Here is a 57,671-nt window from a genome sequence, read left to right as displayed (position 1 = left end):
AACGCAATATCACTAATCGACATATCCTTTTCCAACATCACAAGTGCCTTTTTTAATCGATATTCATTCAATAGTTCTGTCGCATTTTTTTGCAACAACGTTTTGAGATTCAAGTGCAATGACGTCCGGCTAACGCACATTTCAGCAGCAATATCTTCAATAGATGTCGAAGCCTCCGGATACAACCGTTCAAGCGTAAGATTCAATTTTACCAAAAAATCCTGACTGCGGTTATTAGCCGTTACACTATGTTCCGCCAATGTTCCCAATCCAATAACATGTTCTTTTAGATTCGTACGAGATTTCACCATATTGCTAACTTGACGTTCCAATTCCATCAAGTTAAACGGCTTACCGACATAAGCATCTGCCCCCAAATCTAGACCATTCGTCCGTAATCGATCATCTTGGCTGTCAGATAATAGAATAAAAGGTATATGATAGAACTGTTTATTCTGTTTCAATTTCAAACACAACTCCAGACCATTTATCTTGGGCATTTTAAGGTCACTGACAATCACATCGGGAGGTCTTTTTTGAATCTTCTTCCAGGCACTTTCTCCATCCATAGCAGTTACCACTCGGTAAGTTTCTTTAAAATGTTGCGATAAGAATTCCAATAATTCTTTGTCATCTTCCACCAACAGCAAGGTATGCTGCTCCGAGTCAGATTCCTCCTCAGCCGGAATAACCAATGGTTCTGGCATACGAATATCGTCTTGCCCCTGTACCAAAGTGTCCTCCCATTTTTCTGTCGGAAGATCATAGATTGGTAAACGGACAAAAATCGTCGTCCCCTTCCCCACTGCACTACTCGCGCTGATCTCCCCGTTCAAACTCTTCACAAGACTATGCACAAGGGCCAATCCTAAGCCAGTACCCTCTACTGTTCGCTGTAGCTCCGAACGATAGAAAGGTTCGAAAAGATGCAAGCTATCTTTCTCCGACAAACCCTCCCCGGTGTCCCTTACCGCAATTTCGACATTTTGCTGTCCCGCCAGCAAAGCAATCCTCACCCATACCACAACACGTCCCCGTTGTGTATGTTTTATCGCATTCGACAATATATTCGACACTATTTTATCCAGCTTATCCCCGTCAAAAAACACATCCAAGCTAGCCCTTTCCATATGACAAGACAACCTTAATTTTTTCTCCTGTGCCAGTGCATCAAAAGAGCCGACAACCTGCCGCACAAACAACAGCATATCCGATCGTGTCAGCTGCACCGAAAAATCGCTATCCTCTATTCGTCTAAATTCCGCCAACTGATGAATAAGCTTAAACAACTTCGACGTATTTTTCTTGATATGCGACAATTCTGTATGCTGCCTAAAATCAATACGTTGTTCATGGATAAACTTATCGATCGAGGCCAGAATCAGCGTAAGTGGCGTTTTAAACTCATGGGACATAAATGTAAAAAAGTTCATCCGATGTTCTGTAAGAGCCTCTGTCTTTTCCTTTTCCAAATAAGCCAACTGCACTTCCATTTTCTTTTCGCCAAAGAAACGCAGCACCCGCGTGTAGAGCCAAGCCATACCCATCAAAATCAGCATATACAACAAGTATGCGGCAGAGCTTCGATAAAACGGAGGAGCCACCCGGATATGAATCTGTCTTTCCATTCCCATTTCCTCCTCCGTCTCATTCCAAGACTTCACATGAAACACATAATCTCCCGGCGAGAGATTTGTGTACGTTGCACTCGTCTTATTCCCCACCAGGTTCCATTGATCTTCAAAGCCCTCGAGATAATAAGCATATTTAGCACTCCCCGGTTGGCTATAATCAAGCGCAATATAGCTGATGGTAAATACATTTTGATCGTACGAAAGCCCAATCTCCTTGGCATAACCAATCTGTGTTTTTAAAATAGAACTATTACTATCCGGGTGTACAGTCCTATTAAACAATTGAAAATCGGTAAGCACTAAATCAGAACGCTTATTATCCGATCCCAAGGTCAGCGGGTTAAAAAAACATAAACCATAAATAGTCCCGAAATACAATGTCCCATCCTTTCCTTTCAAGAAGGATTTAAAGTTAAACTGATTCGTGCTTAAGCCATGCTTACTGTTGTAATTGACAATTTTTCCTGTTTGCAGGTTGTATCGTGAGAGACCACGATTGGTACTAAACCAGATCTGGCCATCCCCATCTTGCAAGATTCCATACACATTATTGTTGGCCAACCCGTCCGATACCGTTAGATGTTTAAAAGAATCTAGCTGATGATCATATATACAAACGCCTCCCCCCAATGTCCCAAACCATAACTTATTATTCCTATCCTCGTATACGCTGATAACCTGATTACTCAGTAAAGGAGCCTGTTTTCCTCCATTCGTATAGTGCTTAACCACATCAGTCATCGGATTATACCGATAAATCCCATCATGCCGTGTGCAAAACCATAACTCCCCGTTTTTGTCCTCACATAGGTCGTAAATAAATTTATCAGCAAAAATTTCCGGTTTAAACAGGCTAAACCTCTTCGTCCTATAATCAAAACAATTCAGCCCTTTTTGCGTGCCTACCCAGAGTACCCCACCACGGTCACGATATATAGCATAGATTTGATTATTCGATAAAGCATAAGGATCGCTCGCATCCTGCTGGTATACAGTAGTCGTACGGTCTTTGAGATTAAAACAGTGTAATCCTCCTAAAAAAGTACCAACCCACACATGGCCATAGCCATCATCATGCATACTATGTACATTATTACTCTTCAGGTAAAAAGGTTTCGAATTTTTATCAATCAGTGAAAACAAGCCTGTCGTCGGATTAAAAATAGAAATCCCACCATCCTCCGTTGCAATCCACAGACGTTTTGCACCATCTTCCATCAACTGACTTACAGCCTTTCCCGCCAACCCATGCTCCCCATCACTCGGTAAAATATGCTGAAAACCATTTCTTTCTGCTGGAATATAATTAACACCACCAAAATACGTACCGAGCCACACAGCCCCATCTCTACTTATAAAAGTTGAATAGATCGCTTTATCGTTCAACTTTTTCACATCGTTGCGGAAAGACTGTTGATAATTATGTGTTGTCCCGCTAGCTAGATCATGTACGTATAAACCATCCTCCGTCCCCATAAACAATAAATCCCTATCGTCTACAACGATGCTGCGCACCGTCGTATTTTCGACACTTTCGCTAGGCGAAAAGCGTAGTTTCCTGAATTGTTCCAACCGATCATCATAACCAAACACACCATGCGATGTCGCCAGCCACACCCGTCCTTTGAAATCGCGGATTATTTGATATATCCTGAATTCTACGTCCGCAAGCAGCCCGAACGATTCTCTCCCAAAAGACTTCTCCACCTTTCCCATCCTATCGATGACCACTAGCTGATTATGGAGCGACACAAGAAAACGATTAGCAAGCAACCCAGCCATAGCTCTCGCATTTTCTCGACATAAAAGAGATACCTTCTCCTGCTCAATCCTAAAAAGCCCCTTGCTCGTCCCTACATAAAGCTGTTCACGATCTGCCAGCAGGAAATGAACCATGGGCCTTCCAGCTAACTGTAGCTCCGTCACACGATCCAGCAACTGATTATAGATATACAGTCCCTCATTCGTCCCAATATAGAGCAATTTCCCTTGGAATAGCAGCGCTGTAATCTCACTGGTTTTCCCTTTTTTTTGCAAAGCATCTATCTGTAACGTCTTGATTTGATTCCCATCAAACTGATTCAATCCTTCTCTTGTCCCAAACCACATGAACCCTATAGCGTCCTGCGCAATAGCATATACTGTATGATGCGAAAGACCATCTGCAGATGTTAATTTTCGAAAATTGACATCCTGAGCAGTCAAGCAGTTAAAAAAAACAGCTAAAAAACAGATTACTAATAGCCCTTTATTCATTTAAAATCTCTTATCAAAACGACAAAAAAAAACCATAAACAACTGTAAACAAACAAACTAAACAACAGTCCTAATAAATTAAACATGAATACTAGCAAGCAAGTATGTATTTATCTTAAAATTGTCTACCAAAACTATAGATTTTATATTAAAAAACGAATGAAGATTTTTTACTCTCTGAACCACGCACATCGGTTGCCTTTAAAAAAGCACTCGATTGCCGCCAAGAAACTACGATGGTTTATCTACCTCCTACTTTTCATTGGACCTTTTTCGTTATATGCACAGCAGACAGCAGTTCGCGGAAAAGTATCCGATAAAGAGGGAAAACCTATATCGGGCGTAAGCATTTCCATCAAAGGCACATCTGTAAAAACTTCCACAAATAGCCAAGGAGATTTTCAGCTTTCAGAGGTTCCCACCAATGCTACATTAGCCTTCATTTACGTAGGGTATCAAACACAAGAACAACCCGTGCAAGGCAAAACAGAGTTTGCCATTACTCTTCAACCTACTAACACCACCCTAGACGAAGTCGTAATAATCGGGTATGGAGCCGTTTCTAAAAGTGACCTTACAGGTTCTGTAGCCTCCCTTAAAGCAGAGGATCTCACCAAGGGAACCAACATCAACCTGCAGCAAGCGCTGTTAGGCCGCAGCGCTGGCGTACAGATTTACCAAAAAAGCGGTGAGCCAGGTGCAGCAATGAGCGTACAGATCCGAGGCGTAACATCCATTACGGGAAATAATGCTCCCTTGTACGTCGTTGATGGAATGCCGGTGAACGACGCTGTTGCCGTAAGTGCCGCCAGTGTTTCGGGAGCCACAAGCAACCCTAATAACCGTAGCCCGCTCAATGCGCTCAATCCTGCAGATATCGCTTCCATCGAGATTTTAAAAGATGCCTCGGCTACAGCCATATACGGCTCACGAGGAGCTAATGGAGTCGTACTGATCAGCACAAAAAAAGGAATAGAAGGAAAAACATCCGTTTCCTACGATGCCACATTCGGACAGCAACAGGTTGCAAAAACCCAGCAGTATATGACAGCATCCGAATATACCGCGGCCATCAATGGCATCATTGAAGAAGGAAAATTGAATACCAACACCTATCAACCCGTAGAAACCTCCATTTACGATACCGACTGGCAAAGCCTCTTGTTGCGCGACGCCCCCATCAAAAGTCACGATCTCTCTTTCAGTGGCGGTAATGGTCAAACCCGATACCATATTTCCTTGGGCTATTTCGATCAAGAAGGCATTATGCTCAACTCATCCACCTCCCGTTACAATGGACGCATCAATCTAGAAAATAGCGTAGCATCCAAATATACCATCGGTATTAATCTCGCGACGAGTTATAGCAAAGACCATTTCAATGCAACGGGTACCGGTATCAACGACAACGCCAGTGCCCTTTATATGGCACAGAACTATGATCCTACATCTCCTCCCTATAACGAAGACGGCACCTATTATCGAGCCGCCATCATGTCACCCATGGATAATCCTCTAGCCGTTATCAATGGACAATATGCTGTCAGCGACACCTACCGCACTTTCGGCAATGCCTACGCCGAGTACTTCATCCTACCCTCATTGTCAGCCAAAGGACGTGTCGGGATAGATGTTAACATCGGTCAGCGGAACTATTGGATCGACCCCTCCACCTTAACTGGAGCATCGTACAATGGTTACGCCGATGCCCGTGATGGGAAACGGAGTTACTATTTACTGGAAGGAACATTAAACTATAACAAAACCTTTGCTGCGCATAAGCTATCTGCGGTTCTCGGCTCCACATTCGAACGCTACACCTCCAGCTCTATCGTTGCCAACTCCCGAGATTTTGCTTTGCCAGATCTCACATACTATGGTATCGGTTCGGGCGATGCAACCTTAAATGGGGTAAGCAACGGTGCACAAGAAAACAAATTACTCTCGTATTTTGGTCGCGTAAACTACAGCTTTGCCGACAAATATCTCCTTACAGCCTCCCTTCGCGCCGATGGTTCTGCACGATTTGGTCCTGAGCAACGTTTTGGGTATTTTCCATCCGCAGCAGTTGCATGGAAACTAAAACAAGAAGAATTCTTACAATCTGCATCCTTTTTGAATGACCTTAAATTACGTGCAAGCTACGGTACCACAGGGAACCAACCCAACAGCAACTACCTCTATTTCTCTACATACGCCATAGGTCGTTCGGCAGTATTTGACGATCAAAAAGTAAGCACTATCGCCCCGACAAGAAGTGCGAATCCCTACCTACAGTGGGAATCTGCCAATCAACTGGATCTAGGTCTAGATTTTGCTTTTTTCAACTCCCGACTTTCTGGTAGTCTTGACTATTATAACCGCAAAACAACGAAATTACTTTATGCTGTTCCACAGCCGATCAGTTCTGGCTTTTCCAGCCGAACCGAAAATGTCGGCAGCATGCGCAACTCAGGTCTAGAGTTTACCTTGAATAGCCATATCATCGATCGTCAAGATTTCAAACTCGATGCCAACTTCAATCTTACCACATTAAAAAATAGGGTCTTAAGTCTTGGCACAGTAGATCAATATATAGGATCAGGTCCTGGCAATATCGGAGAATACAACATCCTAAAACCAGGCGAATCCATGGGCACCTTTTACGGCTACGTTGTCGAGGGCATTTGGCAAGAAGACGATGATTTTTCCCTTGCACAAAGTGGAGTCAGACCTGGCGACCTAAAATATCGAGACGTAGACAATAACCAAACGATCAACAGTAACGATCGCGTCGTCCTTGGCAAATCATTACCCGACTTTTACTACGGATTCAACACCAACGTACAGTACAGAAAATGGGCTTTATCCGTTTTTCTTGAAGGCTCCAAAGGAGCGAAAATGCTCAATAGTAGCCTCGTCGACTCTTATTATCCCGTAGATTTTCGACGAAACAAGATCGCCGATCTGTACCTAAACCGGTGGACCGCTGCCAATCCCAGCAATGAATACCCATCCTTCATCCCTGGAGATGTACAAGGATCGCTTTATGTTACCAACAAAACTGTCGAAGATGCATCCTATCTTAGGCTACAGTCGGTGCGCCTGTCTTACCAAATCCCTCTACCCGAAAAGTTTTTCGTCCGCAGTGCCACGCTATACGTCAATGGACAGAACCTACACACATTTACCAAATATTCAGGTGTAGATCCAGCAGCCAATGCAATTGGAGATGACATTCTACGTGTAGATTATAACTCTTATCCGCTTACCCGCACGTATACAGCCGGAATCAATGTACAATTTTAATACAATCCCTTATCTGTCACTTCATACAAAAATGATTAAAATGAAAAGAATAACGCACTATATACATCTACTTATACTAATCGGGTGCCTGAGTGCATGCAGCAGCCTATTGGATGTGACTCCCAATTCCGAATTCGCCCCAGACAATGTTCTTACAACCGAAGAAGGGATAAAATCACTCCTGTTTTCGGCATATGCCCAACAACAGACCCAGCAAAATTCCCGCTTTGTCATAAACGATTCCGAAGTATGTACAGACATGGCCTACAACTCAGCTGGTGCAGAAAACAGCCAATTGATCCACCTCATCAACTTCACATGGACATCCACCTTAGGAACCTTCGAAAGTGACATGTGGGCCCCCAACTACCGTTGTATACGGGATGCAAACGGTGTTATCGAGAATATAGATGCCGTTACTGCCAGCGAAGAAACCAAAAAGCTCTTTCTTGCCGAAGCAAGAATATTACGTGCCCAGGCCTATGTTGCGCTATACAATTTCTTTGGTCCAGTGCCCCTGCGTCTATCCACAGCGCAAGGGAGCGATCTGGCACGCGCCAGCGACGAGGAAATTCGTGATTTTATTGAAACAGAATTCGTCGCCGCCATTCCAGACCTTCCCGATCCGGGACAGGAAGAATCTTTCGGCCGTTTCAACAAAGGCAATGCGACCGGTATCCTAGCCAAATACTACCTCAATACCAAGCAATGGCAAAAAGCCGCCGACGCCGCAAAAACAGTGATAGACTTTAGCTATTACAGCACTACACAATATGCTTTCAAAGACCTATTCCGCGTGGAGAACGAAGGACTCAGCAATAAAGAAATACTATTGGCACTTCCCTGTCGAAATGAGGCCGATTACGGCAACTGGTTTATGGCAGGAGCCTTGCCCAGCGGCTTCAAAAGCACCAACCAGATTCCAAACTACACCTATCAGTCGTCTATGTCAATTTTCGCTACCCAATACCGTTTACGCACAGCCTTTGTCAACAGTCTCGATCCGAACGATCAACGCAGAGCCCTCATTTGCACCAGCTATATCAACAGCAGTGGAGCAACGGTAGACATACTCAATGACGATAATGCCCGCAGCTTTAAATATTGGGACAACAACACTGTAGGCAATAATGGAGGCGCAGACGTACCACTTTTGCGCTATGCCGATATCCTATTAACGCGAGCAGAGGCCTTAAATGAAATTTCAGGTCCCTCCGAAGAGAGCTTTGCCCTAATCAATCAAGTACGCACACGCGCAGGCCTATCCAACCTCAGCAGTGCCAATGCAGGCACACAGCAGCAGTTTAGAGATGCGATATTCCAAGAACGGGGCTGGGAGTTTATTTCCGAAGGTAAACGCCGGGAGGATCTGATCCGGCAGGGAACCTTCCTCACTTCGGCCATCACCCGTGGTATATCTGCCACTGTTGCCACCTCCGATAAGCTGGTATTCCCCATTCCACAGTCGGAGATCGATGCAAACAAACTTTGTGTACAAAACAACGGGTACTAACGAAAGCACGGATGCGAATAAATAAATTCAGTTTACGTCGTGGGTTCCATATATTATTGTTCACCTGCATCAGCTATTGCAGCTGTTGGGGACAACAAATAACAGGCAATTTCAGCGACCCCACCGCTCCTGTCGGCGATGCACAGCTTACCGTTCCACCCAACGTAAAGCCTTTATTTGATGTATGGATGCGAGACACCTACGTGATGCTAGGGCCTGACGGTTATTATTATCTTACCGGCACCACAGCAACACCTGGTCGAGAATTTAGTGGACAACAACATTGCTGGGATCATAACGATGGTGTATACCTGTGGCGTTCTCCCGATTTAAAACGTTGGGAAGCCTTAGGGAGAATCTGGTCTTTTGACACCGATGCTGCCCCTTGGCAAAAGGCTGGCAAGCCCCTAAAAAAAGGAGCCGTATCTGTCAATGGAGACCCCTTAGACTCTCTCTACCGCGCCGTATGGGCTCCAGAAATTCATTACATCAAAAGCAAGAAAAAGTGGTTGCTCATCGCTTGTCTGAATGGCAACAAAGGTTCGTTTGTACTCGAGAGCACATCCGGAAAAGCCGAAGGACCGTATGTCAATATCAAAGCCAACGAGCAACAAGCAATTTTCAACGGCATAGATCTGAGTGCCTTCGAAGACAACGACGGCACAGTTTATCTCATCGGTCACAACCACAATATTGCCCGAATGAAGGACGATTTGAGCGGACTCGCAGAACCATTCCGAAAATTCGAAGAAACTCCTTATGAAAAAGAGCCCTACATCGAAGGAGTATGGCTCACGAAACATGAGGGGAAATACCAACTGCTACAGACTGTTTGGTCAGTACCTCTACCCAATCACCGTTACAGCTATCTCCGAGCGGAAGCGAAAAAAGTGGAGGTACATAGCTACGATGTCGTCATCGCTGAATCGGATCACATTTATGGCCCATATGGAGCACGCTATCCCGCGATACTTGCTGGCGGACACAACAATCTTTTTGAAGACAAAGAAGGTCGTACCTGGTCGACAACATTCTTCAATCCACGTGGAAGCATGGCTAAAGCATTTGATCAAACCTGCCGTCCAGCAATAGTACCCGTAAGATGGGAACAAGGGAAGCTCCGACCAGACGCCAAAGCGGCGGCCGAGTTTTACAGGGTAGATCCAGAAGCTTCTACTAAAAAAACGCCATAGAACTGAAAAAATTAAAAACCATGAACAGATCTACGATTGAAAAAACGCTTTTCTTACTTTGTAGCACGATATTCCTTGGCTTAGGATCACAAGCCCAATATAGTCCAACACCCGTCTTTCAAGGAAAAATAGGAAAGACCACCAACGAAACAAAAGAATGGTATCCCAACGTTCACCCTGCAGCGACAACAGATGCGCCTAATGTCGTTTGGATACTTATTGACGATATTGGCTATGGCGCAACCAGCACATTTGGAGGGCTGATAGAAACCCCCAATCTAGACCGATTAGCGAACGAAGGTCTTCGTTACACCAATTGGCATAGCACCGCATTTTGTGCTCCTTCTCGGGCTGCATTACTAACAGGACGTAATCCACATTCGGTACATTTAGGCTATTTCGCCAGTGAATCCTATGGTACACCAGGCTATGACGGTTATATGCCTTTTGAAAAAGCAACCGTCGCCGAGATCCTGCGGGAGAATGGTTACAGTACATTCGCGGTAGGAAAATATCACGTAACATCCCCATCCGATGCCACCGCTGCAGGCCCATTCAACCGATGGCCAACAGGACGAGGATTCGATCATTACTTTGGCTACAAACCCAGTGTTGGAGGGAGCTCACAGTGGAATCCGCTTCTGTATCGCGATACCCAGCAAGAACCTCGCGATCCACAAGGAAGGCATGCTACAGAGCTGTTTGCCAACGAAGCCATCCGTTATATCGGCGAGCTAAAGGAAGTAGATCCAAAAAAACCTTTCTTTCTTTATTTTGCTCCAGGTGCCACACATACACCACACCAGGTGGGAATCGAATGGGTCGATCAGTATAAAGGAAAATTCGATAAAGGCTGGGATTGGTACCGAGAAGAAGTCTTGGTCCGTCAGAAAAAGCTGGGCGTCATCCCACAAAACGTCGAACTAGGACCTCAAAACCCTGATGTTCGCCCTTGGAACGAACTCACGCGCGACGAGCAAAAAGTAGCCTCCCGCTTAATGGAAAATTATGCAGGTTTTGTCAGTCATACTGATCACGAAATCGGTCGTGTGATCGACTATATCGAACAGATCGGTCAACTCGAAAACACCTTGATCGTGTTGATGATCGGCGACAACGGAACTATGGGTGCATCGCCGAGAGACAAACTTGTCAACACACAACCAACAGACGAAACTGTACTCACCGAGCAGCTAAACAAACTGGAGTTCCTGGGAACGGCCAAAACATCACCCAACTATCCCGGAGGCTGGGCCGCAGCGACGAACACGCCCTTTCGCTATTATAAAGAAAACCCTTGTTGGGAAGGAGGCACGCACAATGGCTTGGTTCTTTTCTTTCCCAAAAGTGTTCAGCATGCAGGCGGCATTCGTACCCAATATACCTACATAAGTGATATCCTACCCACCACCTTAGAACTTACGGGGGCAGAGGTTCCTAAAAAAATCAATGGCTACCAACAGGAGCCCATTGAAGGGATAAGCTTAGCGTATTCCATTGACGATCCACAAGCGAGCGAACGCCATAGGATCCAGTATTACGAGACCAGCGGATCTTATGCCTTATACAAAGACGGATGGAAAGTATCCTTTCCCAACGACCTAAAAAGCCCGAATGGCGCATTCAGAGAACCTGGGCACAATGACGTGTACCTGTTTAACATGCGCGAAGATTTTAACGAAACCAACAATTTAGCGAGTCAATATCCAAAAAAAGTAAAAGAGCTCCAAAAAGCCTTTGAAAAGGAAGCTCGCAAATACAACGTATACCCACTAAAAAACAAGTGGGAAACCACCAATCCCTACATGCTAAAATATTACAAAGGTCGCATGCCGAGATTTTGATGTACCGTCTTCGCCAATTACTTTTCGTAAAAAACGCCTCGAGTTTGTTTTCGAGGCGTTACGATTATTACAAAAAATATGCTACATATTACCAAACACCTTGGCAAGTTCTTCGTGAAGCTTTTCTCCGCGCAGATTAATGGCGATGATGTTCCCGTCAGGATACAATCACATACACCAAGGCTATAAAAAATCTATCAGTTATCTGTTACTTTGCAAATAATCAACTTTTGACGATAACCCTGTTCTATTTTTCGTCGCTTTCCCTTTTGGGCCTTTAGATTTTTTCCATTTCTTGAAGTACCAAATGTAGAAACCCGTGATCGGCAGACTGGCACAAATTAGACTGGCAATAAAATAGAGTATTTTTGTACCTATTCCGCCAATGTACCCTGTATGCAATGCAAAATTAGAGCGAGAAATCCATTGTGCCGTAGTCGTATTGACAATTGGAGGAGGGGAATTAGCTAACAACTCGCCATTATACCGATTGAAGCGCAGATCCCTCCAAGTTCCCTGATACATATCGGTACAGGCATAAATAACATCCTCATCTGGTTCAGGAACATGAACAATGACAGCACTTTTATTCAGAACAGCGATCTCTGTACGTACCTTCACCCAGACTTTATCCGCCATCATTAAGGCATCCTCTAGGTTGTTCTCTGCGGGCTTCTCTGTAATGGGCATCATTTTCTCACGCTTAGGCATGCCTCCTGCCATCCACATAACCGACTGTCTGACGATGGGAAACGACATGATTAGCCCAGTAAAGGCCATCACCAATGCTAAAATAAGCGAATAAAAGCCCAAGACATTATGCAAGTCATAGTTTACGCGTTTAATCTTAGCCTTCCAAGTAATGGTGAAACTTTGCTTTACAGCTCGCTTATTCCATTTTTTTGGCCACCAAAGAATTAAACCACTAATTGTAATGAACAAAAAGATAGCAGTCGCCCATCCAACGATAGGTCGTCCAATTGCCGGAGGCAACCACAGATGGCGATGCCCCTCGTCCATGAAATGAAAAAAATCTTCATGATCTACTTCCGCAAAAATTTCTCCAGTATAGGGATTGATGAACAAAAGAGTCTCTCCATGATCAATACCAACCTTTACTGGTTTTTGATCACCATAATACCACAAACTTCCAATTTCCTTATCCGGATATTGATCTTTTATTTTTTGGTAAAGTATGCTTGGCGGAAGCTGTTCCCCCTGTCTATCAGCCTCCTTGGGTATGCTGTAAAGGAAATCATATTTAATCTCCTCTTGAAAAACAAGTGCACAGCCTGTGATCGAAAGCACCACAACAATGATCCCAGACACAAGTCCTAACCACAAATGGAGCCAGGCATTCAGCTTTTTAAATATTTTTAGCATATCTATATTTTACTTAATCCATTCGCTATTCCATACAGGTTAACGATGCACATTTTTTTCTCTCTTCTCAAAAAAAAGGTCTTCCTGTATACGATTATACAGGAAGACCTCATCGATTTATATAAATTCTTATCTTAATCTATACAACATTGGTGTGTCACCGTCAGCTCCATCTACACGGGCTCCTTTTGTTAACTTATCCGTATTCGAATCGTACTCCCAGATATAAACACCATCTGCATTTGGATCGTTCACCGCAATATAAGCTTTACCATCATGCACTACACCTGATCTTGAGTTACCCACAAGAGGGAAATCCAGTTTCTTAACCACCTTCTGCGTATTAATATCAACAATCAAATACTCCCACATCGAAGCATACCACCAATCATTAAACTCTTTAATATTTGTATCTGTATCATGTGCACTAATCAACATCACTTTACCATTTCCGATATACGTTACCCCAAGTTGGTTATCACCATCCCGCTGCGCACTAATATCAAAGAAGTAGTCCTTATCAAGCGTATATTCACCATCTTTAACGCGGTACATTGCCGTCGGCAAGCCAGCCTTTCCTCCCCCTAATACAGGCATAGGAATCGTTAAAATATACGTATATCCATTATCGTGGAAATTGCTGAAATACGAATTTCTTACGGTACCCAACGGAGCAGATCTACTGTCCTCACCAGTCTCTTCAAAATCATCCAAGCTAGGGTAGCTGATAACACCCGTATACGATTTGTCATAATGCACTTTTGTTTCTTCGTTGTAAAGTCCATAAGCAACAAAGATTTTTGATCCCTGAGGAATTACAGAGAAAACTCTTCTGCTGTGGTTTGCTGGAACGTTAGTCTTTGCAAACTCACCACTTTTTGTCACCTTCATCGTACTCACATCCACAATAGCATAGTAATTACTTGAACGAGGTCCGAACATCAATTCCGTTTCACTTAACCAAGCATGCCATCCCAGATAAAGACTTGGAAAATGTGAGAAAGGAATTTCCTGAATTGTTGTCAATACGCCATTCTCAAAGCGGTATTTTCCAAATTTATTTGCGGTAGGATTAACGTGATAAATATCACGCCCCTTTTGCATTACATTTTCTTCCCAGCTCAAGATATCGGAAATATTGGTCCCTTTACCTTCAGGAGATATAACCCCACTCATCAAGTCCTCAATAGGCAACATATAGCGCCCATTTTCAGTCCCGACGATAATCGCAAATTCAGGGTCAACCACATCTTCAGATGTCGATGCATCATCTTTCTTACAAGAAGTCACAACAGCTCCAGCTAATAATGCCAAGCCCATCGTCCACATTCCCTTTTTCAATTGTTTTAGATAATTCATAGTATATTTAGTATATATTTAAATTGTATCGAAATTTCACAGACAAGAAACGTCCTGGTTTCTGCAGTTTTGAGTTATCATAGGCAATCCTATCGGTCAAATTGCGCCCTTCAACAGTGATGTTATAGCGGCCTTCGCGAATGGAATAGGTTACTCCCGCATTTTGCAGCCATTGTGTTGGAATGTAATAATTGGTTGACCGATCACCTAGTTTAGACCAAGTGGTACTGTACTCATTCACAAACTGCATAAACCAATTAAATTCCAATCTGGTTCCTTTTCCGAGAACATTGTTTTTACCGATGATAAAATCCGTGTTTCCGTACAACCAAGGCTTATCGGGCAATCTGTTATTATAGCTAATTTTTACACGGTTCGTTCCCCTAGAGTATTTCTCACTATCCACTGCACTTTCATAACTAGCATTCAGCGTGAATTTTAAGAGATCGGAATAAGAATAAGTCACTTCAAATTCAGCTCCTTTTACTTTTATTCCGCCATAATTAAAATACTGACTAAAATTTTCCGAGGATCCGCTGACCACACCAGGAGGCGTTTTATGAATATAATTTGTTACATCACGGTAAAATACCGCCGTTGTGGCATAGAGTTTATGCTTAAAATTAAATTCCTTATTATAGAAAAATCCAAGATTATAATTGTCACTTTCTTCAGGTACAAGCTCCGTATTCGCCAATATGGAAGTTCCATCTCCATATAATTCCACCATAGTAGGAAGCCTGTAAGCTTGCTCGTAAGATGCTTTAATCCCCAAGTCTTCAAGGATAAAATAACTACTTGCAATACCGTATCCTATATAGTCTTTTGATTGCTGTGTGGATGTTCCATCCAGATTATCTACCTTTCCGCCAAAATGATAATACCTGGAAAAAATATGATTACGCCATTTTTTATCCAATAAATCATGCATATAGTTAAGACCTAGCACATGCCTATTTACCCGATTATTTTGGGCAAACGAATGATTATACGGATCAATTTCATTATAGCTCTCTCTATAATTACTGGTAAAAGAATGCGTCAAGTTAATCGTTTGCTTATTATTCAGCTGATAGTTTAATGTGGTCTGCAACAACCCATTATAACCACTATAATGTACAATGGATTTTGTCGTACCCAATTCTCCTGCTTCAGCAAAAGAAACATCAGGTCTACCATCCCATCGATACGCACGACTCGAACTCGTATCCGTCACGACAGACTTACCAAAAGCATAATTAGCATAAACTGTAGCAGCCAATCCCGGGATAAACAAATTATCTTTCTTATAACGTAAATTCGGAACTATGCTATTTGTTGTTTCAAAGACATGTCCGTAAATTTTCTCTTGCGTTGCGCCGGTCTGTATCTCTTTATACGTATCCAAATAAGTCAGTCCCATCACAAAGATATCGGCCCATTTTTTACCCGATAAACCCGCTTCAACCTGCGACATGGAAGAACGATAAGCATCATGCCAACGACGAGCAGAACGGATCGTATCGAAGCCCGTACCTTCTTCATTCAATACCTGCAAATATACCCTCGCCTTCGGATTCGTCCGCATCAGATAATCGTTATCCGAGTAATTATGAAAAGCATTCACATTAACATGCAATCCCTTTTTAGGATCGGTATAGCTGCCACTCAATGCTGCACGATGGGTGTTAAATGATCCGAAGCTGTAACTAGCATCGATAGACTTTCGTTGGTCTTTCTTCGTGATAATATTTACCGCACCACCCAACGCATCGGAAGTTAAATGTGCTGGCGTAACTCCCTTATAAACTTCGATACGTTCCACAATATTCACCGGAATATTATTAAAGGACATACCACTGCCATAAGCCTCTATCGGAACTCCATCAATGTAAAATTTGATATGATTTCCAGACATTCCATTGATAGAAAAAGAGAAGTTCGATCCTAGACCACCTTGTTCGCGGATCTTCACCCCAGTGGTACGATTCAAGATTTGGTTAATATCCGTATTACTATTGGCATATTGTTTCGTCTCGATCACATTCACATTAAATCCAGACTCAAGGAGCTTTTTGGTCTGTGATTTTCCTTCGACAAACACTTGATCAATCGCCTTATCATCCAGTTCCAACACAAAATCAACGTCACTCGATGCATTCTGGTCCATATTTATCGTTTTTGACTGCGCTTTATATCCGATTGCATTTACCCGCAATGTATAACTGCCCGGCGTCAACCCTTTTATTACAAACCTACCTTGCACGTCGGTCATCGTATTTTGAGCTTCGTGGCCTACCACCTGAATCGTTGCTCCTTCTACAACCTTGCTATCCTTTACGGATTTTACGATACCCCTAATTCCATTTTCTTGTCCGTGAACATGACTAACTATAAGCATTAAAAGAAGACCTAGTCTCCATTGCAGACCAAACATATTTTACTTAGATTAATTATATATAAGCTAAGTTGCATATACAGGCCTTTACCGAAGGTCCAGTTTAAAAAAAAATTGAAATTAGTTTAATTTATCCACCCGAAGAATATAATCAATTGGTTGATTGGGTGTTAAAATCTTATTGGTATTTTGAGATTTCTTGTTATATTGCCATATCGCATGATTATTCTGTTCATCGTCTATGCCAAAATACAAATATTCTCCATCCTGCACCACGTTCTCTTTGCGTGTTCCCTTATCTAGAGGAAGTGAAAGCTTTGACAATTCACCAGACAAGATATCAATCAAATAATATTCAAACTGGTAAACAAGATAGTGGTCAGAAATATCTTTAAACTTGTCTTTACGTTCCGCACGCACAACAGCTTTCCCATTTCCTATATACCAAAAACCATACGCATGATTTTTGATTGCTTGACTAATATCTATACCGTAATCTGTATCCACTAAATTGTCGGCATTCTTGCGACGATAGATTGCAGTCGGCAAATCTGGAACATTTCCTGCGACTATCCCCGGACCACTCATAAAATAATAATCGCCGTTTTCGACTCGTGCAGCGTACGACTGAATAGTATTAATACCTCCCGGGTAGGTCGATCTCGAATCCTTTTGTTCTGCGATAATCTTCATACTAGAAAAGTCCAACGTCGTAAAGTACATCGTATCCAATGTTGTGTAGCTTCTATTGTTCAGCACTTTACTATAAGCATAGCCAATCCATAATTTGTTATCCCAAAAATCTATTGTACCTACACTCAGAATATCAAAATCTTTTATATGCTGCGGAATCGGAATCAGGCTCTTACGGATCAATGAAAAATCTTTTGTATCGATCTCGTATAAATAGCAAGTATCCCGTTCACTGTGGACGACATTGCACAAGAGTAACGTATCCGAATTATTTTTCCAGTGATATTGCTCAATGTTACTATTAACCAAGGCAATAGAATCTACAGGAAATAGCCCATCCATTGTCAACCGGTATTTTAGCAAATAGTTTGACGTAGGATTTACATGATAAATAAAATTCTTTCGGTAAATAAACTCACGATTAAACAACCGATGGGGCACCGGCACACTCCTTGTCATATTCCAAGTGCTATCAACGAATAAGAAGCTTTCTGCACCTCCTTTTGACACATATAAAGCATAAGACGGATCGAAGGTTCCCTTGTCGCTGCCTTGTTTACAGCCTATCATTACGACCGCACACGATGAAAAGGAAATCAGCAAAAAAAGATAATAGAGCCACTTCATGATCAAGAGAGGTGAAATTGCTTTCGAATATGCTTTTGAAGAATGGCAGGCAAAAACTGTACGTCAGTCTCTTTCCAAACAATCAACTCGCTGGTATTAGGATCAACAGACAGGTAGTAGACTTCTCCTTCTTTGAAAGAGAAGTTTTCCTTATGTTGTTCATCGCGTAGCAACAAATCGCGTTTAGGCATAAAAATTAAATCACCAGAAACTAAAATCTTACCCGCTTCAACATCGATATTTGCAGAGCTATTTTGTGTTAACGTCAGATCAAAAAACTGTTCGGTTAACTGCTGCAATCCGGGGTTTGTATTTTTAACAATAAAAGACTCCGAAGACACCTCCGAGGGAGCGTAAAAATACCATGCGAAGCCAAAACATACAATCAGTACCGACGCCACTGACGTCAATTTACGGATCGAAAAAAACTTTCTCTTCTGAGGCAAAGAAACAGACTCCAAATCGGGACGATCCATATACGAGGCAATTTCGTCCCACAACTCGGCTTTCACTTTAGGGGCATCTATAGTCTCATCCAACGCATATACTTCAACAGAATCCGATTCAAGCCACTCTTGGACAGCAAGCCGTTCGTAATCTGCACACAGACCTTCTTCGTACCTCTCTAGCAGCTCTTTAGTTATCTTCATTATCTATAGTACTACAAACCTAACTAAATTCGCTTTGATATGCAATATCAATTACGGCTCTCCATCCTGTTATTCCATTTACCGTTCTTGTGCCAAAGATAACTTTAAGGTGGATAAAGCTCGGCTGATATGGTATTCGACAGCCCGTTCCGAAATAAGCAACATCTTTGCTATTTCCTTATTTGTTAACCCCTCTTCCCGACTCATCTTAAATACGTTTTTACATTGCCTAGGCAATGAGTCAATAACATGCTTTACCTTTACATGCAATTCGTTAACCTGCACGTGATGATCTTCATATCCAATTTCGGATCGGCTAATAATAAGGTTGTGATGACGCTTTCTGATAGATTTATTCCTTATAAATTCCATCGTCTTCAATTTCACCGATCGGAATATATATCTTTCTGGGTCCTCTAAGGACAATTGATTACGTCTTTCCCAGAGGGATTTGAACATATCTTGCACAATTTCCTTAGCATCATCTTCATCCTGAGTCACCTTCATTGCAAACGCAAGCATATCCTTCCAATAGCGGTCGAATAAACGCTCGAAAGAAGCTCTAGTGATTGATACGGACGTGTTATGATGATCTTTTTCCAAAGTACGGCAAAGATAGCACTATTTAGATTTAATCAAAATAAAACAACATTTAACTTTCATTAACTCAAACAAAGCAACATTTTTTTTCCATAAAGTTATCTTTACGAAGCATCACTTATTAAGATAGAAGAAACATCTAAACACGCAAAAAAGCCCCAAACATACATTCGGGGCCTTATTATAAACACTAAACAACCATTACATTTTATCAAACACTTTAGCGAGCTCTTCATGAAGCTTTTCGCCGCGAAGGTTAATCGCAATGATATTCCCAGCAGGATCAACCAAATAATTTTGAGGAACAGCCCTTACCCCATACAAAACCGCAGCTTCGTTGCTCCAACCCTTCAGGTCAGCAACATGTATCCAAGGCAGGCCATCATCTTTAATAGCTTTTAACCAGGCCTCTCTACCTTTTGTATCGTCCAATGAAACCGCCAGAACTTCCAATCCTTTAGGTTTATATTTGCTGTAAGCTTCCAATAAGTTGGGGTTCTCTGCACGGCACGGACCACACCAGCTCGCCCAAAAATCAATCAACACATATTGCCCTTTAAAGTCTGAAACTTTCACCATATTTCCTCCCGTATCAGGTTGCGAAAAATCAGGAGCCTGATTGCCAACTTTAATACTTTTATCTGCCAAAAAACGAGCTTCTAACTGCTTTGCTGCCGTCGTTTGCCTCACGGATTTAGATAAATTCAAAAATACAGGCTCCAACTCCGACAATTTTCGCTTATTTGCCACATCAATCAGCGCATCAATAGAAAAAATCGAATTGGGGTTTTGCTGGGCAAATGCAAGTTCTTTTACACGTCGCGTCTCAAAACGCGCTTCATATTTATTTTTGATCGCCTCATACTGTTGATTCGCGTCCGCAGCATCCTTATTTACCGCTGCAAATTCTTTATTCGCAGCATCGATAATATCCATAAATCCGCCACCGATCTCCCGCAGATAAGCCACATAAGCATCGTGTAATGCAGAACCACTAATCTTTGCTGTGCGAAGCGAATCCTTGATATTTATTTTATACGATTCATTTCCCAAATAAAAATATAAACGATCGCCTATATTTTGAGCAATCAATTTTCCCTTTCCTTCGGCATCAAATACCATACGCGAATATCCCTCTTCATCTACCATACCCTTGAATAAAAAACTTCCTTTATTTATCACGGCCGAATCACTCACTGGAAACCCATCCTTCGTATAATCAATATAGATTTTCTTCCCATCAAATTTTTTTGGCGCTGTTCCCTTGATGACAAACGCTGTTTCCTGTGCGACTAGCATTCCTGTACTTAACAGTAGAACGGCTGCGACTAATTGTAATACCTTCATATTTTTTTTATAATTATCTATTTTTATATTATTTAATTTCTCCAAGTCATATCTACCGGATTCCCTGGAATACCATCGATCTGCCCCGTCAGTACGCCATTTTTACCCACTTGGATATCGAGGTAGTAAATGCGCTGACCAGCGCCTACCACCAGCGTATTTTCGTTATCACTTAACTTCATCATCGTCACGTTTTGCGCAAAGGCCGTCGCCAGTTCTTGCACTTGCTGATTAATAGGCGTATAACGGTACACCTTATTTTGATAAGCTACATAGATATTCCCGTTGCGCGTAGCCAACATCTTTGTTTGCTCGCTCATCCACTCAGGTCGTACAAAAGCACGTTTATGCCCCGCCGTAAACAAAAATGGACCATCAAAATTCACATTGAATTTCAATTCATAAATAGCTCCATTCGCATCGCGCATATAAGCATAAGTATCAGCACTATTAATCTGTACCAACTGCAACAGATCCAACTTAACATCTGTAGGATCAAAGATCTCCGCTCCAACAACAGAATACTGCGTACCGAAATACATGGCACCACCGTAAAGATTAATACGAACAAACTGTTTTTTAATCTTTTCAAAAGCAATAATGCTAAAAGCACCGTTGATATAACTCAGCACAAAATTTGGAGACAGTTCATATTCACCATCCGCATAAGTTCCAAACATCCCATATGTTGTTGATTGATCCCAGGTAGAAGTGGTACCATTATAAAACTTCCCATTGATTACCCCTAAGAGCGTTCCCATCTGGTAACCTTGTAAACTACCAACTTCCATCTGTTCGGGAGCCAGGAAAAAGTTATCCCGCAAAGTAGCAGGGCGAAGCTCGTCTTCTTTCAGGTTATTCACATCAAGCCGCACACCAGCATGTTTACTAATGATCCAATACCCCAGGGGAGTTCCTCCTGTAAATTGATTGCTCAAATAATGAATATGTAAGGGATCAGCAGGTAACTGCTTATTATTAAGCGCCTCGTAAATATTAGGCTGAACCGTGCTATCCGGCTTAATAAACGACAGCTTTGTAATTCCCCCGTCAACACTCAGCACCAAAGAACCGCGTGAAAATTCTGTTCGCCCCTGAATTTTGAAGTTATAGAAATACTTCATACCATTTGCTTTATTTGTCAGCGTCAAGCGTGCCGTATATAACTTTGCCTGTAATCCAAATACAATCCGTAACGCTTTACCTTCGTAGTGATACAAATCAGCAGATACTGCCTCAGGCACGTCAATACGCCACAATCCGTCAACCTCTGAGGTATCCAACCCCGTTATTTTAGGAACGATGACTAGGCTGTCCCCTACCGTTGCTTCGTATAATGTATCCAATTCTGCTACAAGAGGACGATCGGGTATATCGATCTCATAATTTCCTTTGTCCTTGTAGCAATTTGCAAAGAACCACAACGTAACACAGCTAAGCAGAACATGGATAACACCTCTTTTATATTGATTTAAATCGCTCATATTATCTCACCTCCTTTCCTAATTCATCTATAAAGTAATAACGCCCGGCCCCCTCGTTTTTCTTGAGCACCATAGTCCTTGCCGGATTTTCTTTGTGATAAAAAGCATAAGTAGCTCCATTATCATCTGTTGTCAGCACGTAACCTTTTTGAGGATTATTAGCAACCCATTTAAAAGGATCATTTAACATCATCGTCAAAAGGTTAGCGAAATACAGATTTTTAGGTGCTTCAAGTCCGATCATACTCAGGGACGTCTGCTCGGTAACGATCATAAAGAGTTGATGCTTTACACGCGAGTAGTTCGTAAGCCACATATCCCACCAATTCGGTTTTTCCAAACGGGCAGAAAGAACGATCCGGGCGCGAATAAGCCGAGGATTATCAATGCCGAAATCCACACTCTCTTTCAATTTCAGGATAAGCGACACCGACTTTTCCTCCAAATCAGGCACATTATAAATGATCAAAGGCAGACTTCCTCGGCCTTGACTCGCCTCAAGGCTATAAGCACTACTTAATGTTTTATAATGCAAATCAGCCACGGCTGTGGAAGAATCCCGCTCTACATAGGCCTCAAAATCCCGCATTTTAGCAACACGATTCCCCATAATGCGAACAGGAATAAGTAGCGTATCCAACGCTTTCGTCATATCATAAGCAAAAGTGTAAACAATACTGTCGCGATTACTCTGACTGAGATCAAAGTAAATATTAGCATCTTGATCATAAGTCACCAACGATGCTTTTTCGCAGCCACAAAATGACAGTGCACAAAAGCAGGCGATATAGAGATAAATAATTATTTTTTTCATTTGGTCATTTCGATTAACGTTGTCCATAAATAATCTCATCGTCAGGCAAAGGCCAGACAAAAATAACCTGACTCGCAGGAACGGTGGTTCCTTGCAATCCCACAATATTTGCGTTCAGCCTCTTGAATGCATAGAATAATTGTCCTTCTCCATACATCTCCTTCCTGTATTCCTTCAGCAGTTCCGTTCGCAGCTCACTCTCATTCGTCACCTGTATTTTCTGTCCTATTCCACGATGTAAACGAACCTCATCAAGGTAAGCAACCGCCTTCGTGGGATCAGTGGCATATGTACACTCGGCAGCAATGTAATACAGCTCGCTCAAGCGTATTGCCGGTGCAACCAAGTAATGTAGATTCGCTTCAAAATTCTCACTCAACGTACTTCTTCTATATTTTAGCACTTCGGATATGTACGACGATCCCAAACCAACCGTACCAAACCATTGTGCATAACGCATATCCGTTCCTCCTACACCAGAAGCTTCATAAATCGCGCGACCATCATCCTGTTCCAAATACATTCCATTATTACTTGAAGCAAACCAATTACTGTTATAGTCATTTGTTAACCCCGGTATATACCAAGCAAAAAGAAGTTCTTTGTAGAAAATCCTGTCCTTCTTGTTATCATCTACCGCCAAGAAATCGGTCGCGTTAGTCCAAGGAAACTTCTTTGCGTCGATTACTGCTTGCGCATTCAGCAATGCTTTTGTTTTATCCCCTTTGTACAAGTATATACGTGCTAATGCACCACATACTGCAAAATAGTTTAGACGGTGCCGACGATTTTGAAGAAAAAGACTTCGATTGTCCAATTCCGTATTCCGAAGCGTATCGTTTACTGTAGGATACCCTACAACATAGGAAGCCTTTCTTATTGGATCATCCTCCAGTAAAGCCTTCGCCATTTCAAGATCACGCAGTGCAGAATCCAAAACCTCCCGTACTTTATACATTTTAGTAACCTTGTTTGAGTAACTGGTAACATAAGGAATCCCCTCAGAATCGGCTCCAGTTAGAAAAGATGGAGCAAACAACCTTAATGCATCAAAATGTAAGTACGCTCGAAGGGCCAAGGCTTCTCCTTTGATTAACTGGTAATTATTCTCTAGAAACAGCTGTTGCTTTTGATCGATCTGCTCCAAGATTAGATTAGCATTCACAATTCCGTGGTACAACCCCTTCCATATATTGTCCTTGCGACTGATAAAATTGCCATCGTCGTATTTATAATTCTTCGTCTGCAAATACCGGTAATTGTCGAAACTAGCAATGGTATAATTTTGGGCCAAAACCTCCGGGGTACCAATCGTCAATTCCTTACCATACAAATCTGTCTTTGCACAGCGCGTGTAAACCCCTAATAGCGCCTCTTTAAATCCCTCTTCTGTCGTAAACAAAACCGACTGATCAATATCACTCTCCGGTTGTACATCAAGCCATTTCGTACACGACGTCGCAAGAAGAAAAGCTGCTGCAGCTATTCCTAATATTAAATTTTTCATTTTAAATGTAGCTAGTGTGAATACCATAGTTAAAGTGCCGCTTGTAAAGTGAAGCTGATACTGCGGGCAAAAGGATAATTGATTCCGCGTTCTTGCTGAACCGAAGACCAACGAAAAATATCATTTGCTGTAACGCCTAGACGCAGCGTAGATAAAGACAGCTTTTGTGCAAAAGCACGGCTCATATCATAAGACAAAAACAGCGACTGCAGAGCAAAAAGGTTATCGGGCATGATAAAACGAGAAGACACCCTAGTCTGTCCTAAATCACTGATACTTTTATAGAAAGTAACATCCCCGGGATTTTTCCATTTCTCCTCCAATACTCTACGATCCACATTATACCTAGGATCTGCATTTTCCACACGATCTACTAGTGTTTGGTTGTACATCTTACCTCCCATCCTGACCTGAAAGTAAGCTACCGCTGTAATTTGTTTATAACGCACTGTTCCACCCCAAAAGCCCTCTAATTTTGGGGTTGCTACTGCCACAACAGCAATATCTCTAGCATTCCAATCGTAGGTCAACGATCCATCCTTTTTGACGAAGACTTCGCGACCATTTTCCGGATCTATACCCAATGAAGGAACCGCATAGATCGCATCCATAGACTGCCCCTCGTTGTAACGCAATAGAGGTACGCCCATCAACGCAGCGTCTTGTTGCGCCTCATTAACACGGTCATTATAGCTCTTTAACGTATTGGATATCCGCACAATTTTGTTGTTATTTTGCACCACATTAGCCATAAAACTCACTGTCCATTTTTCGTTACGGACAGCGATTAAATTGGCGTTAATCTCGAAACCTCGATTTTCCATATCGCCCAAATTTTCTTTATACGAACCAAATCCTGTAGAAGGTGCCAGAGAAATATCGGCGAGAATATCTTTTGTCAATCTATAATACAATCGGGAGGAAATAAAAATACGATCCGCAAACAATCCCAAATCCAATCCGACATCCGTATTTTGTGTTCTTTGCCAAGTAAGATCCGGATTTCCATAATTGCCCACAACAGCGCCAATACCCGAAGAATACCAGTTGTCTTGATCATAGCTATAAATCGTCTTCGACATAAAAGGCGAAAACTGTACAGAACCTGTAAGTCCAGTTGTCGCACGTAAACGTAACTGACTAACGAAGCTGTTTTGTAGCCAAGATTCCTGATGCATATTCCATCCAATCCCTACCGACCAAAACGGAGCAATTCGTCTGTTCGATCCAAACTTAGAAGAACCGTCCATACGCACCGTTGCATCCATAAGATATTTATTCGCATAAGAATAATTTGTACTGGCAAAAGCACCAAACAAGCGCGACTGGGCTAAACTACTCCAAGGACTCGCGTTATCAGCGTAGCCTTTAGCGAAACCGATGCTTGTAAAGCGATCGTTAGGAAAACCTATTGCAGTAAACGAACGAGCATCGGCCCGCTCCGTTCGGATGTTGGTACCAGCAACTGTATTGACAGCGTGCTTGCCGATCTGTTTCAACCAATTCAAACGGATATTCGCATCCCAATACAATTCATTATTGGTATAACTACTATAACTCCCCTTTTCATCCGTTTGTGATGCCGGATAAAAGTAAAATTCATTAGCCAATGGCGACAAGAAGTTATCCGCTGTATTCATGCGTTTCAGCAAACTCACTTGACCGCGCAGATTTAATCCTTCTGCCAGCGTAAAATCACCGGAAAGATTATCTACAATTTCGGTATAGCCAAGATTGTCAAAACTGTGAAGCGTTGCATTGTAAAGTGGATTAAGCACATACTCCGACTGTCGAGCACCAGAGCTCTGTACCCGCGTCCACATATCCGATTCTTGCACGATATTTCCATTCCCATCAGACATCCGATAATATGGATTCATGCGTACATATGTGGAAAAATCTCCATAAGGTGACTCCTGTCCCTGTACCACCGTAACCGAAAGCTCATTTTGAAATCTCGACCTATTTTTCAAGTTGTAACTAAAATTCAGTCCGCCCGAGTACTGGTTCCTTGCAGAACCTTTCATTACCCCTGGACGAGTCTGATAGCGGAGGTCTATACCATAGCGAAAAGCAGAAGATCCACCTTCCACATACAAACCATGTTTCTGACCAACAGCAGTGCGCACAGGCTGTGATAACCAATACGTATCGACTCCTCCCAGCACATTCGCCAACTTTTGGTAATACATTTCATCCAGATCATCCTGTGATTGATTCTGTATAGTCGCATCATACAAACCCGCCAACCGTTCGTACTCCAACTTTTCCGCAGCATTCAACACATCGTAGCCCGTCAAATCAGGCATATTGACATTACTTTCATGCGTATACGTCAACCGCAACGCTCCATCTTTAGGTGCTTTAGTCGTGATAACCATGACCCCATTCGCTGCTCTAGATCCATACACGGCAGTTGCCGCAGCGTCTTTTAAAATCGTGACACTCTCGATACGAGTCATATCCAGATCCAACACCTTCTGAACACCTACCTCAAAACCATCCAAAATAAAAGCAGGCATATTCACCGTACCTGTTACATTATCCCGTCGAAGAATTTCATTATTGCCCGTAGGTAATGAGGATGACCCACGTACATTAATAGTAGGGATCGCATTCGGGTTCGCGCCCGACAAATTATTATCCAACAATTTAAAAGAAGGATCAAACACCTGCATTGCCTGCAAAACGTTTTGCGGATTGACCTGCCGCAATTCCTCCCCACTTTTCGTGACCGCAGTTCCCGTGTACGAATCTTTTTTTATGACCTGATACCCCGTTATCACCACCTGTTCCACTTCACTAGACTCCTCCTCCATTTGGATGTTATAATCAAACTTATCCTCCTGCAAGGAAATAACAAGGGTCTTATACCCCAACATGGTCAAGGTAATTTTCTTTAACTCTCCTGCGGTCTGTTTCAGCGAAAAATGACCATCATGATCGGCTACAGCCACCGTCAAGCCATTCGCCGTAACCGATACCCCAGCTAATGGCTGTTGATTTTTCCCCACGACCAATCCCCGTATGGCTTGTTGAAAATCAAGTCCGATAGACGTTCCCTGCGTCATTTGTTTCGATTTAACAATAGGCTTCTTTTCCAGTAAAATCGTTTTATCAACAATAGCGTACTGAATATCCTGTGTTTGGAATAGCTTATCCAAGAAATGAGTAAGCGGCATATTTTTCACCGCCACAGATACAGGATGAGCCTTATCCAGTAGGTCTTTTGTTCCCAAAACCTCATAAGAAGTCTGCTGTTTAACAACTTGCAAGACTGTCCGTAGGGGCACATTTCGTCCAGAATAGGTAATGTTTTGGGCATAACTCGCATTGCCGACCTGTAGGAATGCGACAAAAATTAGGAATGCGCTTAGCTTGATCACTCGCAAAAAGTAACTTATATTCATTAATTTTGTTAAGGTTAGTGATGGACTTGGTCCGATACGATTTAATTTTTATGGCCAGCTCTTTGCCAACCATATGTTCGAAGGGGTATTGCAACTACCTCTTCGACTTTTTAACAGCTTTTCCTTTTCTTAAAATCTCCTCCTTTCTATTTAACCTCGTTTGAGGCCGATATTACTAATCGGCGATCCGCCGTCAGCGTATAATTTAAATTGTGATTTTTCAACACCCGCAATATGGTAACAAGTTGAACATCCCGGAAAGTTCCCCCATAAAATTCTACCTGAGGAACAGCCCCCTGGTAGACGACATCTACATCGTACCAGCGGCCAAGCTCTGTCATCACTTGCCGTAGACTTTTACCATCGAAATTAAATTTACCGTGAAACCAAGCCAGTTCTTGCTCCACATCAACTGCTTGCTTATACAATTTTCCGCCCTGCAATAAAGCTTGCTCGCCTGGCGCAAGAAGAAGACCATCTGTATGCGTTCGATTTACCACGACACGACCTTCCACCAATGTTGTTTTAACCTGTTCATCCTCCGCATAAGCCGCCACATTAAAATGCGTACCCAATACCTTCACCTGCTGTCCTCGCGCCTGCACAATAAAAGGTTGATTTTCCTTTTTGGCAACGGCAAAGTAGGCCTCCCCTTCCAAGGATACCACCCTATTTTCTCCCTGAAAAACACTAGGATACGTAAGAGAACTCCCCGCATTCAATTTAACGATACTACCATCAGGAAGTGTCACTTGATACACTCCCCCACGCGGTGTACTAATCTTAGCATGCACCACCGCCGGCGTCTCCACCAGTGATTTGCCGTCGCTATAACGCACACCCCTCTGATCAATCTGTACCCCCTCTCTATGCTCATCCAGCTGAAATGTACGGCCATCAGACAATTGAATGGTAGCTTTATTGCCCGCGGGCGCGTAACTTTCTACATCAGCAACAGTGGATGGCATCGTTTGATTGCTCTTGAACCAATAAAAGCTAAAAGCGAAGACCAACAACACAACTGCTGCCGCTAAATAAGGGATCCATCGCTGTATTTTTTGGACGCGTGTCGCATTCGTCGTTATTCCTGACCGCTTTAAAACGTGGTTATATGCCTTTTTACTATCATATTTTCTGAATTGGGATTCTACAGACTGGAGCTTTCCGCTATCTTTACAAGCTTCAAAAATAACTCTATTGTCTTCCGATTGCTTTACCCAAGATTCTAAAAACAATAATTCTTCGGCAGTAGCAAGCCCTTGCAGCTCCTTTACAATAATTTTAGCAACATAAATCGACTCTTCTTCCTTTTTATACGACATATTTTCCTCTTTCTTTTTATAAATACCACACCGATTTAAAAAAGTACTAAAGAAAAAAATAAAATTTGCTACATTTTTTCAAATAAAAACAAACCAGCCAGCAAAAAATGAAAAGATTCTCGCCCCAATTCTTTCCGCAACAGCGCCAAAGCGCGCAATTTCTGATTTTTAACCGTCTGCAACTGTAAATTCATTTCATCGGCCACTTCTTGATTGCTTTTTCCGTCCAAATAGGTGGCTCGGATAATTTGCTGGGCTTTAGGCGGAAGTTTCGACAGTGCTTGATGCAATTCCGCCATTGCTTCCACATAGACAATTTGCTGCAACTGACTTTCTTCCACTTGTTCCTGCTCGGCTGCATACTTCGCAATTCGTTGGGTACGGCGGAGTCGCGCCGTTTGATAGTTGATACCAAGCCTGCGGGTGGTTTGGTATAAAGCCGCCTTGAGATGGTCGAGCGTTTCAAAATCCCGTTTACCCTGCCAGAGTTTCAGGAAACTCTCTTCTGCTAGATCCTCCGCCTCCTTTGTTTCATCCACAAAACTGGAAGCAAACAAACATATACGATTATAGTAACGATGAAAGATATGAGCAAAAGCTGGTTCCTTCCCTGAGCGGAAGTCATCAAGCAGAAAATTTTCACTTGTATACTTCATAATTGCAATCGCAGCGGTAAGGGTTTAGTTTAATTTTTTGTAAATATATACATTCTCTACTAAAATACTATACTATCAAAAAAAACATGCGAAAGAGTCCTTTCTCTGGCATGCCCGCCCCTTTTTAGGGGTTAAACATCAATGATCTTGTCAAAAGTTCTTTCTTTCCGGTATGATAGCTAGTAGATCGCTATATCACAACATTTTCGCCTTATAGCAATATAATGTACACAAATTAAAATGCATCTATTTTTTCTTCATGGGGCAATTATCCTTATTTAAACTGTATATAAATAAAGAACACGATACTATGCCTTCACACGAAGATTTTGAAATGTTAGATTTTTTAGCCGATAGCGATTTTAAAGAATGGGTTCTTTACCAAACGAATGCCCCATACTGGAACACGTTCATACAGGATAACCCCCATAAAGCAGAATGCATAAAAGAAGCGAAGGAATTCATTTTAACGATGGCGACGCCACTACAACAAAGCCATAACGCTATCAAGAGAGCCAATTGGGACACTATTGAATCTGCCATAAGTTCTCCAGCGGATGACAAAAAAATCATAAAGCGTTTCCCCAACAACAAAATGATACTACGTATAGCTGCCTGTTTGATTCCACTATGCATGCTATTTGCCTACTTACACTATTACGGGCGGACAACCTCCGCAGCAGCCCTTGAATACAAAAATGAATATGGTCGTCGGACAGAAATTACGCTGCCTGACAGCAGCAGCATCGTCTTAGTTGGAAAAGCGACGCTTCGCACCAAAAAATCTTGGCATAAAGAAGAACAACGTGAAGTGTGGTTAGAAGGAAATGCATATTTCAAGGTAAAACATCTGCACCAAAAAGGAACAAAAGTTCATCCATCCGATCAATTTATCGTGCATACCAACCAAAACGGGCATGTAGAAGTCTTGGGAACTACCTTTCATATCAACAGCCAATACCAGCAGGTCAGTATTTATTTAGAAAGCGGCTCCGTTCGCGTCACTAAAGATCATCAAACGGCCCTGCTCAAACCCGGCGAAGAAGTGACCTTATCCGATGCTGGATTTCAACTGAAGGAAAAACCTGCATTCGTTGCCAATTGGCAACAGCAAGAGCTGACACTTCAAAAAACACCCTTATTTGAAGTATTACGTATCAACAGGGAAGTTTTTGGAAATCAAATCATGTTACCTACATCGGTAGATACGACACAGTTATTAGATGGGGTTCTTCCTTTTTCGTCGCAAAATCAGCTGTTAAAAAGTCTATCCACCTTGCTAGACAAAGAAGTACACACACAATCCACAGATCTTAGCACCCCTTAATATGTTCAAGTCTTTCATCTGTCCAAGATACGTACTCCTTACCCTTTATATTTTATTTAGCGTAACAAATTCAAACGCTCAAACACGGTTGCCCTTAACTGATTTCCTTTCCGCTATCGAGAAACAATACCAAGTTCGTTTCGTCTACAAGCACACGGATATACAACACAAAGTCGTGTTTAGTCGTCCTCTAAATAAAAACGTTCCTGTAGAGAAGCTCCTGAAAGAAGTATTAGAACCTATTGGATTATTAGCAAAACATACAGGAAGCAAATACTACAGCATTCTACAAGCTCCGAATTACTGGTCTCAGTCCTTAATGCAAGAGCAAGAAACCTTATTTAGCATTGCAGCGGTCGTCTACGATAGTGTGTCCAAGCTCCCGTTGCCATACACAAACATCACACTCGAAGAGCTTGGTTTAAAAACACAGACCAATACCGAGGGAAAATTTATTTTTTCCAAAATCCCAACAGGCACCTACACCATACAGGTGCAACGCATCGGTTATGAAGCAGGTCGCAGCAGGCTAGAAACCAAGCCAACAAGCTCTCCGACAACAGATAGTATCGTGATGCGTTTAGCAAATTTAAATTTGGAGGAGATAGCTGTCACCGCAAGAGAAAACCAAGAGGGAGGCGAAGCCACACGCTCAACGATCGACCGTATGGCTATCGATCACGTCCAAGCAACAAGCCTTGCAGACGTCATGCAGCTCCTCCCTGGAAAATTAGCCCAGAATCCTGCACTCACCAGTGTCAACAAAGTATCCTTACGCGAGATAAACACCAGCAATAGCGGAAGTTTGGGCACAGCCTTACTCATCAATGGTGTACCGATCAGCAACAATGCAAACATGCAGTTTAGCAACTCCGCGACCGGTGGCGTGAACGCCTCATTTGCCACCACAGCCGGTGCCGGAGTCGATTTTAGGCAGCTATCTGCCGACAACATAGAATCCGTGGAGGTTATACGAGGAATCCCTTCGGTACGCTACGGCGACTTGACTTCAGGCGCAATTATCGTCAAAACACGCGTGGGAGAAATGCCATTGGAAATCAAAACACGCGTCAACCCTACGTTACGTCAGTTTTTCGCAGGAAAAGGATTTGCTCTTCCGCACAACAGCGGCGTCGTTAACATCGATCTAGACTATACGCGCGCAGTCTCCGATCAACGCTATTCCAGCCAAACTTTCAACCGCTATACCAGCAATCTGGTACACGAAAAAATAGTCGGTACCGATGCAACCTTCCGTCTGCAAACCGGATTCTCTTACAGCGCTAACATAGGACAAAAGAAAGTCGACCCAAATGATGTATCTGTCATCAGCAATAAAGCCTCCGATTATAGCTACCGACTGTATCAAAATGGTACCTGGGAAACAAAACGAAAATTTTCCAGACAACTTACCTATACAGTCTCACTGGACTATACCCATCAAAAAGGTTTTCAAGAATCACTCGAGTCGGGAGGCTTTCCCATCGTGTATGCGATGGAGAATGGATTAAATGAAGCCACCTTAGTTAACGGCGTCTATCAGAGTCAACTCTGGATAGATGGTAAACCCCTCAATTTTTTTGCACGTGTAAACAATGAGTTTTTCTTACACATGGGGCCTACACAGCATAGGATATTAATGGGAGCAGAGTGGCGTACAAATGATAACTTCGGAGATGGTAAAATCTATGCAGAAGACACTCCTCCCTCTTTAGCAACCGGCGTAGGCACACGTCCACGATCCTACAAGAGCATCCCGGGCTTACATCAGTTATCGCTTTATGCTGAGGATAAGATCAGTATTCCACTGGCTCAACGCATGTTAGACATCCAACTTGGATTACGGTATGACAACATACAGCCCCGTTATATTTTTGACAGCCGTTTTGCGCAGGTATTATCCCCAAGGATCAATGCCAGTTATGATCTCAGTAAACAGCTTCGCATTCGTGCGGGTTATGGATTAGCGGCGAAGTCCCCAACACTTGCCTACCTCTATCCACAAAACGCCTATTTCGATGCAATAAGTCTCAACCACACGAGCGAAAATGTAGCTGAACGACTTGTATTGGTCAGCACCTATGTTTTCCCAACCGTTAACGAAGACCTCAAGATGGCCGTCAACCATAAAAAAGAACTCGGATTTACTTGGCACAAAAACAAACAACGTATACAAGTAACCGGGTATCATGAACGTACCATAAACGCTTACGATTATCAAGACGATCTCAGCTCCTATCAAATACTGAATGTTCCGCTATACAGTGTCACATCAAGACCCGAGGGCAGCAAGCCCGTCGTTAGTGAATCACCAACAGCTTACAACAATTACTTCGTTAGTTTTCAGAGACCCACCAACGGGCGAGAACTGACGAATAAAGGAATCGAGTTTGATGTTGACTTCGGCCGAATAGATGCCCTAAATACTTCCATTGTTATCAATGGTGCCTGGATGAATAGCAAGTCAACTCAGCAAACATTTTACATGTTAAAAAAATCAGTCATAAGTAGCCAACAACGGCAACGTGTTGGTATTTATCCTGCAGGGCGAGGCAAAGAAGACGAGAGGCTGAACAGTACAATCCGGCTTATCCATCACATTCCAAGCTTTCGCCTCATCGCCACGCTCACGGCACAAACGACCTGGATTGACAAGAACAAATATCTTGGTTACGAAAAGAATGCCATCGGCTACCTTTCGCTGTCCGATGGATCCGTAAACTGGTTGAGCGAGGCCGAGCGCGAAGCACTAGCCCCGGAAACCGACGAAGATATTATCCTAGATATCGCCGATGCATACTATATCACCGAAAGTTGGAAGCCCTTATGGTTATTCAATTTCAGACTAACCAAGGAATTAAGCAGAAACGTTCAGTTTTCCTTCTTCGCCAACAACATATTCAAACACCGCCCAATAGAAAGCAGCAATCGATACACGAATGTCTACTCACAGCGGAATCCAGCACTATTCTTTGGTCTAGAATTACAAATGAAACTATTTTAAAAGGTTAAATACATAATAACATGAAAACAATTTATCAATTCGTAGCACTGATTTTAATAAGCAGCATTTGGAGCTGCAAAAAAGATAACAACACGACAATTACGGTCGATTACACGGTAGAAGTAAGTTATCCAAGCAGCTACAAAACCCAGATCGCAGCAAATACTGTGGTCAAACTCACCAATAGTTTTACAGGAGAGAGCAAATCCGTAACAACAGATGACGAAGGAGTAGCCAACTTTACGGGATTACTCCCTGGCACCTACCAAGTCAGCGCAACAAAAGACCTCGGTACAAGCGAAGCCTTAGAGTTGACCGGACTCGAAGGAGAAGTATATCTTAGTGCCACAGTCAACAACCTGAGCATACAAGAAGCAGGCAGCATACAATTAGCCTTGAAAGGCTCAAGTCCAGGCGGTTGGGTTATCAAACAAGTCTATTACACCGGCGCTTCAGGTAGCCCTACCTATTCCAACGATCAATTTGTAGAGTTGTATAACAATTCAGCCGACACCCTTTATGCCGATGGGCTATGCGTTGGGGACATCGTAGGAAATCCCTATATATCATCATCATCCAAACCAAGTGGTTTTGCCGGTGACACTGATTTTGTCTATTTCCAAAACATCTTTATGGTGCCTGGCGACGGCACCACATATCCTGTTATTCCAGGCGCATCTTTCCTCATCGCACGATCAGCAATCAATCATAAAAGCGACGCAACCTTAGGCAATCCAAACTCACCCGTAGACCTAGGTCAAGGTATTGCAGATATGGAAGTCTATTGGGAAACTGCGGGTCGCGATACCGATAATCCAGATGTACCTAACATGTTGGTGAAACATTTTGGCATTGCCACCGTTATCGATTGGTTTCCAACAGTATTTGGGCCAAGTTACGCTATCTTTCGTCACGCTGGCGTAGATAACCTTCCACTTGTGGCAGAACCAAACAGCACCTCCACCAGAACTTATCCACAAGTGCCTGTCGATTCACTTATAGACGCCTTAGATTGTGTCAGCAATGCTTCCGTATCCAACTTCAAAAGATTACCGTCCAACGTCGATGCTGGATTCCAATTCTGTACAAACAGCTACACGGGAGAGGCAATAATCCGCAAAATAAAAACAACAATCAACGGCAGAAATGTCCTACAGGATAGCAACAACAGCAGCAATGATTTCCAAATGATTAGTACCCCGACACCAAAAGGTTGGTAATGACAAACAAACGAAAGTACCTAACGCTTATATTCTTGACCAAGGGTCTGCTTCTATCGAGCAGGCTCTTTGGGCAAGCGACTGTCATGCCCGACAGCGCCAACAATAATGTCCTAGGAATATGGGAAGCAACAGCATTTTACAGCAGTCTGTTGCAAACAAAAAACGCAACAGGACTTTACGATTTAAGGGCGGGCAATACCGGTCATAGTCAAATCACGGGATCGGCCTTGTGGGGAAACTTCAGACGTCCTCAGCAAGCTAGCTCGTCGGCATCTTTTTCACTACAAACCGAACGCTATCAGCAAACAAAGCACCTCATTTGGTACGGAAAATTCAGCTTCCGACAGCAACAAGACAAAGATCTGCAATGGACATCAGTGCTCGATCCCTATCGAGGTACGCCTTACATCCTTGCCGATTCCATTGGAGGTACTTGGAACAAGCAATTTATAGATCTACAGACGAAAGTCTCCACTCTTCCTATATTGAACGATAAATTGCTGTTGGGTATGGACCTAAAATTCAGGGTAGCTACGGGTGCCAAGCAAATTGATCCTCGTCCATTAAGCAATCAGAATAATCTACAAATCAGTCCGTCCGCACTATGGCAAATAAGCGCTAACCAAAAAATTGGCGCACAGGTTGGCTATGGATTTGACAAAGAAGATATCGCAATCGAAATCCGACAAGCTTCTACGTCACACAACATTTATCGTCTAAAAGGCCTCAGCATCCATGATGGTATTATTCCGGTGTCTTCCACGGCTTCACGTGCCTACAATGGGCAATCCTGGAATGCGGGACTGCAATACCAAAAGAAGTTTAACACGTATTACGAACTGACTGCTGCTGCAGATTACAGAAGATACAACGAATCAACACGAGACGGAAGTACATATCCCATGCCGGCAGGAGACTATGACAGTAGACAAACGAGCGCAAGTATTACCTTATTAAAGAAAAATGCCATCTGGCAACAGCTAAAATTAGCAATTGGACAACAGCAAGATGAGGGCACAGAATACCATACGACATTCGACAATAGCAGTTCCCAATACATCACCACCTTTTCTGGCATTTTATACCAACGCAGCAAAAAAGATATAGACCTGCAATACCAGTGGGCCGTACCATTGCCAACAGGCGATATCGGCATACGATGGGGAGCAGGAGCGCGTTACGAAACCCTACAGGAAGATTACCTTTACACCCAAATCAGTGCACAAAAGATCGATAAGCTCATTCTTACCGGGCATATCGCTTACAACCGTCTGCACAATTGGCGTTTTAATATGCGTCTTTCTTACGATCAAACCTTACAGAAATCATTAAACTACACGCCTAAATCAGGTTTAAACACTACAGCAGAGCAAATACTTTACCCAGATTTTGACTATCTAGTTGCACCAAAAATCCAAGGTTCTTGGGATGTCAAACGCATGGTACGTTTTCAGCAAATGCCAAAAGTGCAGTGGTATATACAAGGAAGTTATGCCCATCTATACCGTTTAGAAAACGCTAATTATAGTAATTATGGACAAAACCGAGGACAAGTCAATTTAAGTATAGGCCTGTATCACTAAGTCCCAACGTAAAACAAAAAACACAGCTTTATGAAAAAAAACATATGTTACCTAGTCAGCCTACTGATCCTTAGCGTAGTGCAAGGTCGGGCGCAGCAACACGCTAAAGCCGTACCCTCCTTACCCCAAGATCTACAAATAAAGATTGCAGAAATGGCCGCTCCAGTCGAGAAAAGAGCAGGAGCGAAAATCTTGGGTTATAATGCAGAGGGCAAATTTGTCACCCTACGCGAGGGCAGCAATGACTTTGTTTGTTTAGCACCTAAGCCCAGCAAAACAATGTTGTATAGCTACGCCTATCCGGCCAGTCTGGATCCCTTCATGGCAAGAGGTCGCGAACTGACAGCCGAAGGCAAGAACAGCAAACAAAAAAATGAGGTTCGTGAGGCAGAGATCAAAGCCGGTAAATTAAGCATGCCACAGGGGCCTAGCACACTATTCTGTTACTGGGGAAAAACGAGCGATCTCAACGAAGACACGGGAGAAATAGATAGTGCATGGAGGAGATACGTTATCTATGTGCCTTATGCTACAGCAGCAAGTACCGGCCTTCCAGATAAGCCTGCACTTCCAGGCATGCCTTGGCTCATGGATGCAGGCAGCTACAAAGCCCATATCATGATCAATCCAGAAGCCCTTTCACAAAGTCACGACCATTAACAAAAAATATGCGCATACCATTCCTCCCTCTACTAATATGTCTTCTATCTTTAGGTGTCAGCCTCAAGGTGGAAGCCCAGACCATCGAGAAGCCCAGCAAAGGAAAATACAAAACCACCTTTGCCATAGTCGTCGATGACAGCACCTATATGCATTGTAAAACCGAACTATTTGCTTACAAAAGAGCCGTGGAGCAAAAAGGACTAGGCGCTTACCTCATTCACCATAATTGGTCTGATCCTGCACAAATACGTGCCCTATTACAGGAACTCTATCGTAACGAAAACCTGGAAGGCAGTGTTTTTGTAGGAAATATTCCTGTGCCCATGATTCGTGATGCACAGCATCTTACATCGACTTTCAAGATGGATCAGCGCATCGCATGGCAGCGTTCATCCGTTCCCTCCGATCGCTACTACGACGATTTTGACTTGACATTCGATTTTATCAAACGAGATAGTGTACAAACAAACTATTTCTATTACAGTCTTGCCCCATCCTCGCCTCAATACATTGAGATGGATATCTATTCAGCACGGATAAAACCCGTTCACGATGCCCATTTTTACGAGCAGATCAGTGCCTATCTAACCAAGGTCAGCCAGCCAAGAAGCTCCGAGCTGCTCGATCAAGCGATGGTGTACGCAGGCCATGGCTACCATTCGGAGTCGCTCAATGCTTGGGCAGGCGAACAAGTTGTTTTACGGGAGCAGCTGCCACGATTATTCGCAAGAGGCGGAAAAGCAAATTTTCTAAATTTTCGCATGGAAAAATCAATGCGGGCAGCTTACCTAAGTGAAATACAACGAAAGGATCTTGATTTAGCCATCTATCATGGTCACGGCAGTCCTGATGCCCAACTGCTAAATGGCTATCCCTATGCTACGGCACCGCAACCCTCTATTGAAAACATTAAACGCTACCTACGAAACAAGATTCAAGGAGTCGCAGAAAAAAAAGGAGATGTGGAAGCTGCAAAAAAAAGGTATCAAGAATGGCTTGACGTTCCGCTCTCCTGGATGAACAATGCCTTAATAGATTCGGTAAAGGAAATAGACTCGCTTGACAATGCGCTAGCCGATTTGTATAGCAGCGACCTGGAAACGATCCGGTCCAGTGCAAAATTTATCATTCTAGATGCCTGCGACAACGGTTCCTTTCATCTCGACGATTACATCGCTGCGCGTTACCCTTTTCAAAATGGCAATACACAAGTAACCATAGCCAGTAGCGTGGGTATTCTACAAGACATTTGGTCAGACAAACTCTTAGGTAGCCTATCCTACGGACTACGGAGCGGAAATTGGCTCAAACAAACAGCCTACTTAGAAACACATTTGTTCGGTGATCCTACCTTTTCTTTTCAAAATGAGGATCCTACGCTCGCACTCTTGAATGAAGCTGTTCAAGATCCAAAAGCCTACCGTTCATTTTGGAAAAAGCAAATGCTACATCCTGCCGCCGATATTCGAAATCTAGCGCTGCAACAGCTTTACATTATTGGCGATCCCGGATTTTCAGCATATGCAAAGAATCTCTTTTTAGCGTCCAACGACCTTACTGTACGCTTGCAGGCACTATTACTGCTTTCGAAAATCGATCAAGACGAATTCGAAGAAGTTCTGCCACTCGCACTCGAAGATCCCTATGAACTAACGAGGCGACTAGCCGCCCAACTCATCGGCGAAAAGGGAAACAAAGCGTTCATTTCTGCACTGGTGCGCAGCGCGATCCTAGACCGACATTCCGAGCGTGTGGCGAGCCGTGTACGAAACGTACTAGCCTTCATGCCTGCTGAAGCAACGCGGGAAGAAGTTATCCGGCAACTAGCAAACGCCGAACAGATTCTCCATCGTTCGGAGATTCAGGAACAGCTGCTACAGGTCGTGAAAAACGGAGAGCAGAAAATTCAAGCCGATTACCAAAATATCGATAGTAAAGACAAAGATACGAAGACACGTGCCTTTAGTATCCGCACCATGCGTGCCTATCGCTACCACGAGGCCGTTCCCCATCTGATCCGTTTGATCTTAGATGAACAAGAAAATCTAACCCTGCGGATACAAGCCATAGAAGCCCTCAGTTGGTTTGATCGTTCGTACCAAAAACCAAGCATTTTAGAAGCTTGCGAACTACTCGTGAAGCATCAAAACAGCAACTTAAAGAAGGAAGCCACACGTACCTTAAGTATCATCAACAGTAAAAAGAAGTTATAACGTTAATATTATTTGGAATTAATCTAAATAGAAGTAAATTTGCAATGGAAACATTCAAGATTGAGTTGGGCATCACAGAAAAATCAGCAGATCATCAATTGTTATGGACGAAGTTCATCCAGTCTGACGCACATGCATTTCGTCAACTGCATACACTATTCCACGACATGCTCTATAACTATGGTTACAGCTTTTTGCCCGATCATACCTTTGTTTCTGATTGCGTTCAGGATCTGTTTGTCAAGCTTTGGCAAAACCGAGCAAATTTAAATTCGCCTCCATCGCCAAAACATTATCTATTGCGCGCGCTACGCAATGTAATTTACAACAAACAACAGCTAAAAAAACGAGAGCTTTATGTTGGCGATTTACAGGATCTCGATCTTTTAAATGGTGCCGCCGAAGTTGAACTTCCCTTTTACCAGCAGATCCCGCTATCTCCGCTCATTGAAAAACATATGCAACAATTGACCGGAAAGCAGCGGGAAGCTATTTACCTCTATTTTGTCGAAGATTATAGTTACGCAGAGTTGGCTACGCATTTTGAAATGCGAACCGAGGGCGCGTATAAACTGATTTATCGGGCTTTAGCTGCACTAAAGACAGCATTAGAAAAATAAAAACTAGCCTTAATTGTATAAACAGGGAGAGGAATAGCATAAATTATGCGGCATATCTCTCCTTGTTTCATGGCAGATCTTCTCATCAGGTAATTAAGCCTAATAATTTGATAGCACAAAGTGGAAAACACAGCATGGAAGATGTACCTTATTACTCCTAAAGAACCTCTTCAATAACATCAACAATAACTGATCCTGGACAATAACCAAACTTATTTTTAAATGCTTTTATAAAATGTTGTGGATGTTGGTATCCAATTCTATATGCGACTTCTTTTACTTGCATGTCGCCACTTTGAAGAAGTCCTAAAGCATACTGCAACCTCTGATCTAGCATATACTGGTACAAGGACTTTCCAAAGCTCTTTTTAAAAACAGTGCGCAAGCGTTCGACATCTACATTAAAAATCAATGCCAGATCCTTTATATATATCAACTTAAATGGAAAGTCGTCAATATATCCTTTCACTTTTGCGGCTAACTTGCTATCAAGGGTGCGATTAGCTCTAGAAGATCCACGCACATGCAAACACTGATCCAATTGCAGACACAACAGTGTTTGTATTTGTGCATCCATAAAAAGAGACTGTAGCTGTCCTTTGTACTTACAGAACAAAATCCGTTGAATAACCGCAAACATATCCGGTGTTATTTCCCGACTTACATCCATCAATTGGCAGGTTTTACCTTGCCGCATAAACCTCTTGAATCTGTTCAACGTTGTAAAGCTTAAATCCAACGTAAGCTTTTCAAAATAGTCCTGATCAAGAAGAATATCCAACGTCTTTCTAGAGCACTCATAAAACAGTGTACCCCCTGGTTCTGCGACAAAAATAATATTATGACATTTATCTCCTATTCTGATTGTTGTATCCGCATCCACCCCTTCAAAGTAAGACCCTCCCTCCAACTCGAATTGCATCTTTAAAAAAGGTTCAACATCTTTTCGTTCTACAGCTACCGGCTCATCCACAAACCACTCTCGATAAACAATATAACGATGTTCCAGTAAAATGGTTGACTCATTTACCAAAAGATGTTTTTGTTCAAAGCTATAATGCTTATCAAAAACATTCGCCGCTAAGCTAGGCGATTTACTTACATTCCGATCCGCCGTTCTTTCTATATCTTTAATCGCTTTTCTAATCGTATCGCTACTTTTCATTTTGCGTCATCATTAATCTATTTTGCGTTATTTCCATGTTTTAAAAAGGCTATAAATTCGCTTATTTAAAAATAGTCTAAACAAATATAACAAAATGAGCAAATTTTACACATTCCTTCTTGTCTGCACATTCTCGTGTACAGCAACAATTTTTACGAGGGCACAAGAACGACAACTTGCTGACATTAGCGGGTCTATTTTAACCTCAGATGGAGCTGCCGCACCTGGAGTTACCATCAGCTTACTCTCGACCAATTTCGCTACAGCCAGCGACTACAAGGGGAACTTCTCTCTTCGAAAAATTCCATTAGGCCAATATACATTAAGTATACGATTATTTGGATTTTCGCCGATTGAGCGACCTATTGAAGTCAAAACCAACAACACACCGCTTACTATAACGCTAGAAGCCAATATACAACAGCTTAATGAAGTGACTATAAACGCGGCAGCCAATAAATTCGCAAAGAAAGAAAGCGAATATGTAGCTAAATTACCCCTGTCAAACCTCGAAAACCCACAGGTTTACACCGTTGTTCCTAAGGAACTCTTTGTCGAGCAACAAGCCGTAGATCTGCAGACAGCATTAATGACCGTACCCGGACTAAGTAACATCTCTTTAGGGGTAGGATCCGGAGGAACCGGATTATCCATGCGTATCAGAGGATTCTCAGGTGCAGATGGAGCTGGATCTATACGAAATGGTATGGCAACAAACTATGTCTCCCTTTCTGACCCGGCCAATCTTGAAAGTATAGAAGTTATTAAAGGTCCTTCAGCAACTCTTTATGGATCAACACTAATTTCCTACGGAGGGCTAGTGAACCGCGTCACAAAAAAACCACTAGACGTACAACAAGGCGAGGTGTCCTTCAATATGGGAAGCTTTGGATTAGGGCGATTCACAGCAGATTACAACACACCGTTAAACGATGAAAAAAACATGTTATTTCGCATCAATACTGCACTTCATCGCGAGCGTAGTTTCCAAGATTTCGGCGTGAACAACACATTATTAATTGCCCCTGCATTTACCTACAAACCAAACGAAAATCTTACCCTAGATTTCGATTTTGAATACTTCAATAGTGAACGTAGCACGAGCTACATTGCCTTAGGTGCAATAGCTGGAAGCATATCCAACATAGATGAACTCAACTGGGACTTTAAGAAATCCTACACGACGGATGAGATCACAAGCAAAGCCAAAATATTTACAGCTCATGGAAAAGCAACCTACCGTATATCCGATCAATGGACATCGCAGACAGCCATTTCTTACGCAAACACCCAAAACAATGCCAATTATGTTTTCTTACTCGTGAATAGCTTCGATAGCCTAGGCCGACGATTGATGAATATTCCCAGTCAATTTCTAACAAACCAAATCCAACAAAACTTTATAGGCGACTTCAACATCGGGCAACTTCGAAATAGGTTGTTGATAGGCCTAGACTATACACAACTTCAAACCAGTGACCGACGTGCGACAATCAATCCATATGACAAAGTAGCCATCAATGGCGACAATGTCGATATCAATCTCGGTGCTTATGAAAATGCATTAGCAAGCGCACGCAGGAGCCAAAACAAACGTAACCAACGCACCTACAGTGCTTATGTGTCCGACGTGCTCAATATTACAGATAGATTTTTAGCAATGGCCAGTTTGCGTATTGATCATTTCAGTAATGTAGATAACTACGAACAGACCTCCTTATCCCCAAAATTAGGACTCGTATATCAAATTGTACCGCAACGAATTTCCTTATTCGCCAATTTCATGGATGGATTCCAAAATGTAGCACCAGCGGTAACTCCGGAAAGCCCAGATGAACCTGTAGCTTTCAAACCAGAACATGCCAATCAATGGGAAGGCGGCTTTAAATTTGAACTCCTAAAAGGAAAGCTAAATGGAACAGTAAGTTACTACGATATCCGTGTTAGAAATCGTGTCAGGTCGACTACTGCAACGGATTCAAACGGCGAAAGTGTTGCTGTTTCCGTGCAAGATGGCACACAAAGAAACAAAGGTTTTGAAGCAGATCTAATTGCTCAACCGATCAATGGCGTGCATATTATTTTTGGTTACGGTTACAACGATGCCAAATACACCGAGGGATCTCCCAGCATCGTCGGCAAAAGACCTTACTCTGCACCTGAACATGTAGGAAACCTTTGGGTAAGTTACAGAGCTATGCAGGGTTATTTAAAAGGCTTGGGCATAGGTTTCGGCGGGAACCTATCTAGCGATGTCTATTGGGACGAAGCTAATACCGTCACGATTCCAGGCTATGTAAAATATGATGCTGCAGTCTTCTACGATAAAACGAAATACCGCGTTGGTTTAAAATTAAACAATCTGACAAATAAAGAATATTGGAGTTCATCCTACTATGCTCTGCCACAAGCAACAAGACAATTTATTTTAAATTTTGCCTACCGATTTTAGAAAATTTTCATGAACAGAAGAAAAAAACAGCAAAAACGATGGACCATCTTAGGATGGTTCATCATTGCTACACTGCATAGTGCCCAAGCATCCGTAGTAAAAGACAGTCTATATTCCAATATCCTTCACGAAAACCGCAGCTTATTACTATCTCTTCCCGCGAGTTACAACGATAGCGATCTACAGGAGACGAACTATCCGGTGATCTATTTGCTGGATGGAGCAGAGAACTTTAAAAGTGTGGAAGCCATGCATCATTATCTCGCGCAGAAACGTTTCCCAATGATGCCCGAGGCAATTATTGTTGGAATACCAAATACGAACCGGACACGCGATCTCACCCCCAGCTTGGTTCCACCTGTAGAAGGCGATAGCAAAGGCTTTAAAGAAGCGGGTGGCTTAACCCTTTTTACAAAATTCATCAAAGAAGAGCTTTTCCCCCACATGAACGCACGATACAGAACAGCTCCTTTCAACATATTGATTGGCCATTCTTTCGGAGGATTAGCTGCGACAGACATTCTTATACAGCAAACAACGATGTTTAATGCCTATATCATTATTGAGCCTAGCCTTTGGTGGAACTCCCATCGAATAGCCAACCAAGCCGAAAAAACACTAGCCACAGAACAATGCTCAGATCGGAATATTTTTGTTGCGCTAGCGAGTAACATCGTCTATAACAATCGGCAGCAAGTACATGACGAGCACCACAATGCCATCAAGAAATTTGGAGAGCAGACATTGCCCAATTCAAGGATCCCATCACATCGATGGCATTTTAAGTATTATCCTGATGATGACCATGGCACAATACCAATTCCTGCTACATACGACGCATTTAAGTTTCTTTTTAAAGAAATTGATCTTCCCGTAAAGTCCATTATCAAAAATCCAGCAATACTGCAACAATCCTACGATCGTCTCGCAGAACAACTGGGGTATACATTCCTACCCAGCCAGCAAGTGTATATTGAACTTATCCGTTTAGCCCGGGATCGAAATCAACCTAAAGAAGCGAGTATTTTATTAGACCAAGCAAAAAAATATTACCCAGAAAGCAAAGCGATTCATAAACTATGATCGATTTTTAATAAATACAGCAAACGCGATATCCATGATCAAGTCGACTGTATGGGCAAAAAAGTCCTTTGCCCATACAGCACTTCCAAATCCCTTCAAGAGTTTTTTTAACATACCTATTAAGCAGCCCTTTACATCCGATATAACTTTATTACAGCTTTACGTTGTAGCTCTCCTATAACTTCATAACTAAAAACCTTCAACGACTTTACGAATTCACGACTTTACATCTTCACAAAAAATGTAACCCTGTAACTCTTCCGTCACTTCGTAACCAATAAGTCATAGCCCCTCAAGCCGGGGCAAGCTTTCTTTTCGTCTTCTGTGGACGGACAGCCCAGTTCTTTTTTGAAAAAAAGAACCAAACCGACCGCAGGAAGCTCATGAATACAAAAAGATAAACACGAATTCATAAAAAGTCAAGGCTAGGTTATTTCTACTATCTTTTATCGTAAATTCTTAAACGAAACAAACTCGCTTCGCTCAGACATTGTTTCGTTCTTAACAGAATTTCCTGATCAAAGATAAACGTAGAAAAAACCAAGGCCGTTACTAAAATACTCGCTTTGCAAAAACTCATCTACTTTATTTACGAATTCACGACTTTACAAAAAATGTTAATAAATGTAAAAAAATATTAAGCGTACTATTGACAGTTATATTTTTTTGTATCATATTTGTGATAAGTTATTATAAACCAAAACAAGCAAGACTAACACAAACATTTAGCACGATTTAAAACGATCAGTTAAAAAAACAAAAGAAAAAGCATTGGGCATTTGCTTTTCAATTTTTTAAATGTACTGTCAACATTTAAACGGCTACTTTTTTGTCTAAAAAAATTAACACACAACGCTAACCATTTAATTTTTAGGCTCTATGAGGTACCTATTTTTTCTAACCTTATGCTTCACGCTATTTCAACCCGTCTTCTCTGTGGCTTATGCACAAGAGCAGATCGAGGTAAAAGGCGTTGTTCGCGACTCCACGGCAGGACTACCGGGAGTATCAGTTAAAGTCACTGGATCCGCAGTGCAAACAGTATCTACAGATGGATTCGGACGCTTTACTTTGCGAACAAATAGAAATGCGGAAATCACCTTTTTTTCCGTGGGATTTAAATCAAAAACCATTAAGCTGGCGCAGGAAACCGGCATAAAAAACAACGTATTGGAACTGGATATCCAACTTATTTCGGACGAATCCACCATCGAAGAAGTCACCGTTACGGGGTTTGGAGGCACGCAAAAGAAGGCTAGTATGGTCAGCTCCATCACCACTGTAAATGTCAAAGACCTGAAAACCGCATCATCCAACCTAACAAATGCTTTGGCCGGACAAGTCGCTGGTATGATTGCCTTTCAAAGCAGCGGTGAACCTGGGTTAGGAACGGATAACTCCACGTTCTACATCCGTGGACTTTCATCCTTTGGAAGCGGGAAGATGGATCCCTTAATCCTTATTGATGGTGTGGAATCATCTGCTACAGACATGGCACGTTTACAGCCCGATGATATCTCCGACTTCTCGGTGTTAAAAGATGCCGCCGCCGCTGCTGTCTATGGCGCTCGTGGAGCAAATGGCGTGGTTTTGATCAACACCAAAATGGGTAAAGACGGAACGCCACAATTCAATTTCAGGGCGGAAGGGAGAATATCCTCTAATACGAAAAACTTCCAATTTGCGGATAATATTGCCTATATGCGGATGGCTAACGAAGCTGTCTTGACTAGAAATCCGTTAGCTGCAGAACCTTATTCCCAAAATAAAATCAATAGCACCATTGCTGGAGGCGATCCTTATCTATTTCCAAACAACAACTGGTTAGATCTTCTTTTAAAGAACTATACCTTCAATCAAGGTTATAACCTGAACGTGACAGGCGGTTCTCCTCGTGCAAGATACTACATTGCAGGGACCTACAACAGGGACAACGGTATCCTAAACGTCGAACCCATCAACGATTTCAACAGCAATATCAAACTAAGCAACTATTCCTTACGGACGAACGTAGATTTCAATGTAACGAATTCTACAACGGTTGTCGTGCGGATGTATGGGCAGTTTGACGACTATACTGGTCCAATTGGTGGTTACGATGAGGATGGGAACCGGATATCGGGTGGTGAGCAGACCTACAGAAATGCATTGCGAGCAAATCCCGTCATGTTTCCAGCAGTATATCCTGCCGATAAACTCCCATTTATCGAACATCCTTTGTTCGGTTCAGCACAAACACGTAACTCCGATCTTAGCTTAAGTTCTACCATGTATATAAACCCTTATGCCGAAATGGTTAAAGGTTACCAACAATACAAAACGTCGAACTTGATGCCGCAGATTGAAATCAAGCAAGACCTCAAATCTATTACGCCAGGACTTTCTGGTCGCGCAATGGGTTATCTAAGACGCATATCCTACTACCGCATCAATCGGAATTATATTCCATTTTATTACGAGGCTATCGTCAACCCGCAAGACCAGTCCTATAGCTTAAAAGCGTTAAACGATGGATCAGTCAATGCTTTGACCCCCACAGGACGCGAGAGCTTAGACTATGTACAGGATGCGAAAGATGTAGACTCTCGCTTATGGGCAGAAGCAGCATTGACTTATAACCGTACCTTTCAAGAAAAACATGCGGTGGGCGGGATGCTGATTTCCTATCTGTCCAATTATGAAACAGCTAATGCATCGAACGTTATACTATCGTTACCAGCGCGTAACCTGGGGTTATCCGGTCGCTTTTCCTACGGTTTCAAAGACCGTTACTTGGCCGAATTCAACTTCGGTTACAATGGATCTGAGCGTTTTGATAAAAGCCACCGTTGGGGATTCTTCCCTTCCTTTGGTTTAGGTTACCGACTATCCGAAGAAGCATTCTTTGAACCATTACGCTCCGTTTTCAATAATTTTAAGATTCGCGCTACTTACGGTATTGTCGGGAATGACGCTATTGGCGATGCAAACGAACGTTTTTTCTACCTCTCCAACGTGAACTTAAATAACGGTTCTTACGGTGCAAGCTTTGGGCGGAACGATGGCAACGGAGTCTATTCCCGCAACGGAGTATCTATTTCCCGCTATGCGAATGCTGCGATTACCTGGGAAGAATCAAGAGTACTTAACGTGGGGTTAGATATCGGTATTGCAAACAGTCTGGATCTAGTCATCGAAGGCTTCAAACAGAAACGCAGCAATATCCTACAACCTATTTCGGTGATTGACCATGCTGCAGGTCTAATGGCTACACCAGTATCAAACTTTGGAAAAGTGAGTTCCAAAGGTATCGATATTTCGATGAACTACCGAAAAACCTTTTCCGACAACTTTCGCATGGATGCACGTGGTACATTTACCTATGCAGCGACAAAAATTGACCGTATAGATGAGCTTCCTTATCCTTCCGAACTCAGCTATCTATCTCGGAAAGGTTACTCCATCAAACAAGAATGGGGCTATATTGCCGAGCGTCTATTTGTTGACGATGAGGAAGTAGCCAATTCACCATTGCAGTTCTCAAATTCAGATCTACGCGCTGGTGACATCAAATACCGCGATATCAATGGTGATGGACAAATCAACTCCGATGACAGAGTGGCACTAGGTTATCCAACAGATCCAGAAATCATTTACGGCTTTGGATCGACTTTCGGATACAAAAATTTTGATTTTGGCTTCTTTTTCCAAGGAGCTGCACGCTATTCTTTCTTTATCGATGCCCAGCAAATCCAACCATTTTACCAAAACAGCGGCTACCAAACCGGATTACTTAATGCGATTGCCAACGACTATTGGTCGGAAGCCAATCCAAACAGCTATGCGATGTGGCCAAGGTTAAGCAACAACCGTATCGGCTCAAATACGGAACAGTCGACTTGGTGGATGCGCAACGGAGGATTTTTACGTCTCAAGAGTATAGATTTAGGTTATAATATCAAAAGTTTGAACAAAATTCACATCAAGAATGCACGTGTCTACCTTTCGGCCACCAATTTATTCGTACTTAGCCAATTCAAACTTTGGGATGTGGAAATGCGTGGTAAAGGGATGAACTACCCTTTGCAATCGGTTTACAACCTTGGTGTTCAAATCAATTTATAACTTCAACGCACACAACGATGAAAACGAATATATTCAGACTCTCTATAAAAAAATGCCTTGGTATCGCTTTAGCCTTAAGCTCCCTAGGTATTTCTTCCTGTGGTAACTACCTTGATATCGTTCCCGATAACATCGCTGTTATCGAGCATGCTTTCAAATTACGTACCGAAGCCGAAAAGTACCTTTTTACCTGTTATTCTTTTTTACCGAAGCACGGCGACGGTTGGTTTAATGCAGGTATGATGGCAGGCGATGAAATCTGGTTACCGCAAGACGATCAAGTACATTGGCATCCGGCATTCCGTATTGCACAAGGGCAGCAGAACGTTGGCGATCCATTATTTAACGAATGGGGTGGAAATCTAAAGGGAGGCGACGGTCGGTTTAACTATCTACGCCTTTTTGAAGCGATCCGTCATTGCAACATCTTCCTTGAAAATGTAAGTGACCTCACTAAAGTACCTGATTTACCACTAGCAGAGCGTGAGCGGTGGTTGGGTGAAGTAGAATTCCTAAAAGCCTATTACCATTTTCATCTACTACGGATGTACGGTCCCGTCCCTATTGTTGATGTAAATGCACCCGAATCCTCAACGCCGGAGGAACTTTATTACAAACGTCAACCGGTAGATGATTGCGTAAATTACATTTCCGACTTGTTGGATAAAGCCGCAGTAAAATTACCGCCACGGATTGTCGATGAAAACACCGAGCTAGGCCGAAGCACTAAGGCAATTGCCTTAGCAGTGAAAGCACGCCTGTGGATGCTTGCCGCATCGCCTCTTTTCAATGGAAATTCAGATTTCGCTAATTTTCGCGATAAAGAAGGCCTTGCACTTTTCAACCCAACATTCGACGGCACAAAATGGGAAAAAGCACGTGATGCTGCGAAAGCCGCCATCGACATGGCCGAAGAGAATGGTGCTGAGCTCTACGACTATACCAACGACCGTTTGAACTTAAGTTCGGAAACCAAAACCCAACTCAGTATCCGCAGTGCAGTAACAGAACGCTGGGGCTCCGAGGTCGTTTGGGGGCTATCCAACAGTTACTTTGTCAATGAAGCATTATGTATGCCTCCTCTCGCTCGGGGAAACAATGTAGACCGTTTTCAGCTGCAAGGCGTTTGGGGAGCACCGATTAAAATCGCAAAACAATATTACAGCAAGAATGGTGTCCCTATCGACGAAGACAAAACACTGGATTTTAGTAATTATCTGACACTTCGTACAGCAGAATCTAGCGAACGCTTTTATATTGAACCTGGCTACCGTACTGCCCGTTTAAATTACGATCGTGAACCGCGTTTCTACGCCAGTTTAGGCTTTGATGGCGGACGTTGGTACATGAAAGACGGAACGACAACAGGGAGTGATGAAAACGGTATGTATGTGCAATCGAAGAATGCTGAGCGAGCGGGTTTTGGCCATTTCACCAACTGGAACGAGACCGGCTACTTCATCAAAAAATTAGTACACTGGGAATCTACAACCAATACAACTAACGCGCCGACCTGGAAGACTTATCCATGGCCTGAAATACGGCTTGCTGAGCTTTATCTGTCCTATGCAGAGGCCCTAAACGAAGTACAAGGTGGATCGACTGAAGCCATTAGCTACCTCGATCAAATCCGGACCCGTGCCGGACTTCAGGGTGTGGTTGCTTCATGGACCAACTTCTCCCGCAATCCATCCAAGTACCAAAACAAAGAGGGATTACGAACCATCATACACCGAGAGCGTCTTATCGAACTCGCCTTTGAAGGGCAACGTTTTTGGGATTTGCGCCGTTGGAAAGAGTCCGCGGAAGAACTCAACAAAGATATAACCGGTTTTACGATGATTGGCAAAACGTTGGAAACCTACAATGTGGAAAAAACCATCTTCAACCAGACATTTATTTCGCCACGCGATTATTTCTGGCCGATCGGTAACTACGAAACGAGAAGAAACCCATTGTTAGTTGAAAACCAAGGGTGGTAATAGATACACTCTTAAACATGATTTATATGAAAAGACATACTATCATACAATATATAGCAGTTATAGCGACGATAGTCTTTGCTCTAAGCTGCAAACAAGACCTCGAGTTCAGATCACCTCATGGTGATAACGGTGAAAAGCCGGATGTGGTAACGGGAGTTTCCGTAACCAACCTCGCAGGGAAAGCAAAAATAACCTATAAGCTTCCGAACAATTCGAATTTACTATACGTAAAAGCGGTCTATCAATATGGAACAGGTGAGCATGCAGAGGTCAAATCATCGATCTTTGTCGACACACTTCTTGTTGAAGGATTTGCCGATACCCAAGAACATGACATTACACTGTATGCGGTAAGTCGCAATGAGGTTCTGTCCGATCCCGTGATTGTGAAAGTGAAACCATTAGAAGCACCTTTTAAAAAGGTTTTTGAGTCCATAGATGTCATCAACGCATTTGGTGGTTACAATCTTTCTGCCTCGAATCCCACAAGGGATAATATTTCCATTATTGTGATGCGGAAAAACAATTTTAACGAATTCGAACGCGACAATTTCAAGTCAGTATACACCAAAACAGACGAAATACTCTCCAAGATCCGCGGACTTGATACGTTGGAACAGGAGTTCGCTATCTATGTCAAAGACCGATGGGGAAACAATTCAGATACATTACTCAAAACGGTGAAGCCAATTTTCGAAGAAAAACTAGATCCAAGTAAGTTTAGAACATTTGTTTTACCTGGCGATGCGCCGCAGGTAACGAATGGAGCAGCTCTCCAATATGCTTGGGACGGGAAATTGGGCTGGCCTTACACCAGTTTTACGCACCAAATCAACGGCGGTAACGATCCACATATAATTACCTTTGACACCGGAACACTTGCAAAGATTAGTCGCGTTTGGATTCGTCCATTCCCCGAAGGCGTCCGGTACTATTATCTGAGCACAATGAAACGCTTCGAGATCTACGGTTCCGCGAGCCCATCCTTAACCGGAGCATTAGATGGCAGCTGGACGCTATTAGGCAGCTATGAAGTCGTAAAACCCTCGGGCTTACCTTATGGAACAGACAATGCCGAAGATCAAGCAACGGCAGCTGCTGGGTTCAATTGGGAAGTCGATCTCAACGCACCTAAAGTGCGCTACATCCGGATCCGCTGCCTAGAGAACTTCGCCGGAGGAACAGCACAAAGCATTAACGAACTAGAGGTATATGGCTCCGCACAGTAATTGTGCGGATACGAAAATCAGCAAACGATACAGATATGAAAACACAATATAGAATGAAGATCGAACGGTTGTTATTAGCAGCCTGCACAATGATCTTCTGTGCATCCTGTTCGAAATGGGACGAATTCAAAGAATATACAGATAAAGGTGGAATTACCTATGTGGGAAAACTGGATTCCGTTAAGATCCTTTCTGGAAATGAACGCATAAAAGTTCGGGGACTAATCAAACCCGATCCAAAAATTAATGAGGTTCGCATTTTTTGGAACGATATGAAAGATTCCCTCTCCGTGCCACTTAGCGAGTCAGTAAAAAGCAGTCGTATTTTCGAACAAGTACTTGAAAAACCAGAAGGCATAGTAAGCCTGACAGTGGTAACTTATGATAACTTAGGCAATAAGTCTATTTTGGTACCAGTTGTTGGTAGATCCTATGGAGACCGTTATCAAAACAGTCTAAATAATAGGCTAATCAGCAGTGCTATTTCAGGTAACAATCAAGCTACGATAGATTGGATGGACATGGATATGTCTACCGGACCAATTGCCACAGAAATAAAATATCTCGCAACGAATAGTCAAGAAAAATTAGTCCGGGTGCCCATTAAGGATGCACAGAATACAATTACGGATATATCTTATTCGGCAAAAACTATAGCTTACCGCACGTTATTTCTTCCACAACCTACAAGCATAGACACTTTTTCTACAGCATTCGTCACTGTTGCTTTAACAAGGGACGTTACCTCAGAATACATCAAGAACAGCAAAAATCCTATAGAAACCATAGCACGGTCTGGACGTTGGGCTATACCTGCCTATTGGCAGATCAATACAGCAGCAAAGAACTATAGAAACGCCGATGGAGTTTTTTTTGGAGGAGTTGACTACGAATTTGGAGGTCCATTCTTGGCCATGGAAGCCGGTTGGTCAGCAGATAATATGGCAACCATTACCAACGGCAAAATCTATCAGACGGTGACATTGCCCATAGGATTGCATTCTTTTGAAATGGATATCCCCGATTGCACATCGGGTGGAGAATTCTACACCGTCGCCATGAAGGGAGATGGGATACCAAACATTGAGAACATAAGCAGTTCAATTGCTTACATAAAAACAAATTCCGCAGGCACACATAAACTGTCGTTTACGCTAACAGAACCGACAACCGTTTCTTTAGGTTTCGTAGGTACTCTACCTAACAAAGGATCAGGTGATGGTACATTTTGGCGCATCAATGCCGTTCGATTAAGACATACTATTCCACTAGACTGATAAGATCGACAGATTTTTTTAATTCGCATAATTGTGTTGTTTTTATGGGTATTGGATCAAACGTGCGCCACAACGAAAGCAGTTGTTGTGCACGATCCGATGCTCCATAAAAAAACCTTTTTTAAACGCATGGATCTCCCAAGGCCATTAAGTAGATAATCGCAGTGCGAAGCCTATCTGCTTTTAGCGACTTCGCGACTTTGCAAAAAATGTAACCTCGTAACTCTTACATCACTTCGTAACCACTACAATATCTCATGAAAAAGATGATTTTTTCACATCCTATTGGTAGAGGTTAGTGTTTTGATACAAAAAAAAGTATTTTTGAGAATAGATTCAATAAACTATGATTCAGATAAATGAATATTTTGAAGGGAACGTAAAGTCTCTTGGATACAACCGCGTAAATGGAAAATCTACTGTGGGTGTTATGGAACCAGGCGAGTACACCTTCAATACAGGAAGCCCAGAAACGATGATCGTAATCGAGGGCCAGATGGAAGTCTTACTCCATGGTGAGGAAATATGGAAAACCTATAACGAAGGAAACAGCTTTGATGTTCCAGGAAACGCCTCATTTCAGGTAAAAGTTGCTTCACAGACTTCTTATCTGTGCCGGTATGAGTAACATTTAGTAGAAGTGTAATAAAACTACAGCACTGTTTCGCTGTGCATAATTTATGCAAACAAAGGTCGAATATTATTTACAGATGTATTCGACCTTTTTTATTACATTTCACCAATAAAAATAAACGACTTTACATCTGTCTCAACCAATGTAAGCTTGTAACTCCTCAACCTTATCACCAATAGCTAACAAAAAAACCTTCCTAGGTTCGGAAGGTTTTTGGTAACGTTCAAACGTCACAAATTATTTCTTACTTGTTCCTAATTCGACTCGGAGGGACTGCACAAATTCCAAAGAGACTTCTGCAAAGTCCGCAATATCTGTATCCGACCAATCCCCTCGGTGGATCAACTTTCTTACAACTTCATGTTTGTTTTGCTCAATTCCTTGTTCTATTCCTTGTTGAAGTCCTTGTTCAAGCCCCTGTTGCAGTCCTTTCTCAAGGCCCTCTTCTAGGCGTTTCTTCTGTTCTTCTTCCTGGTATTGCCGAACAGCTTCCTGATCCCACTTTCGCTTTAAACTTACGTCGTACATCGTGCGTTCCTCCTGGTTTAATTTACAATATTCCGCTATCTCAAACAGCTTCTCAAATATAGATTTACGCAAAAACAAGGGCAACTTTTCTAAGGTCGATAGATTCCGTAAAACGTACAACCAACGATCCAGATCACTCTCCAGCTCCTCCTCTGCTTTTGCAAAGTTACGTAACTGCACGTAAATAAAACCCAGATCTTCGTAAAAAACTTTTCCTGTAACCCTGTTGCACAGACAGATATCATGCAGAACATCGTCGGCTTCCTCGGCATCGGGTAAGACAAAACCGTCCATCAGCACAATGACGTAGACTTCCGTGATTTCGTAATTCCAGGCTTTGCGGTTCCCTTTGGGGGCTTGGTCTGCGATGATCTTACTCCCATAGTACAGCATCCGACGTTTCAGGTTGGCCTGGGCCGTACGCTGTACTTCAATGACAAATTTTGCACCGTCATCTGCTGTACACATCAGGTCGAAGATGACGGTCCCGATCTCCACTCCTTCGCCGACATGTTCGTTTCGCTCATAAACTAAATCAACGATGTTTTTCCGTCCTCGAAAAAGGCCGTTAAGAAGGGATATCAATAAATCTTTGTTAATTTCTGATCCAAAAATACGTTTGAATCCATAATCCGTGATCGGATCGATGTAAATTGGTCTTAGCATGGCTTTATTATAATGGTTAGGGCAAAGGTAATAAATATATTTTTGTCCTCTATGGACGGACAGCCCTTCTCTTCTTTTTAAACGTTTTTTCTTGCCCCTCAAGCCGGGGCGAGGTTTCTTTTTGTCCTTTGCTAGGACAGGGCATTACTTTTTTCTTAATAAAGTTGTGCCCCTCAAGCCGGGGCCGGGCTCATCCTTTTTTTCCCAAAAAAAGGATGCAAACCGACCATAGGGAGCTCATGAATACAAAAAAACAAACACGAATTCATAAAAAATCGTCGCTGGAAACCTTTGCAGGATAAGTCCGTGCGAAGGCAAAATTCTACATATTGCAAAGGTTACCTTCGGTGAGCTCGCAAGCTCGGTTTCAAGGCGACATTCATCGTTAAGGATAGTTTGTGCAATTTTTTTTCTTTAACCTAAACTCGCTTCGCTAAGACAGTGTTTCGTTTTTAACAGAATTTCCTGATCAAAGATCTTCGTAGAAAAAACCAAGGCCGTTCCTTAAAATAATCGCTTTGCAAAAACTCATCTACTTTATTTACGACTTCACAACTTTACAATTCTACATCTTTACAATCAATGTAACTCTGTAACTACATAATTTTGTAACCAATACCCTTGAGTATTCCGAAATATTTCATTTACTTTGCATCACAATTAAGTATTAACACATTAAAAGACTGAAGAATATGTTTGCACTATTAAATATATCAGGTTCTACTACCCAGGAGGGCGTGGCAGCTATTCTTCAGAAGACTTCGTTTTCATAGCTTATTTCCTCGTCACTTCTGTATCGCTCCTACAAAACGTTGGAGAAAGGTGTTTTTTGTCTAGTTCGGTCTAGACTGGGTTTATTGCAGTTTACACTGCTTTTACGAAAAATTTATGAATATTGGAGATAAATATGTGCTAAAGGCACTGGATAGCTACCCCTTTTATTTAGAAGAAACGTTAGAGTCTTTATCCTATGCCTTATCTTATGATGACGCAAACACAATGGCGTTAAATCTTATGGGAAGAGTATATGCCGAGCAATTGTATAATTATGATAAGGCAAAAGAATATTTTCAAACTGCACTGTCAGAAAATGTTTTTGCGGTTGAAGTCTATCCTTACTTTATACAATTGTTGTTGGATACCGAATCCTTTGAAGAAGCGGAAAAGACCATAGCCTTTGCATTAACAGTACGCGGAATCAATAAAGCGGCTATTTTACTGAAGCAACTGTTGCTGTTGGAGAAACAACAGAAATATAGAAGAGCTCTTATGGTATGGAAGGATCTATCGTTAACATCGGGGCATTATGATATTGATATAGATCTGAAAGCAATAGAGGAACGGATCAAGCAAAAACAGCTGCTGAAGAAAAAGAAAGCAGTTAAGAAAAAAACGAAATAGATAGCATAGGGGCAAGAGATTTTTTGCCCCCCTATTTTACGTTTAAACAGCTTGCAACATACAACTCGAATAAAAGGCTAAGCTGCCTGATCATCCTGCTCAATAAATACTACAAATGGGGTATTTCATCCGTCAAATCATTTTTTTTTATTTGTTATGTTATTAACAAGCAAACTAAGTAAGAGCCATGAAAAGAAGGAAATATTATCGCACGTAAATTTGCAGTTTACAAAACACGATTTCTCTCGGTGGGAACAGACGGTGGTGGTATAACAGAGAGTTATCAGATCTTCACAGCTAAGGCTACGGAAAGCGATGCGTCCATTGGAAATTCAGGTCTAATATTCGAAAAAAACGGTGAATGGCTAATAGACTTTGGATTCAAAGAGAATAAGATTAGTGGATATAACGATGGTCTTGTTTACATGTTTAACGTAAAGAATACGAAAAAAATGGCTGAACTGTATGCCGAGGAAAAAAAGAGTGAGGATGTCGGTCCCTATGGCTGTTTCTTGACGACCGCATGCGTATATCACAAAGGGCTCCCCGACGACTGC

General features: G+C 42.4%; 36 protein-coding genes (2 of these 36 cut by a window edge). 20 read left to right on the top strand and 16 right to left on the bottom strand.

Annotated features, from left to right (window positions below; genetic code table 11):
• Window positions 1-3,890 carry the 5' portion of a hybrid sensor histidine kinase/response regulator transcription factor gene (locus ACSZOX_RS12520; RefSeq protein ID WP_437920326.1) on the bottom strand. The gene continues 103 nt to the left of window position 1, outside the view, so 3,890 of the gene's 3,993 nt are visible here — the first part of the coding sequence; the start codon lies at window positions 3,888-3,890; its stop codon lies beyond the left edge, outside the window.
• A 159-nt stretch (window positions 3,891-4,049) separates the two neighbouring features.
• Between ACSZOX_RS12520 and ACSZOX_RS12515 the strand changes: the two genes are divergently transcribed.
• The 4 genes from ACSZOX_RS12515 to ACSZOX_RS12500 are packed head-to-tail and all read left to right on the top strand — an operon-like array spanning window position 4,050 to window position 11,728.
• Window positions 4,050-7,178: a SusC/RagA family TonB-linked outer membrane protein gene (locus tag ACSZOX_RS12515; RefSeq protein WP_437920325.1), complete on the top strand. Its 3,129-nt coding sequence runs from the start codon at window positions 4,050-4,052 to the stop codon at window positions 7,176-7,178.
• A gap of 40 nt (window positions 7,179-7,218) precedes the next feature.
• Window positions 7,219-8,691: a RagB/SusD family nutrient uptake outer membrane protein gene (locus ACSZOX_RS12510; RefSeq protein ID WP_437920324.1), complete on the top strand. Its 1,473-nt coding sequence runs from the start codon at window positions 7,219-7,221 to the stop codon at window positions 8,689-8,691.
• An 11-nt stretch (window positions 8,692-8,702) separates the two neighbouring features.
• Entirely contained in the window at window positions 8,703-9,884 is a 1,182-nt protein-coding gene (locus ACSZOX_RS12505) for a family 43 glycosylhydrolase (protein WP_437920323.1), read from the top strand.
• 20 nt (window positions 9,885-9,904) lie between these two features.
• Window positions 9,905-11,728 (top strand): arylsulfatase, encoded by a 1,824-nt coding sequence (locus tag ACSZOX_RS12500; RefSeq protein WP_437920322.1) that lies wholly within the window; start codon window positions 9,905-9,907, stop codon window positions 11,726-11,728.
• Between the two features lie 201 nt (window positions 11,729-11,929).
• Here ACSZOX_RS12500 and ACSZOX_RS12495 read toward each other — a convergent pair whose 3' ends face one another.
• The 13 genes from ACSZOX_RS12495 to ACSZOX_RS12435 all read right to left on the bottom strand — a co-directional run bounded on the left by ACSZOX_RS12495 (window position 11,930) and on the right by ACSZOX_RS12435 (window position 29,957).
• The gene (locus ACSZOX_RS12495) at window positions 11,930-13,111 is read right to left on the bottom strand and encodes a PepSY-associated TM helix domain-containing protein (protein WP_437920321.1); all 1,182 of its coding nucleotides are present in this window, start codon (window positions 13,109-13,111) and stop codon (window positions 11,930-11,932) included.
• Between the two features lie 129 nt (window positions 13,112-13,240).
• Window positions 13,241-14,470, bottom strand: coding sequence for a DUF4374 domain-containing protein (locus ACSZOX_RS12490; RefSeq protein WP_437920320.1), 1,230 nt, complete (start codon window positions 14,468-14,470; stop codon window positions 13,241-13,243).
• A 7-nt stretch (window positions 14,471-14,477) separates the two neighbouring features.
• Window positions 14,478-16,886, bottom strand: a complete 2,409-nt coding sequence (locus tag ACSZOX_RS12485) for a TonB-dependent receptor domain-containing protein (protein WP_437920318.1) — start codon at window positions 16,884-16,886, stop codon at window positions 14,478-14,480.
• Window positions 16,887-16,967: 81 nt separating this feature from the next.
• Window positions 16,968-18,167, bottom strand: a complete 1,200-nt coding sequence (locus ACSZOX_RS12480) for a hypothetical protein (protein ID WP_437920317.1) — start codon at window positions 18,165-18,167, stop codon at window positions 16,968-16,970.
• Window positions 18,168-18,169: 2 nt separating this feature from the next.
• Window positions 18,170-18,817, bottom strand: coding sequence for a hypothetical protein (locus ACSZOX_RS12475; protein ID WP_437920316.1), 648 nt, complete (start codon window positions 18,815-18,817; stop codon window positions 18,170-18,172).
• A 78-nt stretch (window positions 18,818-18,895) separates the two neighbouring features.
• Window positions 18,896-19,420, bottom strand: a complete 525-nt coding sequence (locus ACSZOX_RS12470; RefSeq protein ID WP_437920315.1) for an RNA polymerase sigma-70 factor — start codon at window positions 19,418-19,420, stop codon at window positions 18,896-18,898.
• Between the two features lie 198 nt (window positions 19,421-19,618).
• Window positions 19,619-20,764, bottom strand: coding sequence for a redoxin domain-containing protein (locus ACSZOX_RS12465; protein WP_437920314.1), 1,146 nt, complete (start codon window positions 20,762-20,764; stop codon window positions 19,619-19,621).
• A 32-nt stretch (window positions 20,765-20,796) separates the two neighbouring features.
• Window positions 20,797-22,248 (bottom strand): PKD-like family lipoprotein, encoded by a 1,452-nt coding sequence (locus ACSZOX_RS12460; protein WP_437920313.1) that lies wholly within the window; start codon window positions 22,246-22,248, stop codon window positions 20,797-20,799.
• A gap of 1 nt (window position 22,249) precedes the next feature.
• Complete coding sequence (locus ACSZOX_RS12455) at window positions 22,250-23,062, bottom strand: DUF4843 domain-containing protein (RefSeq protein ID WP_437920312.1); 813 nt, start codon at window positions 23,060-23,062, stop codon at window positions 22,250-22,252.
• A gap of 13 nt (window positions 23,063-23,075) precedes the next feature.
• A complete protein-coding gene (locus ACSZOX_RS12450; protein WP_437920311.1) occupies window positions 23,076-24,569 on the bottom strand; it encodes a RagB/SusD family nutrient uptake outer membrane protein in 1,494 nt (497 codons plus the stop codon).
• Between the two features lie 29 nt (window positions 24,570-24,598).
• On the bottom strand, window positions 24,599-27,979 hold the full coding sequence (locus ACSZOX_RS12445) for a SusC/RagA family TonB-linked outer membrane protein (RefSeq protein ID WP_437920310.1): 3,381 nt from the start codon (window positions 27,977-27,979) through the stop codon (window positions 24,599-24,601).
• 146 nt (window positions 27,980-28,125) lie between these two features.
• Window positions 28,126-29,301 (bottom strand): FecR family protein, encoded by a 1,176-nt coding sequence (locus ACSZOX_RS12440; protein WP_437920309.1) that lies wholly within the window; start codon window positions 29,299-29,301, stop codon window positions 28,126-28,128.
• A gap of 68 nt (window positions 29,302-29,369) precedes the next feature.
• Entirely contained in the window at window positions 29,370-29,957 is a 588-nt protein-coding gene (locus tag ACSZOX_RS12435; RefSeq protein WP_437920308.1) for an RNA polymerase sigma factor, read from the bottom strand.
• Window positions 29,958-30,267: 310 nt separating this feature from the next.
• Between ACSZOX_RS12435 and ACSZOX_RS12430 the strand changes: the two genes are divergently transcribed.
• The 7 genes from ACSZOX_RS12430 to ACSZOX_RS12400 are packed head-to-tail and all read left to right on the top strand — an operon-like array spanning window position 30,268 to window position 40,590.
• A complete protein-coding gene (locus ACSZOX_RS12430) occupies window positions 30,268-31,284 on the top strand; it encodes a FecR family protein (protein WP_437920307.1) in 1,017 nt (338 codons plus the stop codon).
• Between the two features lies 1 nt (window position 31,285).
• On the top strand, window positions 31,286-34,288 hold the full coding sequence (locus tag ACSZOX_RS12425; protein ID WP_437920306.1) for a TonB-dependent receptor: 3,003 nt from the start codon (window positions 31,286-31,288) through the stop codon (window positions 34,286-34,288).
• A 20-nt stretch (window positions 34,289-34,308) separates the two neighbouring features.
• Complete coding sequence (locus tag ACSZOX_RS12420; RefSeq protein ID WP_437920305.1) at window positions 34,309-35,508, top strand: DUF4876 domain-containing protein; 1,200 nt, start codon at window positions 34,309-34,311, stop codon at window positions 35,506-35,508.
• Window positions 35,508-37,094 (top strand): DUF6850 family outer membrane beta-barrel protein, encoded by a 1,587-nt coding sequence (locus tag ACSZOX_RS12415; protein WP_437920304.1) that lies wholly within the window; start codon window positions 35,508-35,510, stop codon window positions 37,092-37,094. The genes ACSZOX_RS12420 and ACSZOX_RS12415 overlap by 1 nt, the downstream gene beginning before the upstream one ends.
• A gap of 30 nt (window positions 37,095-37,124) precedes the next feature.
• On the top strand, window positions 37,125-37,754 hold the full coding sequence (locus ACSZOX_RS12410; protein ID WP_437920303.1) for a hypothetical protein: 630 nt from the start codon (window positions 37,125-37,127) through the stop codon (window positions 37,752-37,754).
• 8 nt (window positions 37,755-37,762) lie between these two features.
• On the top strand, window positions 37,763-39,970 hold the full coding sequence (locus ACSZOX_RS12405; RefSeq protein WP_437920302.1) for a HEAT repeat domain-containing protein: 2,208 nt from the start codon (window positions 37,763-37,765) through the stop codon (window positions 39,968-39,970).
• A gap of 44 nt (window positions 39,971-40,014) precedes the next feature.
• A complete protein-coding gene (locus tag ACSZOX_RS12400; RefSeq protein WP_437920301.1) occupies window positions 40,015-40,590 on the top strand; it encodes an RNA polymerase sigma factor in 576 nt (191 codons plus the stop codon).
• 157 nt (window positions 40,591-40,747) lie between these two features.
• Here ACSZOX_RS12400 and ACSZOX_RS12395 read toward each other — a convergent pair whose 3' ends face one another.
• The gene (locus ACSZOX_RS12395) at window positions 40,748-41,755 is read right to left on the bottom strand and encodes a helix-turn-helix transcriptional regulator (RefSeq protein ID WP_437920300.1); all 1,008 of its coding nucleotides are present in this window, start codon (window positions 41,753-41,755) and stop codon (window positions 40,748-40,750) included.
• Window positions 41,756-41,849: 94 nt separating this feature from the next.
• Here ACSZOX_RS12395 and ACSZOX_RS12390 point away from each other — a divergent pair, with 94 nt between their 5' ends.
• The 7 genes from ACSZOX_RS12390 (at window position 41,850) to ACSZOX_RS12360 (ending at window position 54,513) form a co-directional block, all read left to right on the top strand.
• Entirely contained in the window at window positions 41,850-44,207 is a 2,358-nt protein-coding gene (locus ACSZOX_RS12390) for a TonB-dependent siderophore receptor (RefSeq protein WP_437920299.1), read from the top strand.
• A 9-nt stretch (window positions 44,208-44,216) separates the two neighbouring features.
• Window positions 44,217-45,290, top strand: a complete 1,074-nt coding sequence (locus tag ACSZOX_RS12385; RefSeq protein WP_437920298.1) for an alpha/beta hydrolase — start codon at window positions 44,217-44,219, stop codon at window positions 45,288-45,290.
• Between the two features lie 879 nt (window positions 45,291-46,169).
• The gene (locus ACSZOX_RS12380) at window positions 46,170-49,394 is read left to right on the top strand and encodes a SusC/RagA family TonB-linked outer membrane protein (protein ID WP_437920297.1); all 3,225 of its coding nucleotides are present in this window, start codon (window positions 46,170-46,172) and stop codon (window positions 49,392-49,394) included.
• 17 nt (window positions 49,395-49,411) lie between these two features.
• On the top strand, window positions 49,412-51,376 hold the full coding sequence (locus tag ACSZOX_RS12375; protein WP_437920296.1) for a RagB/SusD family nutrient uptake outer membrane protein: 1,965 nt from the start codon (window positions 49,412-49,414) through the stop codon (window positions 51,374-51,376).
• A 26-nt stretch (window positions 51,377-51,402) separates the two neighbouring features.
• Window positions 51,403-52,608, top strand: a complete 1,206-nt coding sequence (locus ACSZOX_RS12370) for a DUF4959 domain-containing protein (protein ID WP_437920295.1) — start codon at window positions 51,403-51,405, stop codon at window positions 52,606-52,608.
• A gap of 35 nt (window positions 52,609-52,643) precedes the next feature.
• A complete protein-coding gene (locus ACSZOX_RS12365; RefSeq protein ID WP_437920294.1) occupies window positions 52,644-53,885 on the top strand; it encodes a DUF4998 domain-containing protein in 1,242 nt (413 codons plus the stop codon).
• A 346-nt stretch (window positions 53,886-54,231) separates the two neighbouring features.
• Window positions 54,232-54,513 carry a pyrimidine/purine nucleoside phosphorylase gene (locus ACSZOX_RS12360; RefSeq protein ID WP_437920293.1) on the top strand — a complete coding sequence of 94 codons (282 nt, stop codon included), beginning with the start codon at window positions 54,232-54,234 and terminating at the stop codon, window positions 54,511-54,513.
• A 243-nt stretch (window positions 54,514-54,756) separates the two neighbouring features.
• On the opposite strand, the gene ACSZOX_RS12355 is transcribed toward ACSZOX_RS12360, so the two are convergent.
• The gene (locus ACSZOX_RS12355; protein ID WP_437920292.1) at window positions 54,757-55,713 is read right to left on the bottom strand and encodes an Rpn family recombination-promoting nuclease/putative transposase; all 957 of its coding nucleotides are present in this window, start codon (window positions 55,711-55,713) and stop codon (window positions 54,757-54,759) included.
• An 888-nt stretch (window positions 55,714-56,601) separates the two neighbouring features.
• On the opposite strand from ACSZOX_RS12355, the gene ACSZOX_RS12350 reads away from it, so the two are divergent.
• Together ACSZOX_RS12350 and ACSZOX_RS12345 are read left to right on the top strand one after the other, a co-directional pair.
• On the top strand, window positions 56,602-57,114 hold the full coding sequence (locus ACSZOX_RS12350) for a hypothetical protein (protein ID WP_437920291.1): 513 nt from the start codon (window positions 56,602-56,604) through the stop codon (window positions 57,112-57,114).
• A 248-nt stretch (window positions 57,115-57,362) separates the two neighbouring features.
• A protein-coding gene (locus tag ACSZOX_RS12345; RefSeq protein WP_437920290.1) for a hypothetical protein crosses the window boundary here: on the top strand, window positions 57,363-57,671 show its 5' portion. Its footprint extends 162 nt past the window's final position; the window shows 309 of its 471 coding nt (coding positions 1-309); it begins with the start codon at window positions 57,363-57,365; the stop codon falls past the right edge of the window.

Source organism: Sphingobacterium sp. LRF_L2 (assembly GCF_965644235.1).
GTDB lineage: Bacteria > Bacteroidota > Bacteroidia > Sphingobacteriales > Sphingobacteriaceae > Sphingobacterium.
This window is presented reverse-complemented; position numbering and strand designations above follow the sequence as displayed.

Bases quoted from the DNA above. Each gene is read 5' to 3' on its own strand.
- ACSZOX_RS12445 (WP_437920310.1), bottom strand. From the start codon at position 27,979: ATGAATATAAGTTACTTTTTGCGAGTGATCAAGCTAAGCGCATTCCTA.
- ACSZOX_RS12460 (WP_437920313.1), bottom strand. From the start codon at position 22,248: ATGAGCGATTTAAATCAATATAAAAGAGGTGTTATCCATGTTCTGCTT.
- ACSZOX_RS12390 (WP_437920299.1), top strand. From the start codon at position 41,850: ATGAGCAAATTTTACACATTCCTTCTTGTCTGCACATTCTCGTGTACA.
- ACSZOX_RS12385 (WP_437920298.1), top strand. From the start codon at position 44,217: ATGAACAGAAGAAAAAAACAGCAAAAACGATGGACCATCTTAGGATGG.
- ACSZOX_RS12410 (WP_437920303.1), top strand. From the start codon at position 37,125: ATGAAAAAAAACATATGTTACCTAGTCAGCCTACTGATCCTTAGCGTA.
- ACSZOX_RS12480 (WP_437920317.1), bottom strand. From the start codon at position 18,167: ATGAAGTGGCTCTATTATCTTTTTTTGCTGATTTCCTTTTCATCGTGT.
- ACSZOX_RS12380 (WP_437920297.1), top strand. From the start codon at position 46,170: ATGAGGTACCTATTTTTTCTAACCTTATGCTTCACGCTATTTCAACCC.
- ACSZOX_RS12490 (WP_437920320.1), bottom strand. From the start codon at position 14,470: ATGAATTATCTAAAACAATTGAAAAAGGGAATGTGGACGATGGGCTTG.
- ACSZOX_RS12370 (WP_437920295.1), top strand. From the start codon at position 51,403: ATGAAAAGACATACTATCATACAATATATAGCAGTTATAGCGACGATA.
- ACSZOX_RS12365 (WP_437920294.1), top strand. From the start codon at position 52,644: ATGAAAACACAATATAGAATGAAGATCGAACGGTTGTTATTAGCAGCC.
- ACSZOX_RS12450 (WP_437920311.1), bottom strand. From the start codon at position 24,569: ATGAAAAATTTAATATTAGGAATAGCTGCAGCAGCTTTTCTTCTTGCG.
- ACSZOX_RS12395 (WP_437920300.1), bottom strand. From the start codon at position 41,755: ATGAAAAGTAGCGATACGATTAGAAAAGCGATTAAAGATATAGAAAGA.
- ACSZOX_RS12355 (WP_437920292.1), bottom strand. From the start codon at position 55,713: ATGCTAAGACCAATTTACATCGATCCGATCACGGATTATGGATTCAAA.
- ACSZOX_RS12425 (WP_437920306.1), top strand. From the start codon at position 31,286: ATGTTCAAGTCTTTCATCTGTCCAAGATACGTACTCCTTACCCTTTAT.
- ACSZOX_RS12455 (WP_437920312.1), bottom strand. From the start codon at position 23,062: ATGAAAAAAATAATTATTTATCTCTATATCGCCTGCTTTTGTGCACTG.
- ACSZOX_RS12500 (WP_437920322.1), top strand. From the start codon at position 9,905: ATGAACAGATCTACGATTGAAAAAACGCTTTTCTTACTTTGTAGCACG.
- ACSZOX_RS12515 (WP_437920325.1), top strand. From the start codon at position 4,050: ATGAAGATTTTTTACTCTCTGAACCACGCACATCGGTTGCCTTTAAAA.
- ACSZOX_RS12400 (WP_437920301.1), top strand. From the start codon at position 40,015: ATGGAAACATTCAAGATTGAGTTGGGCATCACAGAAAAATCAGCAGAT.
- ACSZOX_RS12505 (WP_437920323.1), top strand. From the start codon at position 8,703: ATGCGAATAAATAAATTCAGTTTACGTCGTGGGTTCCATATATTATTG.
- ACSZOX_RS12350 (WP_437920291.1), top strand. From the start codon at position 56,602: ATGAATATTGGAGATAAATATGTGCTAAAGGCACTGGATAGCTACCCC.
- ACSZOX_RS12475 (WP_437920316.1), bottom strand. From the start codon at position 18,817: ATGAAGATAACTAAAGAGCTGCTAGAGAGGTACGAAGAAGGTCTGTGT.
- ACSZOX_RS12415 (WP_437920304.1), top strand. From the start codon at position 35,508: ATGACAAACAAACGAAAGTACCTAACGCTTATATTCTTGACCAAGGGT.
- ACSZOX_RS12430 (WP_437920307.1), top strand. From the start codon at position 30,268: ATGCCTTCACACGAAGATTTTGAAATGTTAGATTTTTTAGCCGATAGC.
- ACSZOX_RS12420 (WP_437920305.1), top strand. From the start codon at position 34,309: ATGAAAACAATTTATCAATTCGTAGCACTGATTTTAATAAGCAGCATT.
- ACSZOX_RS12375 (WP_437920296.1), top strand. From the start codon at position 49,412: ATGAAAACGAATATATTCAGACTCTCTATAAAAAAATGCCTTGGTATC.
- ACSZOX_RS12510 (WP_437920324.1), top strand. From the start codon at position 7,219: ATGAAAAGAATAACGCACTATATACATCTACTTATACTAATCGGGTGC.
- ACSZOX_RS12435 (WP_437920308.1), bottom strand. From the start codon at position 29,957: ATGAAGTATACAAGTGAAAATTTTCTGCTTGATGACTTCCGCTCAGGG.
- ACSZOX_RS12440 (WP_437920309.1), bottom strand. From the start codon at position 29,301: ATGTCGTATAAAAAGGAAGAAGAGTCGATTTATGTTGCTAAAATTATT.
- ACSZOX_RS12465 (WP_437920314.1), bottom strand. From the start codon at position 20,764: ATGAAGGTATTACAATTAGTCGCAGCCGTTCTACTGTTAAGTACAGGA.
- ACSZOX_RS12495 (WP_437920321.1), bottom strand. From the start codon at position 13,111: ATGCTAAAAATATTTAAAAAGCTGAATGCCTGGCTCCATTTGTGGTTA.
- ACSZOX_RS12360 (WP_437920293.1), top strand. From the start codon at position 54,232: ATGATTCAGATAAATGAATATTTTGAAGGGAACGTAAAGTCTCTTGGA.
- ACSZOX_RS12485 (WP_437920318.1), bottom strand. From the start codon at position 16,886: ATGTTTGGTCTGCAATGGAGACTAGGTCTTCTTTTAATGCTTATAGTT.
- ACSZOX_RS12405 (WP_437920302.1), top strand. From the start codon at position 37,763: ATGCGCATACCATTCCTCCCTCTACTAATATGTCTTCTATCTTTAGGT.